Source organism: Microvirga sp. P4_G7 (assembly GCF_056401005.1).
In genome coordinates this window covers 1-51,315 of sequence record NZ_JBFUKD010000001.1, presented here as the reverse complement: position 1 = coordinate 51,315, position 51,315 = coordinate 1, and the positions used below count along the sequence as shown (strand labels likewise).

Annotated in this window: 51 protein-coding genes and 1 tRNA gene; 41 read left to right on the top strand and 11 right to left on the bottom strand. The window is 61.1% G+C overall.

The window, feature by feature from the left end; all coding sequences use genetic code 11:
• Positions 1 to 245: NIPSNAP family protein (locus AC1DT3_RS00260; protein WP_477463210.1), on the bottom strand; the 245-nt coding region annotated here is incomplete at its 3' end.
• Positions 246 to 323: 78 nt separating this feature from the next.
• On the opposite strand from AC1DT3_RS00260, the gene AC1DT3_RS00255 reads away from it, so the two are divergent.
• A complete protein-coding gene (locus AC1DT3_RS00255) occupies positions 324 to 1,541 on the top strand; it encodes an acyl-CoA dehydrogenase family protein (protein ID WP_477463209.1) in 1,218 nt (405 codons plus the stop codon).
• Positions 1,542 to 1,562: 21 nt separating this feature from the next.
• Here the strand turns inward: AC1DT3_RS00255 and AC1DT3_RS00250 are convergent, their stop codons facing one another.
• Entirely contained in the window at positions 1,563 to 2,444 is an 882-nt protein-coding gene (locus AC1DT3_RS00250) for an NmrA family NAD(P)-binding protein (RefSeq protein WP_477463208.1), read from the bottom strand.
• Positions 2,445 to 2,524: 80 nt separating this feature from the next.
• On the opposite strand from AC1DT3_RS00250, the gene AC1DT3_RS00245 reads away from it, so the two are divergent.
• The 15 genes from AC1DT3_RS00245 to AC1DT3_RS00175 all read left to right on the top strand — a co-directional run bounded on the left by AC1DT3_RS00245 (position 2,525) and on the right by AC1DT3_RS00175 (position 18,165).
• Positions 2,525 to 3,439 carry a DMT family transporter gene (locus AC1DT3_RS00245; protein WP_477463207.1) on the top strand — a complete coding sequence of 305 codons (915 nt, stop codon included), beginning with the start codon at positions 2,525 to 2,527 and terminating at the stop codon, positions 3,437 to 3,439.
• A gap of 158 nt (positions 3,440 to 3,597) precedes the next feature.
• A complete protein-coding gene (locus AC1DT3_RS00240; protein ID WP_477463206.1) occupies positions 3,598 to 4,353 on the top strand; it encodes an SDR family NAD(P)-dependent oxidoreductase in 756 nt (251 codons plus the stop codon).
• 110 nt (positions 4,354 to 4,463) lie between these two features.
• On the top strand, positions 4,464 to 5,375 hold the full coding sequence (locus AC1DT3_RS00235; RefSeq protein ID WP_477463205.1) for an SDR family NAD(P)-dependent oxidoreductase: 912 nt from the start codon (positions 4,464 to 4,466) through the stop codon (positions 5,373 to 5,375).
• Positions 5,376 to 5,377: 2 nt separating this feature from the next.
• Positions 5,378 to 5,794, top strand: coding sequence for a hypothetical protein (locus AC1DT3_RS00230; RefSeq protein WP_477463204.1), 417 nt, complete (start codon positions 5,378 to 5,380; stop codon positions 5,792 to 5,794).
• On the top strand, positions 5,791 to 6,255 hold the full coding sequence (locus tag AC1DT3_RS00225) for a MaoC family dehydratase (protein ID WP_477463203.1): 465 nt from the start codon (positions 5,791 to 5,793) through the stop codon (positions 6,253 to 6,255). Before AC1DT3_RS00230 ends, AC1DT3_RS00225 begins: the two co-directional genes overlap by 4 nt.
• 3 nt (positions 6,256 to 6,258) lie before the next feature.
• Positions 6,259 to 7,425 carry an acetyl-CoA acetyltransferase gene (locus AC1DT3_RS00220; protein ID WP_477463202.1) on the top strand — a complete coding sequence of 389 codons (1,167 nt, stop codon included), beginning with the start codon at positions 6,259 to 6,261 and terminating at the stop codon, positions 7,423 to 7,425.
• Between the two features lie 10 nt (positions 7,426 to 7,435).
• Entirely contained in the window at positions 7,436 to 7,858 is a 423-nt protein-coding gene (locus AC1DT3_RS00215; protein WP_477463201.1) for a Zn-ribbon domain-containing OB-fold protein, read from the top strand.
• A gap of 1 nt (position 7,859) precedes the next feature.
• Positions 7,860 to 9,095 carry an acyl-CoA dehydrogenase family protein gene (locus AC1DT3_RS00210; protein ID WP_477463200.1) on the top strand — a complete coding sequence of 412 codons (1,236 nt, stop codon included), beginning with the start codon at positions 7,860 to 7,862 and terminating at the stop codon, positions 9,093 to 9,095.
• Between the two features lie 21 nt (positions 9,096 to 9,116).
• Positions 9,117 to 11,213: an acetate--CoA ligase family protein gene (locus tag AC1DT3_RS00205; protein WP_477463199.1), complete on the top strand. Its 2,097-nt coding sequence runs from the start codon at positions 9,117 to 9,119 to the stop codon at positions 11,211 to 11,213.
• A gap of 76 nt (positions 11,214 to 11,289) precedes the next feature.
• A complete protein-coding gene (locus AC1DT3_RS00200; RefSeq protein ID WP_477463198.1) occupies positions 11,290 to 12,087 on the top strand; it encodes an enoyl-CoA hydratase/isomerase family protein in 798 nt (265 codons plus the stop codon).
• Positions 12,088 to 12,143: 56 nt separating this feature from the next.
• Positions 12,144 to 13,307, top strand: coding sequence for an acyl-CoA dehydrogenase family protein (locus AC1DT3_RS00195; RefSeq protein WP_477463197.1), 1,164 nt, complete (start codon positions 12,144 to 12,146; stop codon positions 13,305 to 13,307).
• A gap of 26 nt (positions 13,308 to 13,333) precedes the next feature.
• Positions 13,334 to 14,890, top strand: a complete 1,557-nt coding sequence (locus AC1DT3_RS00190) for a long-chain-fatty-acid--CoA ligase (RefSeq protein WP_477463196.1) — start codon at positions 13,334 to 13,336, stop codon at positions 14,888 to 14,890.
• A 2-nt stretch (positions 14,891 to 14,892) separates the two neighbouring features.
• Positions 14,893 to 16,254, top strand: a complete 1,362-nt coding sequence (locus AC1DT3_RS00185; protein WP_477463195.1) for an MmgE/PrpD family protein — start codon at positions 14,893 to 14,895, stop codon at positions 16,252 to 16,254.
• Positions 16,254 to 17,009: an SDR family NAD(P)-dependent oxidoreductase gene (locus tag AC1DT3_RS00180; protein WP_477463194.1), complete on the top strand. Its 756-nt coding sequence runs from the start codon at positions 16,254 to 16,256 to the stop codon at positions 17,007 to 17,009. Before AC1DT3_RS00185 ends, AC1DT3_RS00180 begins: the two co-directional genes overlap by 1 nt.
• Positions 17,002 to 18,165, top strand: coding sequence for an acyl-CoA dehydrogenase family protein (locus tag AC1DT3_RS00175; RefSeq protein WP_477463193.1), 1,164 nt, complete (start codon positions 17,002 to 17,004; stop codon positions 18,163 to 18,165). The genes AC1DT3_RS00180 and AC1DT3_RS00175 overlap by 8 nt, the downstream gene beginning before the upstream one ends.
• A 61-nt stretch (positions 18,166 to 18,226) precedes the next feature.
• Here the strand turns inward: AC1DT3_RS00175 and AC1DT3_RS00170 are convergent, their stop codons facing one another.
• On the bottom strand, positions 18,227 to 18,898 hold the full coding sequence (locus AC1DT3_RS00170) for a TetR/AcrR family transcriptional regulator (RefSeq protein WP_477463192.1): 672 nt from the start codon (positions 18,896 to 18,898) through the stop codon (positions 18,227 to 18,229).
• A gap of 170 nt (positions 18,899 to 19,068) precedes the next feature.
• On the opposite strand from AC1DT3_RS00170, the gene AC1DT3_RS00165 reads away from it, so the two are divergent.
• From AC1DT3_RS00165 to AC1DT3_RS00145, 5 genes are read left to right on the top strand one after another with little or no spacing between them, the layout of a single operon-like run.
• A complete protein-coding gene (locus tag AC1DT3_RS00165) occupies positions 19,069 to 19,848 on the top strand; it encodes an enoyl-CoA hydratase/isomerase family protein (RefSeq protein ID WP_477463191.1) in 780 nt (259 codons plus the stop codon).
• Between the two features lie 23 nt (positions 19,849 to 19,871).
• A complete protein-coding gene (locus AC1DT3_RS00160) occupies positions 19,872 to 21,416 on the top strand; it encodes a long-chain-fatty-acid--CoA ligase (RefSeq protein WP_477463190.1) in 1,545 nt (514 codons plus the stop codon).
• A gap of 28 nt (positions 21,417 to 21,444) precedes the next feature.
• Positions 21,445 to 22,230, top strand: a complete 786-nt coding sequence (locus AC1DT3_RS00155; RefSeq protein ID WP_477463189.1) for an SDR family NAD(P)-dependent oxidoreductase — start codon at positions 21,445 to 21,447, stop codon at positions 22,228 to 22,230.
• A gap of 9 nt (positions 22,231 to 22,239) precedes the next feature.
• Positions 22,240 to 23,022, top strand: a complete 783-nt coding sequence (locus tag AC1DT3_RS00150) for an SDR family NAD(P)-dependent oxidoreductase (RefSeq protein WP_477463188.1) — start codon at positions 22,240 to 22,242, stop codon at positions 23,020 to 23,022.
• 10 nt (positions 23,023 to 23,032) lie between these two features.
• On the top strand, positions 23,033 to 23,764 hold the full coding sequence (locus AC1DT3_RS00145) for an SDR family NAD(P)-dependent oxidoreductase (protein ID WP_477463187.1): 732 nt from the start codon (positions 23,033 to 23,035) through the stop codon (positions 23,762 to 23,764).
• A 74-nt stretch (positions 23,765 to 23,838) separates the two neighbouring features.
• Here the strand turns inward: AC1DT3_RS00145 and AC1DT3_RS00140 are convergent, their stop codons facing one another.
• The 6 genes from AC1DT3_RS00140 to AC1DT3_RS00115 form a co-directional block, all read right to left on the bottom strand.
• On the bottom strand, positions 23,839 to 24,585 hold the full coding sequence (locus tag AC1DT3_RS00140) for an ABC transporter ATP-binding protein (RefSeq protein WP_477463186.1): 747 nt from the start codon (positions 24,583 to 24,585) through the stop codon (positions 23,839 to 23,841).
• 3 nt (positions 24,586 to 24,588) lie between these two features.
• The gene (locus AC1DT3_RS00135) at positions 24,589 to 25,788 is read right to left on the bottom strand and encodes an ABC transporter substrate-binding protein (protein ID WP_477463185.1); all 1,200 of its coding nucleotides are present in this window, start codon (positions 25,786 to 25,788) and stop codon (positions 24,589 to 24,591) included.
• Between the two features lie 74 nt (positions 25,789 to 25,862).
• Positions 25,863 to 26,903, bottom strand: coding sequence for a branched-chain amino acid ABC transporter permease (locus AC1DT3_RS00130; protein WP_477463184.1), 1,041 nt, complete (start codon positions 26,901 to 26,903; stop codon positions 25,863 to 25,865).
• A complete protein-coding gene (locus AC1DT3_RS00125; RefSeq protein WP_477463183.1) occupies positions 26,903 to 27,784 on the bottom strand; it encodes a branched-chain amino acid ABC transporter permease in 882 nt (293 codons plus the stop codon). The genes AC1DT3_RS00130 and AC1DT3_RS00125 overlap by 1 nt, the downstream gene beginning before the upstream one ends.
• 12 nt (positions 27,785 to 27,796) lie before the next feature.
• Positions 27,797 to 28,588 (bottom strand): ABC transporter ATP-binding protein, encoded by a 792-nt coding sequence (locus AC1DT3_RS00120; RefSeq protein ID WP_477463182.1) that lies wholly within the window; start codon positions 28,586 to 28,588, stop codon positions 27,797 to 27,799.
• Between the two features lie 172 nt (positions 28,589 to 28,760).
• On the bottom strand, positions 28,761 to 29,531 hold the full coding sequence (locus tag AC1DT3_RS00115) for an enoyl-CoA hydratase-related protein (protein WP_477463180.1): 771 nt from the start codon (positions 29,529 to 29,531) through the stop codon (positions 28,761 to 28,763).
• 177 nt (positions 29,532 to 29,708) lie between these two features.
• On the opposite strand from AC1DT3_RS00115, the gene AC1DT3_RS00110 reads away from it, so the two are divergent.
• From AC1DT3_RS00110 to AC1DT3_RS00090, 5 genes are all read left to right on the top strand, one after another.
• The gene (locus AC1DT3_RS00110; RefSeq protein WP_477463179.1) at positions 29,709 to 30,638 is read left to right on the top strand and encodes an HpcH/HpaI aldolase/citrate lyase family protein; all 930 of its coding nucleotides are present in this window, start codon (positions 29,709 to 29,711) and stop codon (positions 30,636 to 30,638) included.
• Positions 30,639 to 30,656: 18 nt separating this feature from the next.
• Entirely contained in the window at positions 30,657 to 31,709 is a 1,053-nt protein-coding gene (locus AC1DT3_RS00105) for a MaoC family dehydratase (protein WP_477463178.1), read from the top strand.
• A gap of 17 nt (positions 31,710 to 31,726) precedes the next feature.
• Complete coding sequence (locus AC1DT3_RS00100) at positions 31,727 to 32,764, top strand: MBL fold metallo-hydrolase (protein ID WP_477463177.1); 1,038 nt, start codon at positions 31,727 to 31,729, stop codon at positions 32,762 to 32,764.
• A gap of 310 nt (positions 32,765 to 33,074) precedes the next feature.
• A complete protein-coding gene (locus tag AC1DT3_RS00095; protein WP_477463176.1) occupies positions 33,075 to 33,395 on the top strand; it encodes a hypothetical protein in 321 nt (106 codons plus the stop codon).
• Between the two features lie 383 nt (positions 33,396 to 33,778).
• Positions 33,779 to 36,130, top strand: a complete 2,352-nt coding sequence (locus AC1DT3_RS00090; protein WP_477463175.1) for a cadherin domain-containing protein — start codon at positions 33,779 to 33,781, stop codon at positions 36,128 to 36,130.
• A 990-nt stretch (positions 36,131 to 37,120) separates the two neighbouring features.
• On the opposite strand, the gene AC1DT3_RS00085 is transcribed toward AC1DT3_RS00090, so the two are convergent.
• A tRNA-Ala gene (locus tag AC1DT3_RS00085) sits at positions 37,121 to 37,196 on the bottom strand.
• A gap of 176 nt (positions 37,197 to 37,372) precedes the next feature.
• Here AC1DT3_RS00085 and AC1DT3_RS00080 point away from each other — a divergent pair.
• The 3 genes from AC1DT3_RS00080 to folD are packed head-to-tail and all read left to right on the top strand — an operon-like array spanning position 37,373 to position 38,899.
• Positions 37,373 to 37,663 carry a YggT family protein gene (locus tag AC1DT3_RS00080; protein ID WP_477463211.1) on the top strand — a complete coding sequence of 97 codons (291 nt, stop codon included), beginning with the start codon at positions 37,373 to 37,375 and terminating at the stop codon, positions 37,661 to 37,663.
• 7 nt (positions 37,664 to 37,670) lie between these two features.
• Positions 37,671 to 37,994, top strand: a complete 324-nt coding sequence (locus AC1DT3_RS00075) for a DUF167 family protein (RefSeq protein WP_477463174.1) — start codon at positions 37,671 to 37,673, stop codon at positions 37,992 to 37,994.
• Positions 37,991 to 38,899: a bifunctional methylenetetrahydrofolate dehydrogenase/methenyltetrahydrofolate cyclohydrolase FolD gene (gene folD / locus AC1DT3_RS00070; protein WP_477463173.1), complete on the top strand. Its 909-nt coding sequence runs from the start codon at positions 37,991 to 37,993 to the stop codon at positions 38,897 to 38,899. Before AC1DT3_RS00075 ends, folD begins: the two co-directional genes overlap by 4 nt.
• Positions 38,900 to 38,902: 3 nt before the next feature.
• Here the strand turns inward: folD and AC1DT3_RS00065 are convergent, their stop codons facing one another.
• Positions 38,903 to 39,796 (bottom strand): LysR substrate-binding domain-containing protein, encoded by an 894-nt coding sequence (locus tag AC1DT3_RS00065; RefSeq protein ID WP_477463172.1) that lies wholly within the window; start codon positions 39,794 to 39,796, stop codon positions 38,903 to 38,905.
• A gap of 206 nt (positions 39,797 to 40,002) precedes the next feature.
• Between AC1DT3_RS00065 and sdhC the strand changes: the two genes are divergently transcribed.
• From sdhC to sucD, 12 genes are all read left to right on the top strand, one after another.
• Entirely contained in the window at positions 40,003 to 40,398 is a 396-nt protein-coding gene (sdhC, locus tag AC1DT3_RS00060; protein ID WP_477463171.1) for a succinate dehydrogenase, cytochrome b556 subunit, read from the top strand.
• Between the two features lie 14 nt (positions 40,399 to 40,412).
• Complete coding sequence (gene sdhD, locus AC1DT3_RS00055) at positions 40,413 to 40,817, top strand: succinate dehydrogenase, hydrophobic membrane anchor protein (RefSeq protein WP_477463170.1); 405 nt, start codon at positions 40,413 to 40,415, stop codon at positions 40,815 to 40,817.
• Positions 40,818 to 40,829: 12 nt separating this feature from the next.
• Positions 40,830 to 42,638: a succinate dehydrogenase flavoprotein subunit gene (sdhA, locus tag AC1DT3_RS00050; protein WP_477463168.1), complete on the top strand. Its 1,809-nt coding sequence runs from the start codon at positions 40,830 to 40,832 to the stop codon at positions 42,636 to 42,638.
• Positions 42,639 to 42,673: 35 nt separating this feature from the next.
• Positions 42,674 to 43,639 (top strand): class I SAM-dependent methyltransferase, encoded by a 966-nt coding sequence (locus AC1DT3_RS00045; RefSeq protein ID WP_477463167.1) that lies wholly within the window; start codon positions 42,674 to 42,676, stop codon positions 43,637 to 43,639.
• A gap of 54 nt (positions 43,640 to 43,693) precedes the next feature.
• Positions 43,694 to 44,473, top strand: a complete 780-nt coding sequence (locus tag AC1DT3_RS00040) for a succinate dehydrogenase iron-sulfur subunit (RefSeq protein WP_477463166.1) — start codon at positions 43,694 to 43,696, stop codon at positions 44,471 to 44,473.
• 182 nt (positions 44,474 to 44,655) lie between these two features.
• Positions 44,656 to 45,219: an AprI/Inh family metalloprotease inhibitor gene (locus AC1DT3_RS00035; RefSeq protein WP_477463165.1), complete on the top strand. Its 564-nt coding sequence runs from the start codon at positions 44,656 to 44,658 to the stop codon at positions 45,217 to 45,219.
• Between the two features lie 42 nt (positions 45,220 to 45,261).
• Complete coding sequence (zapE, locus tag AC1DT3_RS00030) at positions 45,262 to 46,458, top strand: cell division protein ZapE (RefSeq protein ID WP_477463164.1); 1,197 nt, start codon at positions 45,262 to 45,264, stop codon at positions 46,456 to 46,458.
• Between the two features lie 50 nt (positions 46,459 to 46,508).
• On the top strand, positions 46,509 to 47,264 hold the full coding sequence (locus AC1DT3_RS00025) for a DUF1003 domain-containing protein (protein WP_477463163.1): 756 nt from the start codon (positions 46,509 to 46,511) through the stop codon (positions 47,262 to 47,264).
• The gene (locus AC1DT3_RS00020; protein WP_477463162.1) at positions 47,261 to 47,884 is read left to right on the top strand and encodes a TetR/AcrR family transcriptional regulator; all 624 of its coding nucleotides are present in this window, start codon (positions 47,261 to 47,263) and stop codon (positions 47,882 to 47,884) included. The genes AC1DT3_RS00025 and AC1DT3_RS00020 overlap by 4 nt, the downstream gene beginning before the upstream one ends.
• 222 nt (positions 47,885 to 48,106) lie before the next feature.
• Positions 48,107 to 49,069 (top strand): malate dehydrogenase, encoded by a 963-nt coding sequence (gene mdh / locus AC1DT3_RS00015; protein ID WP_477463161.1) that lies wholly within the window; start codon positions 48,107 to 48,109, stop codon positions 49,067 to 49,069.
• Between the two features lie 102 nt (positions 49,070 to 49,171).
• Positions 49,172 to 50,371 carry an ADP-forming succinate--CoA ligase subunit beta gene (gene sucC, locus AC1DT3_RS00010; protein ID WP_477463160.1) on the top strand — a complete coding sequence of 400 codons (1,200 nt, stop codon included), beginning with the start codon at positions 49,172 to 49,174 and terminating at the stop codon, positions 50,369 to 50,371.
• A gap of 9 nt (positions 50,372 to 50,380) precedes the next feature.
• Positions 50,381 to 51,265: a succinate--CoA ligase subunit alpha gene (sucD, locus tag AC1DT3_RS00005; protein WP_477463159.1), complete on the top strand. Its 885-nt coding sequence runs from the start codon at positions 50,381 to 50,383 to the stop codon at positions 51,263 to 51,265.
• Positions 51,266 to 51,315 lie beyond the last annotated feature (50 nt).

Sequence of the window (51,315 nt, the reverse complement as noted above, 5' to 3'; positions counted from 1 at the left end):
GTCTTGGGACCGAACGCAATCCATTCCGGATCAGCATAGAGTTTCGCCCGCAAATCGTCGCGCTGCTGCATGCTCTCGTACCCCCACATGGTGATGACTTGGTTCAGCGTCCCGATCTCCGAGACGAAGTAGCCGATCATCGGGAGGTATTTGGTATGCAGCGCCAACCCCTCCGCCTCGTAAAGGGCAAGGAATTCGTGCACCTTGCCGGGATGGAACGTGTAAGTGCGTTTTTCAACGATCATTCGAGCAGGCTCCTCGAGGCGGGTCCGGAAACCTCAGGCTAATCCGGCTTGCATTTAAATTCAAACGAATGTTAGAAAATGACAACCAAATATTCGCGTCAGGCCGGAAAAATAGACGTGACGGATACCGCGAATGCCAACACTTCGCCGGAGGGAAAAATGATCGCGCGCACCCTGTTTTCCGAAGAGCACGAGATGTTCCGTGAATCCGTCCGTCGGTTCATGGAACGCGAGCTGGCTCCGCACCATGAGGAATGGGAGGAAAAAGGAGAGGTCCCGCGCTGGGCATGGAAGAAGGCGGGCGAGCAGGGCTTCCTGTGCGTCGCCATTCCGGAAGAATGGGGCGGTGTCGGCGCGGACCGTCGTTATTCGATCATTCTGATGGAAGAACAGGCCCGGCTCAATCTGACCGGACTCGGATTTCCGCTCCATTCCGACATTGTCGCGCCCTACATCCACCATTACGGAACCGCTGAACAGAAACGCGCATGGCTGCCGAAGATGACGACCGGCGACTACATTGCGGGGATTGCCATGACGGAGCCGGGCGGCGGATCGGATCTGCAGGCGATCCGGACGACGGCGATCCGTGACGGCGATGATTACATCGTTTCGGGTCAAAAGACGTTCATCACCAATGGTCAGACGGCGGATCTCTTCCTTGTCGCCTGCAAGACCGATCGCAGTGAAGGCGCGCGCGGCATCAGTCTCGTGATGGTCGAAGCCGACCGCGTCGGGTTCGAGCGCGGCCGTCGACTCAAGAAGCTCGGCACCAAAGCGCAGGATACCTCCGAGCTCTTTTTCAACGACGTGCGCGTTCCGGCAACAAACCTCATCGGCGAGGAGGGCAAGGGTTTCGGTTACATGATGCAGGAACTCGCCTGGGAGCGCATGCATGTGGGCATCCAGGCAGTGTCATGTTGCGAGGCGGCGCTTGATTGGACCATTGAATATACGAAAAGCCGACGGGCTTTCGGCAAGGCGGTGATCGAGTTCCAGAACTCACGCTTCACGCTCGCCGAGATGAAAACCGAGGTGCAGGTCGGCCGGATATTCCTCGATCGCTGTCTCGAACTGGTGCTCGAAGGCAAACTCGACACGACCACCGCCGCGATGGTGAAATTGTGGACCAGCGAAATGCAGGGCAAGGTGCTCGACGCATGCCTTCAGCTTCATGGGGGCTACGGCTTCATGTGGGAATATCCGATCACCCGCGCCTACGCCGATGCGCGCGTCCAACGGATCTATGCGGGCACGAATGAGATCATGAAAGAATTGATCGGCCGCACACTCTGATCAAAACGTTCGTCATCGTGCCTAGGGCTGGACGAGTTCGCCTTTCCTCGCTTCGGCAAAGGCGCGCCAGCCAATCGGAGCGCGGCCGGTGACTGTCTGGACGGCGTCGTAGACGGCGTCGGAAAGCGGCATGGTGCCTGCCTCGATCGCTGTAACGCCACCAGCGAGGCTCGCGGCGTAGGTGGGCTCCATGCCCTGCCTGAGCAGGATCGGCAGAAGCTCGGCGGCTGCGCGCGGGCGATATTCCACCGGGCGCTGCGTCACCTCAGACAGGAGCGCCGCGACCCCAGCGAGCGAAAGCGCTTCGACGGCGAGGGGATAGGTTTGCCCGCCGTGCCTGTCCGGATCACGCAGAGCGGCCGCGCCGACGGCCGCAATATCCTCCGACGAGATCCAACTGACCGTACGATCGCCGACGAAATGCACGATACGGTCCGGCTTGTGCCGCAGGCCGGACCAGACGGTGTCCATGAAGAAATTGGGTCGCAAATGCGTAAATGTGAATCCCATCGACTCGATCGCGCGCTCGATCAGCTGGTGCCACCCGAAATGCGCATGCGGGGTGTCATCCGACGCGAGCGCGCCGAGATGGACGATGTGGCGCACGCCAGCGGCCTTGGCAGCGTCGAGCAGACGTTTGGAGTGGATCAGCATGTCCACCGTGTACCCTGTGATCAGGAAAACCGAATCGACGCCCGCGAGCGCCGGAGCCAATGTCTCGGGGCGATCATAGTCGAAGGGAACAGGGGAGAAGCCAGCATTGCGCAGCCGATCTGCGCTGGCGGAGCTGCGCGCTGCGCCGATCAACTCGATTCGGCCAGCTTTTGCGTCGCTCGCGAGGAGACGCATCGCTGCGCCGCCCACGGTTCCCGTGGCCGCGGTCACCAGAATTCGTCTCACCATGGTCGCTTCTCCCGCAGATCCGGCTTGATTTGTTGACAATTCTAACAAATGTTCGTTTTTATAACCAGCAAGGGCGGGCCATGTCCACCAATCAGACCGCCGCACGGATGCCTGCGCCTGGGCCGATCGAATATGTTCTTCTCGCGTCGATCAGCCTCACGTGGGGCACATCCTACATGTTCACCAAAATCGCGCTTGGTGCCGTCCCGCCGTTCACATTGATTGCGCTACGTACGTCGATTGCGATGCTCGCCATGCTGGTCGTGACGGCGATGCGTGGCGGCATGCGATTGAGCTGGCGCGATGTGGGCGCTTTCGCGGTCGTCGGCCTCGCAGTCAACGCGGCGCCCCTAAGCCTCATCGCGCTCTCCGTGTCCTATGTCCACTCGTCGGTGACAGCCACGACGATGGCCCTGGTGCCGCTGATCACGGCGCTCATGGCGACGGCTTGGGGTGAATATCCGACAGGGCGAAACTATGCCGGCATCGCGGTGGGATTGGTCGGCATCGTCGTCTTGTTCGGGCCGGAGGCTTTTCTCTCGTTTGGAGCCAGTGCGCGCGGGGCGACGGCAGCGATCGCCGCCGCCGTCGTGTTCTCCGGGTCGCTTTTCTCCTTGAGACTGGTCAGACAGCATGATCCGGTGACGGTGACGACGGCGTCGCTGATCGCCGCCGCGCTCTGGACGATCCCCCTCGCGCTGGTCCTCGAGGGGCCGCCGCTCACCTTTCCGCCCAACGATGTCGTGGGGGCGGTGCTCGTCTTGGCGCTGGTCAACACCGCAGCGTCGAGCATGCTTCTGTTCGCGCTGGTGAAACGCGCCGGCGCGACCCTGACGTCCTACAACAATTATCTCGTGCCGGCGGTCGCCGTGCTCTGCGGCTCCGTCTTTCTGGGAGAGCCGCTCACCGTCCAGAGCTTTGCCGGAGTAGCCTTGATGCTTGCCAGTGTGGCGATCTCGACCGTGAGATACCGCGCCGCTCCGGCACCGGTGTAAAACTGAACGTGCTGCAAAATCGAACGCGGTGGAAATCGATACTTGCGCCATTTTCGAACGAGTGTTAGTTTTTGGGAAGAAGCTGCCATAGTGCAGCGAGGTTACAGCCGGTCGCGCCCTGACTTGTTCGGTTCGGCTGGCTGAGGAGGAGGAAAGCGATGCGTCGTCTCGAAGGTAAGTTGGCCGTTGTCACGGGCGCGGGAAACGGAATTGGTCGCGCCAGTGCACTGCGCTTCGCGGCAGAAGGCGCGAACGTCGCCATCCTTGATCTGGAGGAAGAGAGCCTCGCCGCCACGGCCGAGAAAGCGCGCGAGGCCGGCGCGAAGGTGCTGGCGATTACGGGCGATTGCACCGATGAACAGGTCGTGACGGACGCCTTCAAGCGCATCTATGCGGAAGCCGGCTTTGTCGACATTCTCATGAACAATGTCGGACAAAGTGCGCGCGAGCGCGCATCGGAATTCTACGCATCGTCGTCCGATGTCTGGCGTTTCATTCTGAACGTCTCGTTGATGTCGACGCTGATCGCGTCGCGCCAAGTCGTACCCTCGATGCGCGAGGCTGGGCGGGGCAAAATCGTGAACGTCGCGTCGAATGCCGGTATGGCGGGCGAAATCGGGTTGTCGGAATACGCCGCAGCGAAGATGGGCGTGATCGGCTTCACCCGTTCGCTCGCGCGCGAACTCGCGCCGTTCAAGGTGAACGTCAATGCCGTTTGCCCCGGCGTTACGAAGACCCGCGTGATCGAGCGCATTTCCGATGAGATTCTCGAACAAATCCGCAAATCGATTCCCCTTGGTTTCTTCGCCGAGCCTGAAGACATTGCCGCGACCGCGGCGTTCCTGGCCAGCGACGATTCCCGCTACATGACCGGTCAGTCTGTCGTCGTTGACGGTGGTCGCTGGATGATCTGACGGACGAGCGGTCGCAAGGACGCCGATCTCTATCGAGCTAGCCGAGGCAGTCCGTCTTCAAATCGAACAAAAGTTTGAAATCAAAACATACCAACCAGAGAGCGCGTAGAATGGAAAAGATGCTGGAAAACAAGGTGGCGCTCGTCACGGGTGCGGGGCGCGGCATCGGCCGCGAAGTTGCCATGCTGATGGCGTCTTACGGAGCGAAGGTCGTCGTCAACGATCGCGGCGTCTCACTCGACGGCAACGACGAAACCGACGCTCCGGCGCGCGAAGTCGTCCGCGAGATCAAGGAGGCGGGTGGTGAAGCCGTCGCCGATTTCGGTTCGGTTTCCGAATCATCCCAAGCCCGCGCCATGGTGGATAGAGCGGTGGAGACATTCGGCAAGATCGACATCGTCGTCAACAACGCCGGAATCCTGCGCGACGCCATCTTCCACAAGATGACGGACGAGGACTGGGACTCGGTCATCAAAGTCCATCTCTACGGCAGCTACAATGTCAGCCGTGCCGCCGCGGAGCATTTCCGGAAGCAAGAGAGCGGAACCTTCGTCCACATGACGTCGACCTCGGGTCTCGTCGGGAATCCCGGCCAGGCGAACTATTCGGCAGCCAAGATGGGGATCGTCGGATTGTCGAAGTCGCTCGCGCTCGACATGGCGCGCTTCAATGTTCGATCCAACTGCATTTCGCCCTTCGCCTGGAGCCGCATGGTCGGCTCGATACCGAATACGCCGGACCAGGAGGAGCGCCTGAAAACCTTGAAGATGCTGACGCCGGACAAGACTGCCGCCGTCGCGGTCTTCCTCGCCAGCGATGCCGCGAAGCCCGTCAACGGGCAGATCCTGGCGGTGCGCGGCAATGAGGTCTTCCTGATGAGCCAGCCGCGTCCGTTGCGCTCGGTTCATCGTTCGGAGGGATGGACGCCCGAGACGCTCCGCGATCATCTGCTTCCCACGCTCAAGACGTCGTTCATCCCGCTCGAAATGTCGCGCGATGTGTTCTCCTGGATGCCGGTCTGACGATGGAAACGTTTCAGCGCTATGACGAAGTCGAGATCGGCGACGTCTATCCGGCGACGCCGCTGGCCTTCGAAGTCAGCGCCGCGGTGGTGGACGGATTTCTCGCCGCCACCGGAAACGATTCCGGTCTCTACGACGGCACCGGCGGGCGCCGGGCGCCCTCGATGGTGGCCTCGGTCTATCTGATCGATCTGTTGATGGCGCGGCGCTCCCCGCCGGGCGGCATCCATGCCAAGCAGGCCATCCGGTTTCATCGCCCGCTCACCGTTGGCGAAACTCTCGGAATACAGGCCCGTGTCGTCGACAAATATGTCCGCAAGGAGCGGCCCTATGTCGTCTCGGATTTCGAGGCGCGCGGCAGCGATGGAAGTCTCGCCGCCAGCGGTCGCATCACCTCGATCTGGGGGAAGGATCAATGAGCCCGGCTCCCTCTCGCCTGACGGCAGGCGCCGCGCGAACAGCGGGCTCTCTCGTCGTGGGAGAAAAACTCCCTGTGCTTAGCCGGCAGATCACCCAAAGGATGATCGACGACTACGCGAAGGCATCCGGTGATTTCAACCCGATCCACGTCGACCCCGAATTCGCCCGCACGGGCCCGTTTGGCCGCACCATCGCGCACGGTCTCATGACACTCGCCTTGGTCGCGCAGCTGTTGAACACGTGGAGCGATGGCGTCTTCGACGCGTGCGGAGAGATCGACATTACGTTCATTGGTCCGGTTTTCGCCGACGATACGCTAACGATTTCGGGAGTGGTCGAAGAAATCGTTTCTCGCGAAGCCGGAACGGCCGCGCGCATCAGGCTGATTTGCACCGCCGGCGAGCGCCAGGTCCTCGCCGGTACCGCCACGCAGCCCTTTGAATCGACAAGGAAAGCATGAATCATGGCGCGTGAAGCAGTGATCGTGGGCATCGGCGATGTCCCCCTGAAGGACGGAAAGGTGGTCGGCGGAGGTTCCGTCCTGCAGGTCCAAGCGCGCGCGGCAAAGGCGGCGATGGACGATGCGGGCATCGCCATGCGCGATGTCGACGGGCTGCTTGTCGCGGGCCTGTGGGGCGTGCCTGGACCCGGTCAGCTGCCGTCCGTGACATTGGGCGAGTATCTCGGCATTTTTCCGCGTTTCGCCGACACCACGAATATCGGCGGATCGGCCTTTGAAGCACACGTGGCGCACGCGGCCATGGCCATCGAAGCCGGTTATTGCGACGTGGCTCTGATTGTCTATGGCAGCACGCAGAAGAGCGAGCGCAGCCGGACGCTCGGCGGCCGTCCTTCCATTCTCACCATGCAGTTCGAGAATGTCTGGGGGATTCCACAGCCTGTCGGCGGCTACGCTCTCGCGACGATGCGCCATATGCATGAGCACGGCACGACGCAGGAGCAATTGGCCGAGATCGCGGTCGCAACACGCAAATGGGCGAGCCTCAATCCGGCCGCGACGATGCGCGATCCGATCTCCATCGACGACGTGATGAAATCCACCCCCATCTCGGATCCGCTGAAACTGCTCGATTGCTGCCTTGTCACCGACGGCGCGGGCGCGGTGGTCATGACGACGGCCGACAACGCAAAGGCGCATGGATGCCGGGCGATCAACATTCGCGGTTACGGTGAGGCTCACACCCACTGGAGCATTGGCGCGATGCCAGATCTCGCGCGCTTGACCGCCGCCGAAATGTCCGGCCGGGCCGCGTTCGACATGGCAGGCATCACTCACGATTCGATAGACGTTGTCGAATGCTACGACAGCTTTACCATCACCGTTCTGATGACGCTCGAAGCCCTCGGCTTCTGCGAGCGGGGCGCCGGCGGCCGTTTCGTCGCCGGACAACGCACCGCACCCGGCGGTGCATTCCCGCTCAATACCAACGGCGGGGGGCTGTCGTATTGCCACCCTGGCATGTACGGCATCTTTCTTATCATCGAAGCGGTGCGGCAGCTTCGAGGGGAGGCCGACGATCGCCAGGTCGAAGGCGCCAAGACGGCGCTTGTCCACGGAACCGGTGGGACATTGTCGTCCGGCAGCACCGTCATCCTCGCAAACCATTGAGGGCTTCGCGATGTCCGATAGCACGAACTACGAAAAGCCCATTCCCGTCATCGATCCTGGCACCCGGCCGTTCTGGGATGCGACGCGCGCGCATCGCCTGTCGATCCCGCACTGCCTGTCCTGCGGCAAGCATCATTTCTATCCGCGCGAATTGTGCCCGCACTGCCACTCAGCCGATCTCGAATGGACGGATGTCAGCGGCAAGGGCGAGATCTATTCCTACACGATCGCGCGCAAGCCCGCGGGTCCGGTCTTCGCTGCCGACGTTCCGTATGTCATCGCGATGATCGCCCTTGATGAGGGTCCGCGCATGCTGACAAATATCGTGACGGATGACGTCGAGACGGTGCGCATCGGTGATCGGGTGACGGTTCATTTCGATGACGTGACGCCGGAAATCACCTTGCCGAAATTCACGCTGGACAAGGCCTGAGATGAAATCGACGCATGTCCCCGAAGACATTGTCGCGGTCGGCGAAAGCCTGATCCGCTTCGTCGATCAGGTGATCGTTCCGTTGGAGGACGCCAACAAGGCGCTCCTGTCGAGCGAGCGCACGATCTTCGACGAATTGGGACGTTTCACTCCGCAGGTGGAATCTTTGAGGCGCGAGGTGCGTATGCGCTCCGCCGAACAGGGATTCTACACGATGTTCGGGCCCGAAGAGATCGGCGGTGGTGGCCTCGGACCGCTGGCGGCGGTCTATCTCAATGCGCTCTTGTCGAGCCATTGCGGTCCGGGACGCGTTCTCGTTCATCCGGTCGTGATCCCGTCGCCGTTCACGAATGGATTGTCGCCTGTTCTCAGGAATCTCGATCCAGCGCTGCGTGATCGTTATCTTCCAGGCCTTGCGAGCGGCGACAAGACTCTCTGCTTCGGCTTGAGCGAGCCCGATGCCGGCTCCGACGTGTTCGCGATGAAGACGCGTGCCGTCCGCGACGGCGACGGTTGGATCATTACCGGCTCCAAGCAATGGATCACCAACGGTCCTTACGCTGATTACGCGATGATATTCGCCGTGACAGATCCGGAACTCGCAGCACAACGCAAAGGTGGGATCACCGGTTTCTTCGTCGATACGAAGTCGCCTGGCTTTTCCGCCGTCTCCACCATTCCGATCATGGGACAGCTCGGAGCAGAGATCGGAATTCTCGCTTTCGATGGATTGCGCGTCGCGGACGACCACCGATTGGGTGCCGTCGATCAGGGATTGAAGGTCGCGCTGCAGGGCGTCAACACTGGTCGACTCGGTCTGTCCGCGACCTGCATCGGTCTAGCGCGCTGGGCGCTCGTCCAGGCAGTCGAATACGCAAAGGTCCGCAAGACGTTCGGCTTGCCGATCGGCGAGCATCAGGCGGTGCAAATCCTGATCGCAGATAGTGCGGCGGACATCTATGCCGCGGAGACCATGCTGATCGATTGTGCGTTGAAACTCGAGCGTGGAGAGCGCGCGCTCGCCGAAACCTCCATGGTCAAGCTGCATTGCACGGAGGCGGCCAACCGCGTCTTCGATCGCTGCATGCAAGTTCATGGCGGCATGGGGCTGACGAACGAACTGCGTCTCGAGGCGGGCTACCGATTCACCCGCTCCATGCGCATCCCCGACGGCACCAGCGAAATCCAGCGACGTACCATCKCCCGCGACTTGATCGCAAACGGCGTCAGTTTCTGAGGCGCACGAAGAATGAAGCACATGATGGCCAACAGTCTCGACAGTCTCTTCCGCCCCCAATCAGTGGCGATTCTCGGCGCATCGGATGACGGCAACCGCATTTCGGGGCGCCCGGTGCGCTATCTTCTTGAAGGTGGCTTCAAGGGCCCGATCTACCCGGTCAATCCGAACCGCGAGACGGTGCAAGGCCTCAAGGCCTATCCGACACTCACCGCGGTGCCCGAGGTGCCGGACATCGTGCTGATCGCGGTGCCAGCCGGCCTCACCGAAGCGGCAGTCAAGGAATGTATCGAGAAGGGGGTGCGCGGCGCGGTCATTTTCTCCGCTGGCTATGCCGAGAGCGGCGAAGAAGGCCTCGCCATTCAGAAGCGGATCAGCGACGTGGCGCGAGCGGGAGGGTTGCGTCTGCTCGGGCCCAACTGCCTCGGCATCTTCAATCCGCAGATCGGATTCTACGGCACGTTCACGCAATCCCTCGACAAGGAGATGCCAAAGCCCGGGCCGCTCGGCATCATCAGTCAGAGCGGCGCATATGGCTCGCATATCGCCTACCTGGCGCGCCGGCGCGGCATCGGCATCAATTATTGGATCACGACGGGCAACGAAGCAGATATCGACGTTTCGGAATGTCTCGAGTGGATGGCTGCCCAGCCGGATATCAAAGTCATCATGGCTTATGTGGAAGGTGTGCGCGACGGTGCGCGCTTTCGCGCAGCGTTGGAACTCGCTCAGAAGAATCGCAAACCGATCGTCATGATGAAKGTCGGTCGATCGGCTGTCGGCGCGAAGGCGGCGAGTTCGCACACGGCGTCCCTGGCCGGCTCCGATGCGATCTATGACGCGCTTTTCCGTCAATACGGTGTGCACCGCGCCGCGACGACCGAAGAGCAGATCGACGTGGCCTATGCTTGCGCCCGCGGAATCTTCCCGCAAGGCAATAAGCTCGGCGTCGTCACCCTCTCGGGCGGAGCCGGCGTCTTGATTTCCGATTCCGCGGAGCAGCACGGCCTCGATGTCGCGCCGATGCCTCCTGCCGCGCAGAGGAAGCTCAAGGAATTGCTGCCCTTCGCGTCGGTGGAGAATCCGGTCGATACGACGGCGCAGGCGCTGAACGACATGAATCTCCTGGCCAAGAATTTGGAGGTCATTCTCGACGAAGGCGGTTACGACGCGCTCATCGGCTTCTTCTCGACAGTCCCCAACACGCGCACGCTTTCAGGGCCGTTGAAGAAGGCGATCGCCGACGGTTGCGCTCGGTTCCCGGATCGGTTGATCGCACTTTCAATGATCGGTGACGACGATGTGGTGCGATCCTATGAAGAGAGTGGGTTTCTGGTCTTCGAGGATTCCGACCGGGCCGTTCTCGCACTCTCGGCGTTGACGCGTTTCGTCGGATCCTTCGACCGAAGGGCCGCCGCAGGGCCGGTATCCGCAGCCAATCCGCTGGGCGGTGGGGCGCTGTCCGAACATGCGGCCAAATCCCTGCTGGGCAAGGCGGGCATCCCGTTTCTGAACGAGCATCTCGTGACGAGCGCGGACGAAGCCGCGGCCGCGGCTGGTTCCACCGGATACCCGGTCGTGATGAAGATCGTTTCACCCGATATCGAGCACAAGACCGAAATCGGCGGCGTCCTTGTCGGCCTGACGGACCAGGCTGGCGTGACCGAAGGCTTTGCGACGTTGATGGCGCGCGCGGCGCAGCATCGCCCGGATGCAAAAATCGAGGGTGTGCTCGTCGCGCCGATGGCGAAGAAAGGCGTCGAGACCATCATCGGCGTCAGCCGCGATCCGGTCTTTGGCCCCGCCGTCATGTTCGGCCTCGGCGGCGTCCATGTCGAGGTCTTGAAGGACGTGACGTTCCGGCTCGCGCCATTCGGCAAGGAAGAAGCGCTGCGCATGATCGACGACATTCGCGGGCGCTCGCTGCTTTCGGGCGTCCGTGGCGCGCCGCCATCCGATATCGACGCGTTGGCGGATGTGCTGGTCAACGTTTCGCAATTCGCGGCCGCCCATGCGGACGACGTCGAGACGATCGATCTCAATCCCGTTCTCGTGCTGCCGAAAGGCGAGGGCGTCGTCGCGCTCGATGCCCTCGTCGTGCCACGACGCGGGACTTGAACTGAGGATTTTTTCGAACTACTGTTAGAAAACAATGCGGGACAGGATACCCTCCCGCAACTCCCGGGAGGATCAGATGGTGGACTACTCAGCCTACAAGTACATCAAGTTCGACAAGGCCGGGCGCACGATGACAGTGACGTTCAACAAGCCTGAAGTGCTGAACGCCATGACGGCTGCCATGCACGAGGAGACCTCGCGGGTTTTCTACGATCTCGGCATGGACCACTCCATCGACGTCGTGATCCTGACCGGCGCGGGGAAGGCCTTCAGCGCGGGCGGCGATATCGCCGGCATGCAGGAAATGTACGACAAGCCTGAAATGTTCGAGCTTTCGATCATGGAAGCCAAGAAGGTCGTATTCGGCATACTGGATTGCGAGAAGGTGCTGATCTGCAAGATGAACGGCGACGCGGTGGGTCTGGGCGCGACGATCGGACTCTTCTGCGATGTGATCTTCGCGGCGGATCACGCGCGCATCGGCGACCCGCACGTTCGCGTCGGCTTGGCCGCCGGTGACGGTGGCGCGGTCATCTGGCCGCAGCTGATCGGCTATGCACGGGCCAAGGAATATCTCCTGACTGGGGACCTCATCAATGCGAAAGACGCCGCCGCGATGGGGCTCATCAACTACGCCGTGCCGGCGAGCGAACTCGACGAGAAGGTCGACGCCTTCGCAAAGAAGATCGGATCCGGCGCGATGAAGTCGATCAAGTGGACGAAGACGGCCATCAATATCGGCCTGAAGCAGCTCGCCCACTCCATGATGGATACCTGCATGGCCTATGAGGCTCTGTCGAACCGCACCGGCGATCATCTCGAAGCGATCAAGGCGTTCAGTGAGAAGCGCAAGCCGGTCTTCACGGGAGCCTGACCGGGGCTGAACCTGCGGCAAGAGCAAAGCGCAGAACCGCGCACCGGGAGGAAGATATGGATTTCGGCGAACCCGAATATATCGGCATGCTTCGCGAGAGCATTCGACGCATGCTCGAGCGGCACGCCCCTCGCGAGCAGATGGCGAAGTGGGACGAGGAAGATCGGGTTCCGCGCGCGCTGATGGACCAGATCCGCGATCTCGGCGTCTGCGGCATGACGGTGCCGGAGGAATACGGCGGCACCGGTCGCGATGTACTTGCCACAATGGTGACGGTCGAAGAGCTTTCGCGACGCTCCATGGTTATTGGCACGCTCTTCCTGATGAACGCGTGCTACGGCAGCATGAACATCCTTGCATCTGGAAACGACGAACAGAAGCAACGGCTGTTGCCGCGCCTCGCCAATGGTGAACTTCTCTTCGCTTATGGTCTGTCCGAGCCGGATGTCGGCTCCGACTTGGCAAGCGTCTCGACACGCGCCGAGCGCAAGGGCGACAAGGTCGTCATCAACGGCAACAAGCGCTGGTGTTCGGGCGCCGAAATCGCCGATTATATTTACGCCCTGGTGCGCTCCGGAGAACCCGGGGCGCGCTACAAGAACCTCTCCCTCGTGCTCATCCCGCCGACGGCAAAGGGCGTGACGATGCAACACATTCCGGCCCTCGGGGCGCGGGGACTGAACACCAACGACGTGACGTTCGACAATGTCGAGATTCCGATCGAGGATGTTGTGGGCGGTGAGGAAGGCTGGAACCAGGGCTGGTCGAAACTCGCCGGCCCGGCCCTCGAAGTCGAGAAGCTGGAAGTCGCCGCCATGGCGTTGGGAATCGCTGCGCAAGCCGTCGACGACGCCTGGGAATATTCGCAGCAGCGGCGCCAGTTCGGCCAGCGCATCTGCGCCGTACAATCGATCCGCCACATGCTGTCGGACGTGCAGACCAAACTCGCCTCGGCACGGCTCATGCTCTACCGCGGCTGCTGGCTCGCAGACAACAATCTGCCTTGCAGCGTCGAGACATCCATGGCCAAAATGTTCGTCTGCGAGACCGGACTGGACATTGTTCTCACCTGCCAGAAAATCATGGGCGCGTATGGCTATGCCCGTGGCTTCGATATGGAACGTCACGTCCGCGACATGCTGTTGATGCCGATCATTGGCGGATCAACGGCGATACAAAAGAACAACATCGCCAACCGCATGGGCTTGCCGAAGGCCTGAAGCACCGGCGAAAGGGAGGCGACAGGATGATCGAAACACTCGGTGACATTGTCAGGAACAACGCGCACAAATTCCCGGCCGAGACGGCCTATGTCTATGGCGATCGCCGCGTCACGTTTCGGGAGCTTCACGATCGGTCAAACCGCTTGGGGGCGGCGCTCTACAACAAGGGTCTGCGGCCGCAGGATCGGGTGTCGATCCTTTCGCAGAATACGTTGGAATTCATGGAGGTATACGGTGCTTGCGAGCTCGCAGGGTACATCGCGGCAACCGTCAACTTTCGCCTCGCGCCGCCGGAACTGATCTACATCCTGACCGACTCGACGCCGCGCATTCTGATCTTTGAAGCTCAGTACGCCGAGAAAGTCGAGCAGATCAAAGCGAGCCTGCCGCACATCGAGAGCTATGTCTGTTTCGGCGGAACCGTTCCGGAATGGGCCGAGGACTACGAGACCTTTCTTGCCACCGGCGAAACCGCCGGTGCACCGACGCGGCCGCTGCCCGACGACATCATGCACCTGATCTACACCAGCGGCACGACCGGGCGGCCGAAGGGTGTGATGCGCAGCCATCGCGGCGATATCGCCATCGCCCAGCTCATGGCGACCGAGCTCGGCCTGATCGTGTCTGATCGGCTGCAACTCATGATGCCGGTCTTTCACGTCGGCGCACGGTTCCTCCAACTCGGCGTCCATCTGCGCGGCGGCAGCGTCGTGTTGCATCACGATTTCAAGCCGCCTGAGATTCTCGACGCCATCGTGCGCGAAAAGGTGACCATGACTCATATGGCGCCGACGATGGTACAGGCGCTGCTCAATCAACCTGAGATCGAGAAAGCCGATCTCTCCGCTCTGCATACGATTTGCTATTCGGCCGCGCCGATGCCGGCGCCGCTCTTGCGGCGTGGCTTGAAGCTCCTCGGGCCGGTCTTTCTCCAGCTGTACGGCATGACCGAGGGTGGGGGAACGACTTTGCACAAACGGCAGCACAAGCCCGATGGAACGCCGGCGGACATCAAGCGGCTCGGATCTATCGGTCAGGCCGCTCCCAACGTCGACGTGAAGATCGTCGACGACGAAGGACGGGAGCTGCCGGTCGGCCAGCCCGGCGAGATCCTCACCCGCACGGCGAGCCACATGGTCGGCTATTGGAACAACAGCGCGGCGACGATCGCCGCGCTTCGCGACGGCTGGTACCACACCGGCGACCTCGGCTACCTCGACGATGAGGGTTTTCTCTATCTGGTCGACCGCAAGAAGGACATGATCATCTCGGGTGGCGAGAACATCTATTCCCGCGAAGTCGAAGAAGCGCTGGCCAGCCACCCCGCCATCCAGGACGTCGCGGTGATCGGCGTGAAGGACGAGTACTGGGGCGAAACGGTACGCGCGGTCAGCGTACTCGGTGACGGCCACACGGTGACCGAGAGCGAGCTGATCGAATACTGCAAGACGCAGATCGCCAGTTACAAGAAACCGAAATCGATCGTGTTCGTCGACGATCTACCGCGCCTGCCGAGCGGAAAGATCAACAAGGTTATCTTGCGCCAGCTCTATGGCGATGCCGGCACGAAGGGCAATTGACGATGGCAGTGGTCGCATCCCCGCCTCCTGTCACCCGCTGGCTTGCCGCGCGCGCATCGAGCATGCGGTACGACGATTTGCCGGAGGCTGCGATCATTGTGGCGCGGCAGTGCATACTCGACTGGTTTGCCGTGACGATCCCCGGCGCCGCCGAGCCTGCGGTTCGGATCCTTCGGGATGAGCTTCTCGCAGATGGCGCCACGCCGATCGCTTCGCTCGCCGGATCGCCCGAGCGCAGTTCGGCGATGAATGCTGCTTTGATCAACGGCACCGCGTCCCATGCACTCGACTTCGACGATGTGAACATGGCCATCCTCGGCCATCCGACGGTCGCTCTGCTACCCGGCCTTCTCGCACTCGCCGAGGAAATCGACGCTGCTCCGAAGGACGTGATCACGGCCTTCATCGCCGGGTACGAGGTCGTGTGCCGCACCGGCGCGCTGATGAGCCCCGGGCATTATCAGCATGGCTTCCACGCGACGGCGACTGTTGGTAGCGTCGGCGCCGCAGCGGCTTGCGCGCGGCTGTTGGGGCTCGATGCCGAGACATCCGCGACCGCTTACGGCATTGCTGCGACGATGGCATCCGGCCTGAAATCGATGTTCGGCACCATGTGCAAACCGCTGCACGCCGGTCGGGCAGCTCAGAACGGTTTGCAAGCGGCGCGGCTCGCGGCGCGTGGGTTCACCAGCCGACCGGATGCGCTCGAATGCGAGCAAGGGCTCGYGGCGACACAGAGTGTCAATTTCAATCCGGAAGCTGCAATGCTCGCGGCGCCGCTCGACCATCACATCCGCAACAACCTCTTCAAGTATCACGCCTCCTGCTACCTGACTCACGGCGCGATCGAGGCTGGCCGTACTCTGCGCGAGCGCCATGGGACCTCGTCGAACGCCATTCAGGGCATCACGATCCAGGTGCCCCCCGTCACGGATCGCGTCTGTAACATCGCCAGGCCGGAAACCGGTCTCGAAGCCAAGTTCTCGCTTCGACTGACGGTCGCCATGGCGTTGGCGGGGCGCGACACGTCGGCGATCGCGACCTTTGACGATGCAATAACCGGTGACCCCGAACTCGTTCGCCTGCGCGACATGGCGACGATTGTTTTTGACGATTCCTATCCGGAAGCGAAGGCTGAGATAACGATCGRAACCTCGGATAGGAAACGCTTCGCGACCAGTCACGACGCGGGTGTTGCCGATCTAGACTTGGCGCGACAGGGCGAAAAATTGGAACGCAAGTTCGACGCATTGGTCGAGCCGGTGCTCGGCCGGCAGACGGCGAACTTGCGCGTCGCGTTGGCGGAGTTCGAAGAGCAAAGTTCAGTGGCGGACGTGATGAAACTCGCGCGGAGTACAAACTGATGAGTGAAGGGCGAGAAACAGCGGTCGTCACTGGCGCCGCCAGAGGGATCGGCCGTGGTATTGTCGAGCGCCTTGCCGTTGATGGCTACCGCGTCCTTGCGCTCGATCGGTTGGATGCAGTGCACGATGTGGCGGCATCCCTTCGTGCGACTGGCGCGGATGTGGAATCGGCTATTGTCGATATCCGTGATCGTGGCGCAATTTCTGATCTCCTCGAGCGCTTTGCACCTCTCGACGTCATCGTGAACAACGCGGCCATTACCAGCACGCGGCGATTCGAGGATCTGACCGAAGACGATTTTCGCGAGAACTTCGACATCAATACAGTCGGCACCTTCGTCGTCGCACAGGAGGGATCGCGGCGCATGCGCAACGGTGGGCGTATCGTCAACATCGCTTCGCGATCGTTCGCCGGTGCGCCACAGCTGGCGCATTACATCGCGTCGAAGACGGCTGTGGTCGGACTGACGCGCGCAATGGCGATCGATCTTTCGCCGCGCGATATCCGCGTCAATGCCGTGGCGCCCGGTGTCGTCGCCACGGACATGCTTCACTACATGACGCCAGAACGTCAGCAAGCAATGCTCGGTCTTCAGTTGCTGGGCCGCATTGGTCAGCCCGAGGACATTGCGCGCGCCGTGTCGTTTTTGGCTTCGCGCGATAATCGTTACATCACCGGTCAAGTCCTGATTGTCGACGGCGGACGTTCGCTCGGCCAGGGCCAGCTCCCGCCTGAGGAATCGCCCTATGCCTGAAATGTCCGAAGAACGCCGCATGATTCAGGAATCGGCTCGCGAATTTACGCGCTCGCGGGTGCGCCCCATCGCGGACAAGCTCGATCCGGTGAAAGGCGAGATGCCCCGCGATCTGATCGATCAAATGGCCGAGCTCGGCTATTTTGGTATCCTGATCCCGGAAGAATATGGTGGGCTCGGCTTAGGCGCATATGAATATTGCCTTGTCGCGGAAGAGCTCGCGCGTGGCTGGATGAGCGTGGCGAGCATGATCGCGCGCGGCAACGCGTTGATCGGATCGTTGAAATCGATGACGCCGGATCAAAAGAAGGTCTATTTGCCGCGCATGGCGCGAGGAGAGTTTCTCGGCGCCTTCGCACTCTCCGAGCCGAATGCCGGATCCGACGTCGCAAACATTTCGTGCCGTGCCMAACGCGTCGGCGACGAATGGGAGATTACGGGAAATAAGTACTGGTGCACCTTCGCGGATGGCGCCGACTTCATTCTGGTCTTCGCTCGCACCGACCCCACGATCGACCCGAAGGCGCGGCATCGCGGCATCTCGGCGTTCATGGTCGAGAAGCCGCGGGGAGAGCTGCCACAGGGTGTCTCAGGCAATCCAATCCCCAAGATTGGGTATTACGGTTGGACCACCTGGGAGCTGGCCTTCGACGGGTGCCGGGTTACCGCAGACAAGATGATCGGCGAGGAGGGCAAGGCCTTCTACCTCGCGACCGCGGGCCTCGAGACGGCGCGCGCGCACACGGCGGCGCGCTCGATCGGTTTGGCGCAGGCCGGGCTCGACGATGCGATCCAGTTCTCCAAGGAGCGCCGTCAGTTCGACCGGGCCATCGCATCCTTCCAGGCGATCCGTTTCAAGATCGCGACGATGGCGACCGAGATCGAAGCCGCCCGTGCGCTCATGTACGCCGTGTGCGAAAAAATCGACCAAGGCGTGCGCTGCGACAAGGAAGCGTCGATGGTGAAGCTTTTCGCTTCCGAGATGTCGGAGCGCGTCACCAGTGAGGCGCTGCAGATCCACGGCGGTGGCGGCTACACGACGCTCAATGCCGTCGAGCGGCATTGGCGCGATGCAAGGTTGACCAAGATCTTCGAAGGCACGTCCGAGATTCAAATGCGCATCATCTCGGACCACATTCTCGGCCGGGACAACTGACACGCTGCGGGCTCTTGTGCGTGGGTAGACCTCCCCACCCGCGTCGTCGCGACGGTGCTTCCTACAAGGCGCGGATGCGCGGGGTGCGTGTCGCCGTCTTCTTTTGCGGCGGCGCGGCTTCAATGGTCGTGTCGGAGCCGGCAACGAGACCGTCGACCACGACGGCGGAGAAATTGCGAGCCACTTCGTCGATGCTGCGACCACCCGGCTTGAACCACTCGACAGTCCAGTTCAGCGCGCCGAGAATGAACAGGCGGGCGAGCGTGAGATTGGTATCGGAGCGAAACTCCCCGCGCTTCTGCGCTTCGGTCAAAATCTCCTGCCACATGGCCGCGTAAGAATGCCTGAGACGCTGGTTCTTCTCGCGGATGGCTTCGGGCACCTGACCGAACACGCGGCGCGTCGCCAACGTGTAATCGCCATTGTCGATGATCGCCGAAAGGTGAGCGCGAATCGCAGTCTCGACCCGTTGCCGACCTGACGCATCGGAAGGAAGCGCTTCGAGAGCCGCCTTGACCGTATCGATCACCGCATGGATACCGAGATCCAGAACCGCGCTGATGAGTTCGTCCTTCGACTTGTAGTGATAGTAGATGCTGCCGGCTTTGAGATCGGCTTCGTCAGCGATCATTCGCATCGTCGTGCCGGCATAGCCGTTGTCGCGAAATATCTTGGCTGCAGCGTCGAGAACCCGCTTCTGGGAAATGGCCGATTTGGCCAGCTTCTTTGTCATTCCGCTTTCTCTCGTTCTCGCGACTTGTACGATTGTACCATTATACGAGGCAAATCGATTCAGTGAAATGGTTTCGAACACATATCAGAATTGGTGATTTTTCTAACTAGTGTTAGTTTTTGGATTGGTGTAGCCTGCTCCGAAATGCCGATAAGCGCAGGGAGGAGCCCATGGAAATCGTTGATATCGAACGACACGAGAATGGAATCGCGCGCCTTGTGATGAAACACGAGGCGGCCCGCAACGCCATGGGTGAGGAACTGAGGAATAAGCTTCTCCCTGCATTCTCGGCACTTCTGAACAGTGCCGAAACCCGCGTGATCATCATCGCATCGGCGCTGAAGGACTTTTCGGTCGGTGGGGATCTGTCCAAGATGGATTCGCTCGCCGATCCCGAAGTCGGGCGTCAGCGTATGACGTCGGCGCATCGTCTCGCTCGTCTGCTTTTGTCAGCCGACAAGCCACTCATTGCGGAGGTCCGCGGCCATGCCGTCGGCGCCGGCGCTGGCCTTGCGCTTGCCTGCGATACCATCGTCATGGGCGAGAGCGCGAGCATGGGCTTTCCGTTTCTTCGCATCGGCCTCACGCCCGATTTCGCCATCGCGTATACATTGCAGCAGCGCATCGGCTTTGCAAAAGCGCGCCAAGCACTGCTCTACGCCCGCAATTTCAAGGGACCTGACGCCCTTGCGATCGGATTGGCGGACGATGTCGTTCCGGATGATGCCATCGCGGAAAAGGCGATGGAGCGAGCGCGTGAGATCGCAGCCTTTCCGACTTTCGCTTCCGCACTGACGAAACGCATGATCGAGCGGTCGAGCGATCCCGTGGCGGTGCTCGATTTCGAAGCGATGGCGCAGCCGCTTTGCTTTGCCAGCGACGATTTCCGAGAGGGCCTCACGGCCTTCCGCGAAAAGCGCAAGCCCAACTTCGGTCGGATTGTCGAATAGATGAGCCTGGAAGGACAGGACCGATGAAGGTGCCGCAGACCCTTGCCGACATGCTCGACAACAATGCATGGAAATATCCGGACGAGACGGCATTCGTCTGGAACGACGTGCGCATCACGCATTCGCAATTTCATCAGCGTGCGAGTCGTCTGGCGGATGCTCTTCGTCGCCTGGGCCTCAAACGCCAGGACCGGGTGAGTATCCTCAGTCAGAACTCGTTGGCGTTCCAGGAAGTCTACGGTGCGTGCGAAATCTCCGGCTTCATCTGCGCCACGGTCAATTGGCGCCTGGCGCCGCCGGAGATGGTTTACATCATCAACGACAGCGCTCCAAAAGTGTTGCTGTTCGAAGTGGCCTATGCCGACACCATTGCCGCTATGCGATCGCAGCTCACGGGCGTCGAGCATTACGTCTGCATCGACGGCGAAATCGACTTCGCTTCGAATTATGAGGAGCTTCTGACCTCCGGCGATGCGTCTGGACCCCCCTTCCGTCCTTCGCCGGACGACGTCGCGTTTCTGATTTACACGAGCGGTACGACAGGCCGACCGAAGGGTGTGATGCTCTCGCAGGCGGGTCAGGTCGCCGCTGCCGAGATCCTCGGATCCGACCAGCGCAATTCACCGGCCGATCGTCTGCTCATCATGATGCCGCTCTTTCACATCGGAGCGAAAATCATCCAGCTCGCACAGCATTGGCGTGCGGGCACAGTGGTGGTCCAGAAGGGTTTCGAGGCGAAAGCGATCCTCGATGCGATCGAGACGGAGAAGATCACGGTCACGCACATGGCGCCGACCATGATCCAGTCGTTGCTCGATTCTCCGCATATCGGCACGACGGACACGTCGAGCCTGCGCATGATCGTGTATGCCGCGGCCCCGATGCCGATCCCGGTGCTAAAGCGCGGATTGAAGCTCCTGGGGCCCGTGTTTCAACAGCAATTCGGACAGACCGAAGGCATCGGCACGACGCTTCTCGCCCACCAGCATCGGCCGGACGGATCGGATCGCGACCGCGCTATCTTGACGTCGGTTGGGCAGGCTTCACCGCGCGTCAATGTCCGCATTGTCGATGAGAACGGCGAAGACGTGCCGACAGGTAGCGTCGGAGAAATCCTGCTGACCAGTCCGGGTGTGATGAAGGGCTACTGGAACAACACGGTCGCCACACTCGAGACACTGCGMGACGGCTGGGTGCATACCGGAGACGTCGGAAAACTCGACGAAGAAGGTTTCCTCTACCTGGTCGACCGCAAGAAGGACATGATCATCTCCGGTGGCGAGAACATCTATTCGCGCGAGGTCGAGGAAGCCATCGTCTCCCATGACGCCGTATCGGAGGTCGCGGTGATCGGCGTCCCCGACGAGAAGTGGGGCGAGGCGGTGATGGCCGTTGTGGTGATCAAGCCCGGCGCTTCCGCAACGCCGGAGGAAATCGTCGAACATTGCCGGACGCAAATCGCGAGCTACAAGAAGCCGCGCCATGTGACGTTCGTCGATGAAATCGTGAAACTTCCCAGCGGCAAGATCGACAAGGTTCGGCTACGCCGGATCCATGGGCCGAACTGAGCCGCTCACGTGGCAAGGAGGATTGAGGATGCTTGAACTGTTCTCGCTCAAAGGCAAAGTCGCCGTCATCACCGGCGCAAGCCGCGGGCTCGGCAAACCGATGGCCCAGGGTTTGGCAGCAGCCGGCGCGCATGTCGTTCTCGTCGCACGCGACGAGGGCAGGCTCAACTTGGTTCGCAACGAGATCGTGGAGGCAGGCGGTGAGGCGAGCGTCCTTCCGCTCGATCTCGCTGACGAGGAAGCCATCCGCGCGGGGATCCGCCGCATCGCCGACGATCTCGGGCGCATCGATGTCTGCGTCAGCAACGCCGGGATCATCAACTGGCAACCGTTGCTCGACAGCGATGTCGAGGATTTCCAACGGATCATGGATACGAATGTGAGGGCGACTTTCATCCTGTCGCAGGAATGTGCCGCCGTCATGCGCGCGGGCGGGCGTGGTGGCCGTATCATCAATGTCGGCTCGTTGCTCTCGACGTTCGGCCGGGCGAAGCTGCACGCCTATTGCGCCAGCAAATCGGCGATCGTAGGGCTCACACGATCGCTCGCTGCCGAACTCGGCCGCGAGAACATCACCGCAAACGTCATCGCCCCGGGCTATTTCGTCTCCGACATCAACGCCAGCCTGACGTCAAGACCCGGCTACACCGAGGCCGTCAGCGGCGTCACGCCGATGGAGCGATGGGGAAAACCGGAAGAGCTCGTCGGCACGCTCATCTATCTGGCATCCGACGCGTCGAGTTTCGTGACCGGGCAGGTCATCCATGTCGACGGCGGCATCCAGGCGACCTTCACCTTCCAGCTCGCGGCTTGAGGAACGGACATGACCGAACGCTTTTCGCTCAAAGGACAGGTAGCCGTGGTGACTGGCGCGTCACGCGGTCTCGGCTTTGAAATGGCGCGCGCCGTCGCCGAATCCGGCGCTCGTGTCTATCTGACCGCACGAGGCAAGGACCAACTCGAGACGGCGGCCTCGACACTGCGTGACAGCGGTCTCGATGTCCGCACCCGCGCTTTCGACCTCGCCGACGGCGACCAATGCGTCGAGGCAATCCGCGCGATCGGAGAGACCGAAGGCCGTCTCGATATTCTCGTCAACAATGCGGGCATCAATGCGTGGGAGCCTCTCGCAGAGGCAAAGACATCGACCTGGGACAAGGTCATCGCCACAAATGTTCGCGGGCCATATCTGCTGTGTCGAGAAGCGGCGCGGTTCATGGTGCCGAAAGGCTATGGGCGCATCGTCAATGTGGGATCGGCGCTCGCGGTCACAGGTCGTGAAAAGATCGCGGCCTATGTGTCGAGCAAGCACGGTCTCGCGGGAATGACGCGTGCTTTGGCGGCGGAACTCGGCCCCAAGGGCGTGACTTGCAACATGATGGCGCCTGGCTACTTTCTCACCGAAATCAATACAAGCATCCTCGCCCGACCGGGCTATGAAAAGGGTGTTTCCAGCCGGATCCCTCTGGGCCGTTGGGGCGACCCTGAAGAAGCGGGCGGTGTCGTCGCGTTCATGGTCTCGAAGGCCTCGAGCTACATGAACGGCCACGTCCTGATGGTGGATGGTGGCCTGACCGAAACCTTCGTTCTCCCCGTCGACGCCTGAGGATACAATCATGAGCGAGAAGGAAGTGGCGCTGGTGACCGGCGCCGGGCAAGGAATCGGACTGGCGACGGTCAATCGGCTCCTCGATGACGGTTTCCACGTCGTGATGGTCGATCGCAACGCCGAGCCGCTCAGTGCAGCGGCACGCGTCCTGGGCGAGAGCGGGAAATCGGTCGAGCATCACGCTTTGTCGATCACCGATCGACCGGCTGTCGCCGCATTGATCGGGAGCCTGCCGAGACTCGACGTCCTCGTCAACAACGCGGCGATTTTCTGGGACGGAAAGTTCGACAGCATCACCGAAGAGGACTTCAAGGCGATGTACGAAGTCAACGTCGTCGGAACTTTCGTCATGGCGCAGGAAGCGGTCAAGGTGATGAAACGGGGAGCGCGCATCATCAATGTCGCCTCGCGCGCCTACCTCGCGGGCTATGCGCACGCTCCCTACATCACGTCCAAGGCCGGCACGGTGGGGCTGACGCGCGGGATGGCGTTCGATCTCGCTGAAAAGGGGATCTTCGTCAACGGCATTGCGCCAGGTCTGATCGAGACGGACATGTTCCGCTCATTGACGCCGGAGCGTCAGCAGGAACTGATCGCGAAGCAACCGACGAAGACCGTCGGCCAGCCGGAGGATATCGCCAACGGCATCGCATTCTTCGCGGACCCGCGGACGAAGAACGTCACGGGTCAGATTCTGACCCTGGACGGCGGTCGCTCCATGGGCATTTCGCTTTACTGAGCCGCAATACAATCGCCAAAATGAAAGGCGACGCTGGTGGCGCCGCCCTTGAGTCATCCGGCAAAAAATCGATGTCAGGCGGCGGCCTCGACACCGAGATAGAACTTCTGAATGTCCTCGTTCGCGGAAAGCTCTTCGGTGCTTCCGGAAAGAACGGTTCGGCCGTTCTCGATGACATAGCCGTAGGACGCATATTTCAGCGCGATCACGGCGTTCTGCTCCACCAGCAGCATAGAGACCCGCTTCTCGCGATTGATCTGTGCGATGATCTCGAAGATCTCCTTGACGATCAGCGGTGCCAGGCCGAGCGAGGGCTCGTCGAGCAGAATCATCTCGGGATCGGCGACCAGGGCGCGGCCGATCGCCAGCATTTGCTGCTCGCCTCCCGAGAGGTAGCCCGCCGCCTGATTCCGTCGCTGCGACAGGATCGGGAAGTAGTTGTAGACCTCGTCGAAGGCTTCCTTGCGCGGGCGCGGTTTGTGTTGTGCGAATGTCGAAGCGATCAGATTCTCCTCGACGGTCATGTCCGGGAAGACGTGGCGGCCTTCCCGAACGTGAAAGATCCCGCGCCGCACGATCATGTGCGGCGCGAGTTTGAGGATGTCCTGTCCACCGATGGTGATCGATCCACGCGTGACGCGACCGTTCTCGAGGGGCAGGAAACCGGAGATCGCCTTCAGCGTCGTCGTCTTGCCGGCGCCGTTGGCGCCGAGAAGTGCGACAATGCTGCCCTCTGGGACGCTCAGGCTCAGATCCGAGAGAGCCTGGATGACGCCCTGGTAGATGACGGCGAGATTCCGGATTTCGAGTGCAGCCGCCATGGATCAGTTTACCTTCATCCAATCGGTCAGATGTTGCGGATCCCAGTTGTTCTTGCCGCTCCATTTGATGATCCGACCCATGCCAACCTGTTGGCCTGAGATCGAGACGGGAACGTCGATGAGGCCGCCGGTATCCCAGTTCTTCACCGCGCGCATGGCCTGAGAGAGGTTGTCACCGTTGACCGGCTGGCCGGCATCAATCACGGCTTCGAAGGCCCTCGTCGCCATCATGCTGCTCATCCAGGCGTTGAGAAAGCCGAGGCGAGCATAGCCGCTGAAGTTCGGATCCTTTGCTTTCGAGAGCTCGCCGATGGTTTTCATCATCCCGCCAGCTGGCTTCAACGTGTCGTCGTTCCACACCTTGACGCCCACCAACCCTTCGGCGACATCCTTGAGCTCCAGCATCTTGGCGCGTTCGTTCTGCCAGACCGTGCCCAGGAAGACCACATCGTCCATGCCGTAGTCACGGACGAGGCGAACGATCTCGGGCCAAACCGCGAACGAATAGCCGTGATGGATGACGTGCGTCGGTTGCGCTTTGCGGATCGCCAAAGCATAGGCGCTGACATCGGTTTCGACGAACTTGGTCTGCTGGACGAGAACGATCTTGACGCCGACTTCCTCGGCCCGCTTGATCGCCGGCTCGATCCCGTCGCGGCCCATGCTCGTGCTCGAATGCACGATCACGACTTTCGCCGGGGTCGATCCGGACGAGCTCTTGATGTAGTCGACCAGCATCTGGAGCTGAGCGCCGTAGGTTGCTCCAGTGACGAAGTGGTAGGGAAAGTTCTTTTCGTCGGCGAGTTCTGACGCGAAAGAGCCTGACGTCATGAAGATCTTCTGCGTCGAATTGTTCTCCGGCGAGATCGCTTGGATCATGCCGGTGCTTTCGCCGAAGAGATAATCGACGCGGCCCTGCGCAAGCGCCTTCTTCACGTTCGCAACGGCAACGTCGACCTTGAAGGTCGAATCGTTGATCGTCAGATTAACCTTGCGTCCGCGAATTCCGCCTTGGGCGTTGATCCACTTCGCGTAGGTATTGAACCCGTCAGCCTGGAACTTGCCGCCTTCGGCAGCAGGGCCGGTGAGGTCGCAGTGGATGCTCCAGTTGAGGTCGTCCGCCGCGCTCGCCGTGCGGATGCCAAATGTACTGACCGCCGCGGCCGCGCCCGCCGCCTTCACGAAACTGCGTCTGCTAATCATTATCCCCTCCACCTATTAGATCTGATCGATCGCTTATCTGGTATGCGCCGGCCTTTTGGGACGGCGAAGGTCTCTCACGCGGTCTTGCGAACGGGCGAGAATTTCTGCCGAGCGCGCTTCCACAATTGGGCAAGCCCGCGCGGTTCAAGGATGAGAAAAGCCACCATGAGAAGCCCGAAGACCGTCTCGCGGAGCGGAACGAGGATTGACGCGATGTCGAAACCGAACGTTCCACCCAAAGTCAGCGCGCCTTCGCGCAGCAACTCGGGGAGAAGCGTCATGAAGATCGCTCCCAGGATGGCGCCCAGTGTAGAACCCATCCCACCGACGATCACCGCCGAAAGGAAGAACACGGAAAGAAGAAGTCCGAATTGTTCCGGATTCACGAACTGATTGAAGTATGCGAGGAGACCGCCCGCGACCCCGGCGTAGAACGATCCGAGCGCAAAGGCGACGAGCTTGTACCAGACGATCTGGACGCCCAGAACTTCCGCCGTCAGATCGCGTTCACGCACCGCGATGAACGCGCGCCCCACGCGAGAGCGGATCACGTTGACGGTGAAAATCGTGAAGAACACCACGCACGCCAGAATGAGATAGTAGGTGCGTGTCTCGTTGTTCAGCGGRTAGCCGAAAACAGTCGCGGGTTGGACGGTCAAGCCCGCATCGCCGTTGGTGACGCTCTGCCAGTGAACGAACACGAAGTTCAGAATGAATTGCGCGGCGAGTGTCGCGATGACGAGGTAGAGCCCGCGGATGCGCAGCGATGGGAGGCCGAATGCGATGCCGATGACCGCGGCGACCACACCGGCGAGAGGAATCGTCACGTAGAACGGAAGGCCGAGATGGATCTGGGCGAGCGCCACGGTGTAGGCGCCAACCCCGACGAACGCGGCATGTCCGAGTGACAGCAGGCCGGTATAGCCCGTCATGATGTTGAGGCCGTGCGTGACAATGATATTGATGCCGAGCAGGCCTGCGAAGTAGATCCAATAGCGCGGAGCGACGAGGGGAAGCGCGGCGAGTGCCGCGACGAGCAGAACGGCCCAGAGCCGATCCCGGTTGATGAACCGTGAGTGCGTCTGGAGTGAATTTGTTTCCACGCGGCTCAACATCAGATTCGCTCGATTTCCTTAGTGCCGAACAAGCCGGTCGGACGGACGAGAAGGACCAGCAGGGCGAGGATGTAAGGGGTGATCTCGCGGAACTCGGTGCCGAGGATCCAACCGGTGACCGATTCGAGCCAGCCGATGATGAAACCCGCGACCAGAACCCCGCCGATCGAGTTCATGCCGCCGAGAATCACGACGGACAGCACGTTGAGAGCGACGAGACCGAGGTGCGGCGTGAGTGTATTCACGTTGGCCATCAGGATGCCGCTGATGCAGCCCGTGACGGCGGCGATCACCCATGTAAAGGCGATGACCCGGCGCACGTCGATACCCATCGAGTAGGCGGTAATCTGGTCGGCGGCGGCGGCGCGCAACGCAATGCCGGCGCGGGAATAGCGTAAGAATGCAATCAGCGAAACCACGATCACGACGGCGATGGCGAAGGCGCGCGCAGTCTTTCCGGGGATGAAGATGCTTCCGAGCATGACGGGCGATCGCGCCAGGATCGCCGGGATCTGCAGATCGTTCGGTCCCCAGATCATGCCGACGATGCCGCGAATGATGCTGCCGATGCCGAACGTCACCATCACGATCGCGATGAACGGGCGCCCCATCATCGGTCTCAAGGCGAGGCGCTCGATCAGCAACGACACCGCAATAGAACCGATCAGCGCCGCGAGGACGCCAAAGACGATCCCCATCGAGAACGTAACAGCTGCCGTGTAGAAGAAATAAGCCGACAGCATCATCATCTCGCCCATGGCGAAATTGAATGTTCGGCTGGATTTGAAAATCACCACGATGCCGAGTGCGATGAGAGCGTAGATGCCACCCGCCGCGATTCCGACCGCTGAGTATTCCAGTAACAACGCTATGGCGTTCATCGTTTGGCGCTCCTATGCCGCCGCGTTCTTGGCCGGAGCGGCCTCGTCGCCCGCGCCAAGATACGCCGCGATGACGTCCGGATTGGAGCGAACCTCGTTTGGTGTGCCCGATGCGATCGGCTTTCCGAACGACATGACCACGATATGGTCGGATATTCCCATCACCATGCTCATGTCGTGTTCGATGAGGAGCACGGTGGTGTTCCAATTGTCGCGCACGTCGACGACGAAGCGACTCATCTCCTGTTTTTCCTCGCGGTTCATGCCGGCGACTGGTTCGTCGAGGAGGAGAATCTTGGGCTTCATGACCAGGGCGCGTGCCAGTTCGACACGCTTTTGCAGGCCATAGGCGAGATCTTCGACCGGGTGGTGCTGAACGTGGTCGAGTTCGAGCAGGCCGATGATGTCGCGCTGGATTTCGCGGGAGAGCTCGGCTTCCTCTTTACGGGTCGATGGGAGGCGGAAACCGGCAGAAAGGACACCGCTCGTAAGCTTGGTGTGGGCGCCGAGCTTGATGTTGTCGAGGACGCTCATGCCGTGGAAGAGCGCAATGTTCTGAAAGGTGCGCGACATGCCGCAATAGGCGCGCTGGCTAGGCTTGAGATTCGAGATGTCGCGTCCGTCGAGTGTCACGCGTCCATGCTGGGGTTTGTAGAAGCCCGATATGACATTGAAGAGGCTGGTTTTACCCGCGCCATTGGGCCCGATCACGGATGTAATCTTGCCTGCCTTGGCGTGAACACTTACGCCGCTCAGGGCCTTCAGGCCGCCGAAAGCCAGCTGGATGTCATCCACGTATAGCATGATCAGTCACGCTGCAGAGCGCGGCGCGCACAGATGACTCGCTGGAAAGATTTTGCATTCATTTATTCCTCCCAATCACCCGTACCGATCTTCGTCGCTCTGGGTATTCAAAAACTCTAACACTTGTTCGAAAACTTGTCACCACTCTTTGTTGGGATGGTCCGTGGCCGGTTCAGGTGCCGGTAAAAGTCGCGGTTCTCTTCTCCAGGAAGGCGGTCATCGCCTCTCGCTTGTCGTTGGAATCAAACAGCAGATAAGCGGCGCGTCGCTCGAGCATCAGTGCCGTATCGAGCGGCGCATCGAGCCCCGCGTGCAAAACCTGTTTGATCTCGGCGACCGCAAGCGGAGGCATGGCGGCGATATCGCGAGCGATTGCAATCGCCTCCGAAACGGTATCCTCGTCCGACGTGAGCTTGCTCACCAGTCCGGCCTCGTAGGCCTCACGCGCCGTCATGAACTGCCCGGTCAGGAGCATCAACATCGCGCGGTAGCGGCCGATCGCCCGCGCCAGCCGCTGGGTCCCACCGGCGCCGGGCATGATGCCCAATTTCACCTCCGGCTGCCCAAATCGCGCACTTTCACCGGCGACGATGATGTCTGCGTGCATCGCGAGCTCGCATCCCCCGCCCAAGGCATAGCCGTTGACGGCCGCGATAACGGGTTTGGGACAATGGCGGATCGCGCCCCAATTGAGATCGTCCCCACGTGTCATCATTTCTCCTGGTCCGATTTCGACCATCGAGCGAATGTCGGCGCCAGCCGCGAACGCCTTTGCGTCACCGGTGAGGACGATAGCGCGGATATCGCTTGCCTCGGAAAGAGCGGTGAAATGGCTCCGCAACTCCGCGCGCAGTTCGGGGCTGAGGGCATTGCGGGCCTCGGGGCGGTTGAGCCGCAGAAGCGCCACATGCTGCGCTGGATGTTCGAGGATCACCAGTGACATGATGTGTTGTCCTGCGCCGACTGATTCGTGGCGCTGCCAAAAAGGGGTTTACGTGCCAACATTCTAACGATAGTTAGATTATAGGGAAGAAAATCGCCGCGTCAAAATCCGCATTCCGGAGACGGTTCGAACGCGTCTCGATCGAGATGGGCGCGTTGCTGCGTGRGGGAGAGAAAGATGATCGCAAGATCGCAAAGATTGCGCCGTTGCCAGCTTGCGGTTCCCGGGTCGAGCGACAAGATGATGGCCAAGGCGGCCACACTTGGCGCCGACCATGTCTTCCTCGATCTCGAGGATGCCGTGGCGCCCGCCGCGAAAGTTCCTGCCCGCGACCAGATCGTCCAGGCGCTCAACACGCTGGACTGGGGGCGTAGCGTCCGCTGCGTGCGCATCAACGATCTCGACACACATTACGCCTACGAGGACATCATTTCGGTCGTCGAAGGTGCGGGCGAGAACCTCGACACCATCATGGTGCCGAAAGTGAAATCCGCCTGCGATGTACGCTTCGTCGACCGCCTGCTATCGCAGATCGAAGGAAAGCTCGGATTGCGCCGCCGCATCGGCATCGAAGTCCTCATCGAGGAGGCCGAGGCCATTATGCGAGTCGAGGAAATCGCCGGAGCGTCCAACCGGCTCGAGGCGCTGATCTTCGGCATGGGCGATTACTCTGCTTCCCAGGGGATCGATCCGCGGGCGATATCCGGCGATACGGGCTATCCGGGCGATATCTGGCATTACGCCCGCTACAAAATGATCGTCGCGGCGCGGACCTATGGGCTCGACGCCGTCGATGGGCCATTCGTCAATTTCAAGGATCAGGACTATTTCCGGACCGAGTGCATACGCGCGCTGCAGCTCGGAGCGGTCGGGAAATGGGCGATCCACCCGAGCCAGGTCGCGATCGCCCAGGAGGCGTTCAGCCCTTCGCAGACGGAGGTCGATCGTGCCTACAAGGCCGTCGCCGCTTACCGCGAAGCCCAGCAGCAGGGCCTCGGCGCCATCCAGGTCGACGGGCAAATGGTCGATGTCGCGACCGTGCGTCTCGTCCAGCGCATCATCGAGCGAGCCGAACGCGCCGGCATCAAGCCGACGCCTGGCCTCTGATCGGCCATGACCTCCCCCATGACCAAGGCTTCCAAAGGCAATTTCTTTGAAGACTTCCGGCTCGGCCAGGAGATCGTGCACGCCGTGCCCCGCACGATCACGACGGGTGACGTCTCGCTCTACTCGGCACTCTACGGCATGCGTTTCGCCATGCAGTCGTCGGATGCTTTTGCGCAAACCTGCGGCTTCGCTCGTGCGCCGATCGACAATCTCCTGCTCTTTCATGTCATCTTCGGCAAGACCGTTCCCGATGTCTCGCTGAACGCGGTCGCCAATCTCGGCTACGCCGAGTGCCGTTTTCTCGCCCCCGCCTGGCCGGGGGACAGCTTCACGGCGCGTAGCGAGGTCATTGGTCTGCGTGAGAACGCCAACGGCAAAACCGGCATCGTTTACGTTCGTTCGACCGGCATCAACCAGCATGGCGTCGCGGTGTTGAGCTTCGTGCGCTGGGTCATGGTGAACAAACGCGACGCCTCCGCTCCTGCACCGGAGACGGTGGTGCCCGAACTCGCGTCGGAAGTGGCCGGTCACACGATCGCAATTCCCAAAGGGCTCGATTTCAACGGGTACGCCCCAACGCTTGCCGGAAGCCCGCATCTGTTCGACGACTACGTCGTAGGTGAGCGCATCGATCATGTGGACGGCATGACGATCGAGGAAGCGGAACACCAGATCGCGACGCGCCTGTATCAGAACACGGCCAAGGGCCATTTCGACGCCGTTCTGCAAGCCAGCAGCCGTTTTGGGAGACGAATTGTCTACGGCGGCCACATCATCTCGCTCGCGCGTTCTTTGTCGTTCAACGGCCTCGCCAATGGCTGCATGTTGGCCTCCGTCAACGGTGGACGGCACATCAATCCGGCTGCCGCCGGCGACACGATCTATTGCTGGTCCGAAATACTGGAGAAGCATGCATTTGCAGGGCGTGCCGACATCGGCGCACTCCGCGTCCGTACGATCGCCACCAAGGATATGGGGTGCGCGTCGTATCCGGAACCAGGCGGTGATGGAGAGCCTGCCGTGCTCCTCGACCTCGACTACTGGCTGCTCATGCCCCGCAACCCCGCGTGACCGATCGGATCCGATTCATGGCTGCAAGAACCAGCAGGCTCGAATTTCCCTGGAACGCACCGCCTGGCAAGGGCGAAGTGACGGAGATCGCTCCGGGCTTGCTCTGGGCCCGCCTGCCCCTGCCGTTCAGGCTCGATCACGTCAACGTCTGGCTGCTCGAGGAGGACAACGGATGGACCGTGATCGATACCGGCTGTGCGACGCCGGAACTGTTCGACGTTTGGGAGACGTTGCTGGCGGGCCCGATGCGGGGTCTGCCGGTTCTTCGTGTCGTTGCGACACACGGGCACGTGGATCATATCGGCCTCTCCGGATGGCTGGTCGAGCGCTTCGGGGCCGATTTCGTCGGTACGTTCGCCGAATGGATATGGGCCCGTGTCACGCATATGCATGACGTGCCCAATTCGAGCGCGACGCACCATTCCTATCTGATCAAGCACGGCTTCGACGAATCGATCGCAGCGCGGATGGTGAAGAGCCGGAATCGGTTCATCGATCTCTCCGGGCCGATCCCCGGTGCGATCTCCGAGATTCGTGAAGGCGGCACCGTTCAGTTCGGTCGTCGCGACTGGCGCGTGATCGTCACGCGTGGACATGCGTTCGAGCATGCTTCGTTCTACGATCCCGCATCCGGCATTCTGATCGCGGGAGACCATCTCCTGCCAAAAATTTCGCCGGTCATCGCCGTCTACGAAATGACACCGGCGGCCGATCCTCTCGCGGACTACCTCGCGTCATTTCCGCAATTCGCCGACATTCCCTCGCAGACGCTCGTACTGCCCTCGCACGGCATGCCTTATCGCGGCATCCACGAGCGCATCGAGGAACTGCGCGACCATCACCGCAAACGTCTCGATGCGACCGCGGAGTTTCTCACCGCGCCGCGAACCGCGCTCGATCTGTCGCGGGCGATGTTTCCGCATATCGAGGGACCGGACAACATCGGCTTCGCGCTCGGCGAGACGCTGGCGCATATCAACTATCTGGTCAACGACGGCGTCGTGCATGAGGATCGCGACGCGAGCGGGCGCGCAATTTTCACGACACGCTCCTGATCCGTCGCACGATGCAATCGAAGGCGATGAGGAAGTTAGCTCCCTTCAAAGGCATCTCTGCCTTCGCCGTCTCATATCGAATCTTATTCCCGCCAGCGGCGAGGTTAGCCCGCGCTAGATATGGTCCAACGCCGCGGCCCCCGCGTGCTTTTCTCGTGAAAATAGACTGAAGAGGCTACCGATCTTCTCCGGATCAACACCGGGACCACTATCTGAAATGACTGCCTCGCCGCCTATTATGTCGAGAATGATCCGACGTTCACCCTCGGATTGCGCGCCTACCCAGTAGATGCTGTTGTTCACGAGATTGATGAAGTCGGCGAGCGCCAACCGAGCCAATCAGGACACGATCACCGATTTCAAGGTGGTGGACGACACCATCCATCTGGCGAAATCAGCCTTCACGAAACTGTCGAAGAAGAACGTGCTGAAGGCGGACGAGTTCTATGCCGGCACTAAGGCGCACGACCGCGACGACCGCATCATCTACGACAAGAAAAAGGGCGCGCTGTACTACGGATACCGACGGCACCGGCGCGCAGGCCCAGATCCAGATCGCGACGCTGACCAAGAACCTCAAGATGACCTACAAGGACTTCTTCGTTATCTAGATCTGATTGCACTGACGTAGATCGGCTCCCGTCTTGGCTCGCTGCCTTTCCCGACGGCGAGCCGGATCCGCTGCTCTGAGAAATGCTTGGATTAGAAATGCGAGGCGATACTTCCAGACCCTCTCCTCACCAAGCGAGGGCTTTTTCTGGCCCGTGTGTGCTATCAAACGCTGCGCCAATCTGACCGCCCGAACCTATCCGTTCGACGAGGGCCGGCAGCCGGTGGCGGCTGCCATAAGGTCATCACCGAATTCCCTGATGGAAGAATCGACTGACTATGGCTGATTATCGCAAAGCGACGAACTGGGCGCGACTGAACGGGTTGGCTACTCCTACGTTAAAAGGCAGTGAAGGAGACGATTCCCTCGACGCACACCCGATCGAGTCCACTAAGATCTTTGGCTTGGGTGGCAAGGATGCCCTGAAAGGATTCCTTGGTAACGATTCTCTTTATGGCGGAGCAGACGACGATATCCTGCGGGGCGGAGATGGAAGCGATCACCTCTGGGGTGGTACCGGAGGAGACTCCCTCTACGGTGACGCCGGTTTCGACTATGTGCATTACGATGAAGCCGTTGATCGCGTCACCGTCAATCTGGTGGAATGGACCCAAAACCGCGGTGAAGCCAAGGGCGATTGGTTCTATTCGATCGAAGGCATTATCGGTTCAAATTTCGACGACACGCTGATCGGCAATAGCGAAGGAAATCATCTCGAAGGCGGCAAGGGTGAAGACATCTTGGTGGGCGGGGCCGGTGCAGACACGCTGTTCGGCGGCGAGGGCACCGGGGATATGGCGAACTATGCGGACAGTGGCGAGGCCGTAACCGTTTATCTTGCCGCGGCGCAGAGCAAGGACAACAAAGGCGATGCCGCCGGCGACACCTATTTCGACATCGAGAACGTCGCCGGCTCCAGTCACGGGGATTTGCTGGTCGGTGACGATCAGAACAACACGCTCTATGGCCTCGGCTCCAATGATACTCTGCAGGGCGGCGCGGGCCACGACACGCTCGACGGTGGCCATGCCGACGACGATCTGAAGGGTGACGCTGGCAGAGATTTGCTCATAGGCGACTTCGGCAATGACATCCTGAACGGTGGCGCGGACAACGACCGCCTCGAAGGCAGCGATGGGGACGACATTCTGATCGGCGGCGCCGGCGCAGATGTGCTGATTGGCGGCAACGGCCTAGGTGACATGGCCAACTACTCCAGCAGCGCCCAACGCGTAACGGTTTATCTGGCTGCGGCTCAGAGCAAGGACAATGCCGGCGATGCTGCCGGCGACACTTATGAAGGCATCGAAAACCTTGCTGGTTCGGAAGCCGACGATATCCTTGTCGGTGACGATCAGAACAACGTCATCTACGGTCTTGGCTCCGGAGATGTGCTGCGCGGGGGCGGAGGCGATGATCGGCTCGAAGGTGGTGACGGGGATGACATCCTGATTGGCGGCGCCGGTGCGGATGCACTGGTCGGCGGCAAAGGCGCCGGTGACATGGCCAACTATTCCAGCAGCACCACGGGGGTAACTGTCTATCTCGTCGCGACGCAGAGCAGCGACAACAAAGGCGACGCTGCCGGCGATAGTTATGATGGCATCGAGAATCTGGCCGGCTCCGAGCATGTGGATCTGCTCGTGGGCGATGATCTGGCCAACGTAATTTTCGGCCTTAGCTCTAACGATGTACTGCGTGGCGACGGGGGTAATGACCGGCTCGAGGGTGGCGCAAATKACGATGTGGCTGTCTTCCGGGGTAAATTCGCGGATTACAAAATCGAGCGCGGCGCGGACACGACTGCGGTAGTGACCGATACGAAGGCCGGACGCGACGGCATCGACACCCTTGTCGAAGTCGAGACTCTGCAGTTCGCCGATCTGACATTCCGGTTCGATAATCATGCCCCGACCGAGCTTCGGATCTCTGCCAATCAGATCGGTGAAAATGCCCTGGCGACCCAAGTGGTGGGCTATATCAGCGCCTCCGACCTAGATGTCGGAGACAAGATCTTCTACAGCCTCGATTCCACTGACGGTCCTTTCAAGATCGACGGCAACGCGATTGTCCTCACGGGTCCGCTCGATTACGAGACCAAAACTAGCCACACGCTCACCGTCAAGGCCTGGAACGGTTATGGCGAGAGCGCGACCCAGACCTTCACCATCAATGTACTTGATGTGGCGGAGGCCAATGATCCGAACAACCCGAATAATCCGAACAACCCGAATAATCCGAATAATCCGAATAACCCTGATATGCCCCTGACCCTGCGCGGCACGTCGAAGAACGACGTGCTGCGGGGCCGCAACGCCAACGATGTCCTGTATGGCGAGAAGGGTAACGACAAGCTCTATGGCGGAGCAGGCAACGACAAGCTCTATGGCCGTGCGGGCAAGGACACGCTGGACGGCGGCGACGGTCAGGACATCTTCGTGTTCGACACCAAGCTCTCGAAGTCGTCGAAAGTGAACAAGGCCAACCAGGACAAGATCGTGGATTTCATCGTCAAGGATGACACGATCCATCTGAAGAAAAGCGTGTTCACCAAGATGGCGAAGAAGGGCGTGATCAAGTCGGGCGAGTTCTACCAAGGCGTGAAGGCGCATGATCGCGACGATCACATTATCTACAACAAGAAGACGGGCGCATTGTACTACGATGCCGACGGCACGGGCGCAGCGGCGCAGGTGCAGATCGCGATGCTGAACAAGAACCTCAAGATGACCTACAAGGATTTCTTCGTTGTCTAAACCAGATGGCCGAAGATCAGGGAGAGCGACAGCGCCTGAACCTGTGATCTCATCATGGAGTTCTGCTGGTTTGCCTGGCGGGGCTATTGCGCGATCTCGAGTCTTAGCAGCGAGACGATTGCGCCAACCGCAAGCTTTGGCTCGCCTTAGGTCAGCTCAGAACTCATGTATGCTGACGCGATCTCTGCTCGCCGCCCAAGGTGGTATTGCGCTGCGGAATGGCTCGCAATCGGCTGGAGCCTCACCTCCGAGCAGATGACCAAGCTCGACGTCGCCAGCGATGTCACAGCGCCGTACCCCTACTTTCCTTATCGGCGACAGGACCTTATCGGCGACAGGAAGGCTTCGCCCGGCTCAACCCTCCGATCATCTAAGGCCGGTCCCTTTGTCCGAACAAAGAGATGCTCCAATCGTCGTGCTCGATAGCAATGCCCCTGCGCTCAATCTATTGCGCAGGTGGCGCCATAAATTTCTGCCAATGTGCTACCGCTACCAAGGTAATCCGCTATTCCTTATTGCAGAAGCGGCAGCTCGCGGGAGTGCGTCAAGGGTTTCGCTTGCACAGGCGTCAATGGCCGGTGGCGCTAAGTTAGCCAAGTCAGATCTACGCCCTCTGGCAAGCCCAGCGATTGGTCTTCAAAGTGCTGTAGCTGCAGCCGGAGCTCAATTGATCCAATCTGCTTAGTCTATGGAGCATGAGCCTCAGGTCATAAAAGGATGCGGCCATGGCGCACAAGTTGCATCCTGAAGATCAAAGATCGTAAATAAAGAAAGGCAGTCTCTACCATATGCAAACAAGTCTCTAGCTTGAACAAGGTTCGCTATCGGAAATTCCATGCGAGAGACCTGAGACAAGGGCATGTAGAGGTAATGTAAATCGCCAAAAAGGCGCCGATAAATGTCTCTAATAAAGAGGCGTCAACTATAAATATGCGCAATTCGGCGGTTATGAAATCGATTTATATTTGTTTATATGAATATATGACTGCTTGGTGGAGCTGAGGGGAATCGAACCCCTGACCTCTGCAGTGCGATTGCAGCGCTCTCCCATCTGAGCTACAGCCCCGGTCCGGTCGAAGACCAAGCGGCGAACTTTTAGGCCTCCGGGCTTTCTTCTGTCAATTGGCGTCCCCGGCGGGCCCGGTACTTTTTGGCGCAAAGCTTAGCCTCAGCGCGGCTTGCCGGGTTGTTCCCATCGTTCAGGAACGCTACATGACGAGCGCCGATCCTGATGAGTATTCCATGCGCGCGCTGCTCGACATCATTCTCCTCGCCCTGCAACTTTACACTTGGCTCATCGTCGCATCGGCGATTCTGAGCTGGCTCGTGGCTTTCAATGTGGTCAACATCCGCAACGATCTGGTGCGTTCGATCTGGACCTTCCTGAACGCGGTGACCGAGCCGGTCCTGCGGCCGATCCGGAATATCCTGCCCAATCTCGGCGGGGTCGATATTTCGCCTATCATTCTGATCTTCATCATCTTTTTCATTGAGAGACTGATCCAGGACTATCTCATGCCGGTGGCCTTTTAAGAGCGCCATGGACGGGGTGCCCTGGCTCATCCGACAGGATAGCCTCGGCCTGCGGGTGCGCGTCACGCCGCGCGGCGGGCGCGACGCCATCGAGGGCGTGGAGCATCTGTCCGACGGATCGAGCGTACTGAAGGTCCGGGTGCGGGCCGCGCCCGAGGATGGGGCGGCCAATGCCAGCGTCCGCAAGCTTCTCGCCAAGGCGGCCGGGGTGCCGGTTTCCGCCGTCGACCTCGCTACGGGAGCGACGGCCCGCATCAAGTTTTTCACCATCACCGGCGAGCCACAGGCCTTGGCCGACAGGCTTGTCGCTTTGACAGGACACACGCCATGAGCGCGACCATCATCGACGGAAAAGCTTACGCCGCTGGGCTTCGGACACGAATTGCGGATGCGGTCGCCAATCTGGCCGGGCAGGGCGTGACCCCGGGTCTCGCGGTGGTACTCGTGGGGGAAGATCCGGCGAGCGAAATCTATGTGCGCCACAAGGGGCGGCAGACCGTCGAAGTCGGCATGCGCTCGTTCTCGCATGAACTGCCGGCTTCGGCTAGCGAGGCAGAGGTCTTGGCTCTCGTCGACAGGCTCAATCGGGATCCGGACGTCGACGGTATTCTCGTTCAATTGCCGCTACCCAAGCATATCGACACGCAGAAGGTGATCGAGGCCATCGATCCGGACAAGGACGTGGACGGCTTCCATCCGATCAACGCCGGCCGCCTGATGACCGGCGTACCGGGTTTCGTCTCCTGCACGCCGCTTGGATGCCTGCTCCTGTTGAAGTCCGTGCGTAAGGATCTCGCAGGCCTCGACGCGGTCGTCGTCGGGCGCTCCAATATCGTCGGCAAGCCGATGGGCCAATTGCTGCTGGCGCAGAGCTGCACCGTGACCATGGCGCATTCCCGCACCAAGGATCTCGCCGCGCTCTGCCGCCGTGCGGATATCCTGGTGGCGGCCGTCGGCCGACCGGACATGATCCGGGGCGATTGGGTGAAGCCGGGGGCGATCGTCATCGATGTGGGCATCAACCGGGTGCCAAACCCAGTCGCTGGCGAAGGCAAGACGCGGGTCGTCGGCGATGTCGCCTTCAGCGAGGCGGTCGACGTCGCGTCCGCCATCACACCCGTGCCGGGTGGGGTCGGGCCGATGACCATCGCCTGCCTGCTGCGCAACACCCTCGAAGCCGCCTGCCGCCGGCGCGGCTTGCCGATGCCCGCCGTCGATTTTTCCGCGCAGCCTTAGGGGCTAGGCGTCCGGTTGCTTGCGCAGGTGGTCGACCAGTTGCCGTGCCGAAGGCGCGAGTTCGCTGGCGGCGCGGACGCATAGCGTGAGGTCTCGCGGCGCCCAGGAATCAGCCAGATCGATGGCCGTGATCGCCATGATGCGGGCCGCTCGCTGGGCGGTCGTCTGCGGCACGATGCCGAGCCCAACGCCGGCTTCCACCATGCGGCAGACCGCATCGAAGCTGCGCAGCTGAACGCGCAGACGTAAGGGTTTCCCGCTGCGACCGGCCTTGTCGGTGAGGAATCGCTGCAGCGCGCTCGCCCGGTCGAGGCCGACGAAATCGTGGCCGAGCACATCCGCGAATGAGAGGCTGTCGCGCTTGGCGAGGGGATGGCCGGTCGGGACGACGAGGACGAACCGATCGCTCCGGAACGGATAGGTTTCCAGCAATCCGGTATCGACCGTTCCCGCGACGATGCCGATGTCGCCGACGCCTTCGGCGATCAGCCCGACGATCTCGTCGCTGAGCCGCTCCTCCAGATCGACGCTGACCTGGGGATGCTTGGCGAGAAAGGCGCCCAGCGCCTCCGGCAGGAACTCGGTGAGGGCGTTGGTGTTGGACAGGACCCGGATCTGGCCGGCGAGCCCTCCCGCAAACGAGCCGAGATCCTCCCGCAGGCGCTCGGCCTGAGCGAGCATGGCCCGGGCATGCTGCAGCAGCGTACGTCCCGCCGCCGTCGGCGTCACGCCGAGCCGGGTCCGGGTGAGAAGCGACGCGCCAAGGGACTTTTCCAGATTGCGGATGCGGGTGCTGGCCGCGGCGAGGGCAAGATGGGCCCGCTCGGCGCCGTGGGTGATGCTGCCTGCCTCCACAACGTGGCGGAACAGGCTGAGATCGGTGAGATCGAAGATCATGATGCGATCCTTCGTCAAATGCGAAGGCTAATGAGAATAATTACAAATTGCGTCCCCTGCCATCCTAGATCAAACTTCGCCGCTGACGAAGTGTGTCGTGCGTAATCGTCTCTTGCAGAAGATGCATTGCGGTGTCGCCGCGCTTCCGATACGAACCCTTCTAAAGTACAGGCGGCACCTTCCTCGCCGCTTCTGGAGCGAACGCCATGGCTGAGGCGAAATCGACCCCGCGGCCCCTTTCCCCGCATCTGCAAATCTATCGCTGGACCTGGACCATGGCGATGTCGGTGGTCCATCGCGCCACTGGAACGGCGCTCTATTTCGGGTTTGCGCTGTTCGCGATCTGGCTCGTGGCGTTGGCGACGGGCCCGCGTGCCTTCGAGGCTGTGCAATGGTTCTTCGGATCCCCGCTCGGGCTCTTGATCCTGTTCGGCTACACCTGGGTGCTCATGCACCACATGCTCGGCGGCATCCGCCATTTCGTGTGGGATTTCGGCTACGGCATGGAGCCCGGCACGCGCATCAGCATGGCCCGCTTCACGCTCATCGCCTCGATCCTCCTCACGGTGGCGATCTGGGTCGTCGCATTCATTCTGTTCTGACGGGGAGTAGAACCATGGCTGATAAGAAAACCTCCATGCGCACGCCGCTCTCCCGCGTGCGAGGTCTCGGTGCGTCCGGGCACGGGGTCGAGCATTGGTGGCTGCAGCGCGTCACCGCGGCGGCGAATGTGCCTCTGATCATCGGTTTCGTGATCATCGTGGCCTCGCTTGCGGGAAGTTCCTACGCGGAAGCGATGGACATCGTCTCCCATCCGCTCGTCGCCCTCGTCCTCATCCTGGCGGTCGTCTCGGTCGCCAACCACATGCGTCTCGGCATGCAGGTCATCATCGAGGATTACGTCAACGACAATGGCCTTCGGATCGTCGCGGTGATCGCGAACAATTTTTACGCAGCGGTGGTCGCGGCGGCCTGTCTTTACGCGATTCTCAAGGTCAGCCTCGGGCGGATCCTGCTTTAAGGAGCTTCAACAATGGCCCAAGGAACGAACGGCAAGTCCTACACGATCATCGATCATACGTTCGACGTCGTGGTTGTCGGCGCCGGCGGCGCGGGCTTGCGCGCGACGGTCGGCTGCTCGCAGGCCGGACTTCGCACCGCCTGCATCACGAAGGTTTTTCCGACCCGCTCCCACACGGTCGCGGCTCAGGGCGGCATCTCCGCATCGCTCGGCAATATGGGTCCGGACGATTGGCGCTGGCACATGTACGACACCGTGAAGGGGTCGGACTGGCTCGGCGATCAGGATGCCATCGAGTACCTGTGCCGCAATGCGCCTGCCGCCGTGTACGAGCTCGAGCATTGGGGCGTGCCGTTCTCGCGCACCGCCGAGGGCAAGATCTACCAGCGTCCGTTCGGCGGCATGACGACGGATTACGGCAAGGGAACTGCGCAGCGCACTTGCGCCGCCGCCGACCGAACCGGGCATGCGATCTTGCATACCCTCTATGGTCAGGCCGTGCGCGCCCAGACCAACTTCTTCATCGAGTACTTCGCCCTCGATCTGATGATGAACGACGAAGGCCGTTGCATCGGGATCGTGGCCATCGACATGGCGACCGGCGAAATCCATCGTTTCCGGTCCCACATGACGATCCTCGCCACGGGCGGTTACGGACGCGCCTATTTTTCCGCGACCTCCGCTCACACCTGCACCGGCGACGGCAACGCCATGGTCTTGCGCGCCGGCCTGCCGCTGCAGGACATGGAATTCGTGCAGTTTCATCCGACCGGCATCTACGGCGCGGGTTGCCTCATCACCGAGGGAGCGCGCGGCGAGGGCGGCTATCTCACCAACTCCGCCGGCGAGCGCTTCATGGAGCGCTATGCGCCATCGGCGAAGGATCTCGCGTCCCGCGACGTGGTTTCACGCGCGATGACCATGGAGATTCGCGCCGGGCGCGGCGTCGGCAAGAACACCGACCACATCTACCTCCATCTCGACCATCTCGATCCCAAGATTCTTCACGAGCGTCTGCCCGGTATTTCGGAAAGCGCCAAGATTTTCGCGGGCGTCGACGTGACGAAGGAGCCGATCCCGGTATTGCCCACCGTCCACTACAACATGGGCGGCATTCCGACGAATTATCACGGTGAAGTGCTGACCTTGAAGGACGGCAATCCGGACACGGTGGTGCCCGGCCTGATGGCGCTTGGCGAAGCGGCCTGCGTGTCGGTGCATGGCGCCAACCGTCTGGGCTCGAACTCGCTCATCGATCTCGTGGTGTTCGGCCGCGCCGCCGGTTTGCGCTGTGCCGAGATCATGACGCCGAACGAAAAGCACACCGATCTGCCGAAAGGCGCCGACGAACTCTCGCTGTCGCGCCTCGACAAGTTCCGCTATGCCAACGGCTCGACGCCGACCGCGGAGTTGCGACTGGAAATGCAGAAGACCATGCAGAACAACTGCGCGGTTTTCCGCACCGGAGACGTGCTCGCGGAAGGCAAGGAGCTGATCCACAAGGTGTGGAACGGCGCGAGCGACATCCGCGTCACCGATCGTTCGTTGATCTGGAATTCGGATCTGATCGAGACGCTGGAGTTCGACAACCTGATCGGTCAGGCCGTCGTCACCATGGAAGGCGCGCTCAACCGTCAGGAATCGCGCGGCGCGCATGCCCGCGAGGATTTCCCTGATCGTGACGACAAAACCTGGATGAAGCACACGCTGTCCTGGCTCGACGACATCTCTCACAAAGCGACGCTCGATTATCGCCCGGTGCATACCTACACGATGTCGAACGAGATCCAATACATCGAGCCCAAGGCGCGTGTTTACTAGCCGTCCGCTCTCAGCCTTCAGGTTATCGAGGTCACATGATCAGTCGTGACGAAGTCATTTCAGCCTACCGTTTTCTTCTCGGGCGAGAGCCTGAGAACGACGAGGTCGTGAACGGCTGGATGCAGGCCGAGAATACGGACGTGCTGCGCCAGGAGTTCATGTCGGGCAAGGAATTTCGATCCAAGCTCGATTCTGGGCAATTCCACGCCAACGTGGTTCGGGTCGGTCGCCATCTCTATGGCCCCCGCATGAACATGGATCTCAACATCACGCCGGCGCAGCTCGACCAGATGCTCGCGGAAGTGGCTTCGACCTGGGGGCAGTTCGGTGAGACCGAGCCGCATTGGTCGGTCGTGACCGACGACAAGTTCAAGCAGGAGCACATCAAGAACTCGGAGGACGAGTTCTATCAGACCGCAGTGCTCGAACTTCGCATGATCCGCACCTATTTCGAGCGAAACGGCGAGGACATGAGTTCGATCAAGACGGCGGTCGAGCTCGGTTGCGGCGTCGGCCGCGTCACGGCGCAGTTGGCGAGAGCCTTTCCGACAGTCATCGGCGTTGACGTGTCGGCGGCTCACCTTGCCATTGCCAAGCGCTACTTCGACAAGAAGGGCATCGCCAATGCGGCATTCGTCCGTCTGGCGCGCGTCGACGATATCGATGCGCTGCCGGCCTTCGACTTCTTCTATTCGGCCATCGCCCTGCAGCACAGCCCGCCGCCGATCATCGATGCGCTGCTCCGGCGCGTGATGGAAAGGACGAATCCGGGCGGATACCTGCTGTTCCAAATTCCGACCTACCGCGAGGGTTACGCCTTCAACTTCGCCGATTACAGCAAGAATGCGCATCGTGACATGGAGATGCATCCGCTACCGCAGCGGCGTGTCTTCGAGCTCATGCGGCGGCATGAATTCAATTTGATCGAAGTGCAGGAAGACAACATGCCGAACGACACGGCATTCGCCTCGCACACGTTTTTCGCACGACGGACTCTCTGATGGGCAATCCGCGAGGACCTGCTCTCAAATCTCTTGCAGAATGGGACGCCTGAAATGGCCGAATTCACCCTCCCCAAGAACTCCCGCTACAGTGAAGGCAAGACTTGGCCGAAGCCTGCGGGATCGAATGTCACGGCTTTCCGCATCTATCGCTGGAATCCGGACGACGGTCAGAACCCGCGCATCGACACCTACTACGTTGATCGGGACGATTGCGGGCCGATGGTGCTCGACGCGCTCATCTGGATCAAGAATACGGTCGATTCGACCCTGACTTTCCGCCGCTCCTGTCGCGAAGGCATCTGTGGTTCCTGCGCCATGAACATCATGGGGCAGAATACGCTCGCCTGTACGTTGGGGATCGACGAATGCCACTCGGACACGGTGAAGCTCTATCCGCTGCCGCATATGCCCGTGGTGAAGGATCTGGTGCCGGACCTGACGACATTCTATGCCCAGCACGCCTCGGTCGAGCCCTGGCTGCATACTCAGACGCCCGAACCCGAGAAGGAATGGCGCCAGTCGCCCGAGGATCGTCAGAAGCTCGACGGCCTCTACGAGTGCATTCTGTGCGCGTGCTGCACGACGTCCTGCCCGAGCTATTGGTGGAACGGCGATCGCTTCCTCGGCCCCGCGGCTCTGTTGCAGGCCTATCGTTGGCTGATCGACAGCCGTGACGAATCGACGGGTGAGCGCCTCGACGATCTCCATGATCCGTTCAAGCTCTATCGCTGCCACACGATCATGAATTGCGCCAACGCCTGCCCGAAGGGGTTGAACCCGGCCAAGGCCATTGCCGAGATCAAGAAGATGATGGTCGAACGGACCGTGTGAGGCGCCGCCGCCACACCTTTGCGAAAAGGCGCCTTCGGGCGCCTTTTTTCGTTGTCTGTTCGGCCAGGCGCGTGCGGCTCAGGCCCGGTTCAGGTATTGATTCATAAAGAAGAAACGAGATCTGGGAACGCAAACGGGAAATTCGCATTTCCCTGCCTAAGGTCAAGCATACGGGGACAACCATGACACGGTCGATTGGATTGATGGGAGCGGCTTTGCTCGCGACGTTTGCCCTTGGGGCATGTTCTTCGTCGCGGTTTGGCGGCAGCGAACCCATCCGCGCTGCCAATGCCGCACCGGCAATGACCCCCGTCGAGGCGGTTCCCTCGGCGCCGATCGAGTCGGCTCCTCTACCGCCGGTGGAGGGGCAGGCGCTGCCGCCGCTCGGCGCCACCGCGCCCGCGCCCGGAACGGACATTGCCGCCCTGCCGCCGCAAGTCGCAGCGCCCGCGGCGCCGACGGCAGCCCCGAGCCGCACGGCGATGGTCGGCTCATGGACGGCCCGCGACACGTCCGGCAACTGCAAGATTCAATTGTCCAGTTCGCCCTCGCTGGATCTCTATCGGGCATCGACGTCGGGCTGTTCCAATCAGGATCTGTCGAAGGTCAATGCCTGGGATTATCGGTCAGGCGAGATCTATCTCTATCAGACCGGCGGCGCGGTCGCTGCGCGCCTGCGCGGATCGTCGAGCGCCCTGAGCGGTGTGTTGAGCAAATCGGGCGCGCCCTTGTCCCTTTCGCGATAAGGCATTTGCACGGATGCGAATCCGGGGATATCGGTCACAACCGTGACTGACGCCTCGCTCTCCCAAACCGAAACAGTCCTCGCTCGCTACGACACCCTCGTCGCGTCGGGGTCTGTCGAACGCGACCCGGCGCAACTGGCGCTGATCGATAAGCTCGATGCCCTGGCACGCGCCCTGAGCGAGCATCGCATCGTTCGCCGACCGAGCGCACTCGGGCGCCTGTTCGGTCGTCGCGAGCCGCCACCTCCGCCCAAGGGTCTTTATGTCTGGGGTTCCGTCGGCCGCGGCAAGACCATGCTGATGGATCTGTTCTTCGACACGTTGCCGGTGGTTCGCAAGCGGCGCGTTCATTTCCACGCCTTCATGGCCGATGTGCACGAGCGCATCCACGCCTGGCGATCACAGCTGAAGGAAGGCAAGGTCCGAGGCGACGACCCGATCAAGCCGGTCGCGGAAGCGCTTGCGCAGGAGGCCTGGGTCCTCTGTTTCGATGAGTTCACGGTGACCGATATTGCCGACGCCATGATTCTCGGGCGCCTTTTTACCGCGCTTTTCGCGCAGGGCGTCGTTGTCGTCGCAACTTCGAACGTCGAGCCCGACCGGCTCTATGAAGGAGGGCTCAATCGGACGCTGTTTCTTCCCTTCATCGCGTTGCTGACGGAGCGCATGGAGGTGGTGCGCCTCGATTCCCGCACAGACTTCCGGCTCGAGAAGCTGGCGGGCGCGCCGGTCTTCCACACGCCTGCAGGCGAGGCGGCCCATCGGGCCCTGGGTGACGCCTTCCGCCGTTTGACGGGGCGTATCAAGGGCGGGGCGCAGACACTGATGGTGAAGGGTCACCCGGTCGACGTGCCGGACGCGGCGCACGGAGTCGCGCGCTTCACATTCGCCGATCTCTGCTCGAAACCGCTCGGCGCATCGGACTATCTCACCATAGCCGAGCGCTTCCACACAGTGATCCTGGAGAACATCCCGCGGCTGACATACGAGCGACGCAACGAGGCCAAGCGTTTCATCATTCTGGTCGATGCCCTCTATGATGCCCATGTGAAGCTCCTGGCCTCGGCAGAGGCGGAAGTCACGGAGCTCTACCAAGCCGATACCGGGCGCGAGGCCTTCGAGTTCGATCGTACCGTCTCCCGGCTCATCGAGATGCGTTCGGAAGAATACCTGTCTCTCCCTCACGGGCGCCCGGATTCGGCCGATTCCGGCAAAACCACGGGCCTCGTCGAGACGTGATCTTCTGGCGGGGCTTGAGCTAGAGTGACGTCGACGAGACGGAGATGGTCATGACCCAGCCGCCCGCATCACAATCGCTGCCCGACCGCGGTGGGCGAAACAATCGCCGAAAGACCGGAATTTGCATCGCGACCGGGCGTGAGTTTCCCCTGCACGATCTTTTTCCAGTGTCGCTTCTCAAGCCCATCCTGGCGGACAAATTGCGTGCGCAGATCGGTGAGTACCCGCCCGACGCGATGATCTCCCGCGGAGAAATGGACCGGCTTCGAACCGCCCATATCGCCGACCTCCTGAAGGAAGAGCGCGGCGAGTTGAGCGGTCTCGAAACGGACGTGCTCGAGAGTCTCTCCCGCCATGAAATTCTCGCCGACAATATTGAAAGCGGACTCGACGTCCGCCGGACATTGGGCGAGCGCTTGTCCGACAATTTGGCGTATTTCGGCGGTAGCTGGACATTTCTCATCATGTTTGGCGTCGTCCTCGCGCTTTGGATCCTGTGGAACGCCGCTCAAAGCGGCGCCGGCTTCGATCCCTTTCCCTTCATCCTGCTCAATCTTCTTCTGTCCTGCATCGCCGCGGTGCAGGCCCCGATCATCATGATGAGCCAACGGCGCCAGGAGGCGAAAGACCGGGAGCGCTCCCTCAACGATTACCGGATCAACCTGAAAGCTGAGCTCGAGATCCGACATCTGCACGAGAAGATCGATCATATCCTGACCCGGCAATGGGAACGGCTCGCCGAGATGCAGGAGGTTCAGATTGAGCTCTTGCAGGAAATTCAGGGCCGGGCACCGAAAGCCAAATGACAATGATGATGGCCCCGTCGCCCGTTTCGTCCGAATCCGTCGATGCACGTCTCTTGTCGATCGCCGCGGAGCAGTTGCGAGTTCTCGGCGCCGGTGGCGTGACCGTTGTGGGAGTGGCGCAAGCGGCCGGCATGACCCACGCCAACGTCTATCGCTACTTCTCGTCCAAAGCGGCGCTGATCGACGCGGTCGTGGCGCGCTGGCTGAGAACCCTCGAAGCCAACGTGGCCGAAATTGCGGATTCGCCCGATCCGGCCGACGACAAACTGGAGCGACTGATCCTTGCCATCGCCCAGGAGCATCGCGAGCTCCTGCACCGGGACCGGCACCTCTTCGATGTGCTGGTCACCGCGACCGAGACGTCGCGCGCTGTGGTTCGCAAGCACCGGAACCGGATCCGAAAATGGATGGAGCAGGTGGTGGACGAGGGGATGGCAACGGCGAAGTTCGATCCGCGAGACCGGGAGCGGGCCCTGGCCTTTCTCAGCGACGCCATCTACCGCTTCATCAATCCCTTGGCGGTGAGGCTTGACTTCGACGTTCCCGCCGACATCCTCGACCGCCGACTCGCGGCGATGATCCGGGTCGTCTTGCGGGCTCTCGCCAATGGTAGCGTATAGTTTAGTTACAGAATTTGAAAAATGTAACAAGGCACGTCTGGCGCTGTTAACTCACTGAAAAACATCATCAATCATGAAAGGTCACGCTTCCTCTGATAGGGTGCTCGCCAGCAAACGCTTACGCGTTAACCTTTTGCTGGCTTGATGGAGACCCATTTCTGAGTCAAAGAGCCGGCCATTCCTCAAGGCTTTTCGGCCTTGCCCACAATCAAGGACATCTTCATGGCTCGTCATAAGATCGCGCTTATCGGCGCTGGCCAGATCGGCGGCACGCTCGCCCATCTCGTCGGCTTGAAGGAACTCGGCGACATCGTTTTGTTCGACATCGCCGAAGGCGTTCCCCAGGGCAAGGGTCTCGACATTGCCGAATCCGCCCCAGTCGACGGGTTCGACGCCAAGTACAAGGGCGCGAACGATTATGCCGATATCGCGGGTTCCGATGTGATCATCGTGACCGCCGGCGTCCCTCGTAAGCCGGGCATGAGCCGAGACGACCTTCTCGGCATCAACCTGAAGGTGATGGAAGCGGTCGGAAACGGCATCAAAAAATACGCTCCGAACGCCTTCGTGATCTGCATCACCAACCCGCTCGATGCGATGGTGTGGGCGCTGCAAAAGTTTTCGGGCCTGAAGCCCGAGAAGATCGTCGGCATGGCCGGCGTGCTCGACTCGGCCCGCTTCCGCCATTTCCTCGCTGAAGAATTCAATGTGTCGGTGAAGGACGTGACGGCCTTCGTTCTCGGCGGCCACGGTGACGACATGGTGCCGCTGGTCCGCTACTCGACCGTCGCCGGCATCCCGCTCCCAGATCTCGTCAAGATGGGCTGGACCACGCAGGAAAAGCTCGACGCCATGGTCGAGCGCACCCGCAAGGGCGGCGGCGAGATCGTCAACCTGCTCAAGACCGGTTCGGCCTTCTACGCCCCGGCGGCGTCCGCCATCTCGATGGCTGAGAGCTACCTCAAGGACAAGAAGCGCGTTCTGCCTTGCGCCGCTCATCTGAACGGTCAGTACGGCGTCAAGGACATGTTCGTCGGCGTGCCGATCGTCATCGGTGCGAAGGGCGTCGAGCGAATCGTCGAAGTCTCGTTCACCGGCGAGGAGAAGGCGATGTTCGACAAGTCGCTCGCCTCGGTGCAGGGCCTCGTCGACGCCTGCAAGCAGATCAATCCGGCTTTGAAATAGGAAGTGAATGGTGAGAGGCGAATGGGAGCCATATCCCGGCGCTACCAGCCGACCACCATTCGCCATTTGCCATTCACCATTCGCCATTGAGGGCGCAGATAAATGAATATCCATGAATACCAAGGCAAGGCCGTCCTGAAGGAATTCGGCCTGCCGGTTTCCAAGGGCAAGGCCATCTTCTCGGCCAACGAGGCGGAAGCCGCGGCCAAGGAACTCGGCGGACCGCTCTGGGTCGTCAAATCGCAGATCCACGCGGGCGGTCGCGGCAAGGGCAAGTTCAAGGAAGCCGCTGCTGGTGAGAAGGGCGGCGTTCGTCTCGCCAAGTCCATCGACGAAGTGAAGCAATTTGCGCAGCAGATGCTGGGCAACACGCTCGTCACGATCCAGACCGGCGAGGCCGGCAAGCAGGTCAATCGCCTCTAYATCGAAGACGGTTCGGATATCGAGCGCGAGCTCTATCTCTCCATGCTCGTCGATCGCGCCACCGGCCGCGTCGCGTTCGTGGTCTCCACCGAAGGCGGCATGGACATCGAGCAGGTCGCGCACGACACGCCCGAAAAGATTCTGACCTTCTCGATCGATCCCGCGACCGGCGTCATGCCGCATCATGGCCGCACGGTTGCCAAGGCACTCGGCCTTGAAGGCTCGCTCGCGAAGGAAGCCGGCGACGTGGTGACGAAGCTCTACACGGCCTTCATCGCGAAGGACATGGAGATGCTCGAGATCAACCCGCTGATCGTCACGAACGACGGGCATCTCAAGTGCCTCGACGCCAAGATCTCGTTCGACGGCAACGCGCTCTATCGCCATCCGGACATCGTCGAACTCCGCGACATCACGGAAGAAGACGAGAAGGAAATCGAGGCGTCGAAATACGACCTCGCCTACATCGCGCTCGATGGCACCATCGGCTGCATGGTCAACGGCGCCGGCCTCGCCATGGCGACGCTCGACATCATCAAGCTCTACGGCGAAGAGCCGGCGAACTTCCTGGACGTCGGCGGCGGCGCTTCGGAAGAGAAGGTGACGGCGGCGTTCAAGATCATCACCGCCGATCCGAACGTGAAGGGCATCCTCGTCAATATCTTCGGCGGCATCATGAAGTGCGACGTGATCGCGCGCGGCGTGATTGCGGCGGTGAAGACCGTCGGCCTGCAGGTTCCGCTGGTCGTGCGCCTGGAAGGTACCAACGTTGAAGAAGGCAAGAAGATCATCCGCGAATCCGGCTTGAACGTGATCCCGGCGGACGATCTCGACGACGCGGCGCAGAAGATCGTGGCTGCCGTTCGCGGCGGAAAGTAAGAGGCTCAGATGTCCATTCTCATCGACAAGAACACCAAGGTCATCTGCCAGGGCTTCACCGGCAAGAACGGCACCTTCCACTCCGAGCAGGCGATCGCCTACGGCACCAAGATGGTCGGTGGCACGTCGCCCGGCAAAGGCGGCTCGACGCATCTGAATCTTCCGGTCTTCGATACGGTGGCGGAAGCGCGCGACAAGACCGGCGCCGACGCATCGGTGGTCTATGTTCCGCCTCCGGGTGCGGCAGACGCCATCTGCGAAGCGATTCAGGCCGAAATCCCCCTCATCGTCTGCATCACGGAGGGCATCCCGGTGCTCGACATGGTGCGCGTGAAGCGCGCGCTGGAAGGCTCCAAGTCGCGTCTCATCGGCCCGAACTGCCCCGGCATTGTGACGGCAGGTGAATCGAAGATCGGCATCATGCCGGCCAACATCTTCAAGCCCGGTTCGGTCGGCATCGTGTCGCGGTCCGGTACGCTCACCTATGAGGCCGTGTTCCAGACCACCAACGAGGGCCTCGGCCAGACGAGCGCAGTCGGCATCGGCGGCGATCCGGTCAAGGGCACGGAGTTCATCGACATCCTCGACATGTTCCTCTCCGACCCGAAGACCACTTCGATCGTAATGATCGGCGAGATCGGCGGATCGGCGGAAGAAGAGGCTGCGGAATTCATCGCCCGTGAGGCACGCAAGGGCCGCAAGAAGCCGATGGTCGGCTTCATCGCGGGCCGCACGGCTCCTCCCGGCCGTCGGATGGGCCATGCCGGTGCGATCATCTCGGGCGGCAAGGGTGGCGCGGAAGACAAGATCGCCGCCATGGAGGCCGCGGGCATCCGCGTGTCGCCATCTCCGGCGCGCCTCGGAAAAACCTTGGTTGAGGTTCTGAAAGGCTGACAAGCCGCACGCCGCCCCGGAGTGTCGGGGCGGCATTCGCATCATTGAAA

What these genes read in the sequence shown, in the direction of transcription:
- AC1DT3_RS00255 (WP_477463209.1), top strand. Translation starts at nt 324, where the DNA reads ATGACAACCAAATATTCGCGTCAGGCCGGAAAAATAGACGTGACGGAT.
- AC1DT3_RS00250 (WP_477463208.1), bottom strand. Translation starts at nt 2,444, where the DNA reads ATGGTGAGACGAATTCTGGTGACCGCGGCCACGGGAACCGTGGGCGGC.
- AC1DT3_RS00245 (WP_477463207.1), top strand. Translation starts at nt 2,525, where the DNA reads ATGTCCACCAATCAGACCGCCGCACGGATGCCTGCGCCTGGGCCGATC.
- AC1DT3_RS00240 (WP_477463206.1), top strand. Translation starts at nt 3,598, where the DNA reads ATGCGTCGTCTCGAAGGTAAGTTGGCCGTTGTCACGGGCGCGGGAAAC.
- AC1DT3_RS00235 (WP_477463205.1), top strand. Translation starts at nt 4,464, where the DNA reads ATGGAAAAGATGCTGGAAAACAAGGTGGCGCTCGTCACGGGTGCGGGG.
- AC1DT3_RS00230 (WP_477463204.1), top strand. Translation starts at nt 5,378, where the DNA reads ATGGAAACGTTTCAGCGCTATGACGAAGTCGAGATCGGCGACGTCTAT.
- AC1DT3_RS00225 (WP_477463203.1), top strand. Translation starts at nt 5,791, where the DNA reads ATGAGCCCGGCTCCCTCTCGCCTGACGGCAGGCGCCGCGCGAACAGCG.
- AC1DT3_RS00220 (WP_477463202.1), top strand. Translation starts at nt 6,259, where the DNA reads ATGGCGCGTGAAGCAGTGATCGTGGGCATCGGCGATGTCCCCCTGAAG.
- AC1DT3_RS00215 (WP_477463201.1), top strand. Translation starts at nt 7,436, where the DNA reads ATGTCCGATAGCACGAACTACGAAAAGCCCATTCCCGTCATCGATCCT.
- AC1DT3_RS00200 (WP_477463198.1), top strand. Translation starts at nt 11,290, where the DNA reads ATGGTGGACTACTCAGCCTACAAGTACATCAAGTTCGACAAGGCCGGG.
- AC1DT3_RS00195 (WP_477463197.1), top strand. Translation starts at nt 12,144, where the DNA reads ATGGATTTCGGCGAACCCGAATATATCGGCATGCTTCGCGAGAGCATT.
- AC1DT3_RS00190 (WP_477463196.1), top strand. Translation starts at nt 13,334, where the DNA reads ATGATCGAAACACTCGGTGACATTGTCAGGAACAACGCGCACAAATTC.
- AC1DT3_RS00180 (WP_477463194.1), top strand. Translation starts at nt 16,254, where the DNA reads ATGAGTGAAGGGCGAGAAACAGCGGTCGTCACTGGCGCCGCCAGAGGG.
- AC1DT3_RS00170 (WP_477463192.1), bottom strand. Translation starts at nt 18,898, where the DNA reads ATGACAAAGAAGCTGGCCAAATCGGCCATTTCCCAGAAGCGGGTTCTC.
- AC1DT3_RS00165 (WP_477463191.1), top strand. Translation starts at nt 19,069, where the DNA reads ATGGAAATCGTTGATATCGAACGACACGAGAATGGAATCGCGCGCCTT.
- AC1DT3_RS00155 (WP_477463189.1), top strand. Translation starts at nt 21,445, where the DNA reads ATGCTTGAACTGTTCTCGCTCAAAGGCAAAGTCGCCGTCATCACCGGC.
- AC1DT3_RS00150 (WP_477463188.1), top strand. Translation starts at nt 22,240, where the DNA reads ATGACCGAACGCTTTTCGCTCAAAGGACAGGTAGCCGTGGTGACTGGC.
- AC1DT3_RS00145 (WP_477463187.1), top strand. Translation starts at nt 23,033, where the DNA reads ATGAGCGAGAAGGAAGTGGCGCTGGTGACCGGCGCCGGGCAAGGAATC.
- AC1DT3_RS00140 (WP_477463186.1), bottom strand. Translation starts at nt 24,585, where the DNA reads ATGGCGGCTGCACTCGAAATCCGGAATCTCGCCGTCATCTACCAGGGC.
- AC1DT3_RS00135 (WP_477463185.1), bottom strand. Translation starts at nt 25,788, where the DNA reads ATGATTAGCAGACGCAGTTTCGTGAAGGCGGCGGGCGCGGCCGCGGCG.
- AC1DT3_RS00125 (WP_477463183.1), bottom strand. Translation starts at nt 27,784, where the DNA reads ATGAACGCCATAGCGTTGTTACTGGAATACTCAGCGGTCGGAATCGCG.
- AC1DT3_RS00120 (WP_477463182.1), bottom strand. Translation starts at nt 28,588, where the DNA reads ATGCTATACGTGGATGACATCCAGCTGGCTTTCGGCGGCCTGAAGGCC.
- AC1DT3_RS00115 (WP_477463180.1), bottom strand. Translation starts at nt 29,531, where the DNA reads ATGTCACTGGTGATCCTCGAACATCCAGCGCAGCATGTGGCGCTTCTG.
- AC1DT3_RS00110 (WP_477463179.1), top strand. Translation starts at nt 29,709, where the DNA reads ATGATCGCAAGATCGCAAAGATTGCGCCGTTGCCAGCTTGCGGTTCCC.
- AC1DT3_RS00105 (WP_477463178.1), top strand. Translation starts at nt 30,657, where the DNA reads ATGACCAAGGCTTCCAAAGGCAATTTCTTTGAAGACTTCCGGCTCGGC.
- AC1DT3_RS00100 (WP_477463177.1), top strand. Translation starts at nt 31,727, where the DNA reads ATGGCTGCAAGAACCAGCAGGCTCGAATTTCCCTGGAACGCACCGCCT.
- AC1DT3_RS00095 (WP_477463176.1), top strand. Translation starts at nt 33,075, where the DNA reads ATGAAGTCGGCGAGCGCCAACCGAGCCAATCAGGACACGATCACCGAT.
- AC1DT3_RS00080 (WP_477463211.1), top strand. Translation starts at nt 37,373, where the DNA reads ATGCGCGCGCTGCTCGACATCATTCTCCTCGCCCTGCAACTTTACACT.
- AC1DT3_RS00075 (WP_477463174.1), top strand. Translation starts at nt 37,671, where the DNA reads ATGGACGGGGTGCCCTGGCTCATCCGACAGGATAGCCTCGGCCTGCGG.
- folD (WP_477463173.1), top strand. Translation starts at nt 37,991, where the DNA reads ATGAGCGCGACCATCATCGACGGAAAAGCTTACGCCGCTGGGCTTCGG.
- AC1DT3_RS00065 (WP_477463172.1), bottom strand. Translation starts at nt 39,796, where the DNA reads ATGATCTTCGATCTCACCGATCTCAGCCTGTTCCGCCACGTTGTGGAG.
- sdhC (WP_477463171.1), top strand. Translation starts at nt 40,003, where the DNA reads ATGGCTGAGGCGAAATCGACCCCGCGGCCCCTTTCCCCGCATCTGCAA.
- sdhD (WP_477463170.1), top strand. Translation starts at nt 40,413, where the DNA reads ATGGCTGATAAGAAAACCTCCATGCGCACGCCGCTCTCCCGCGTGCGA.
- sdhA (WP_477463168.1), top strand. Translation starts at nt 40,830, where the DNA reads ATGGCCCAAGGAACGAACGGCAAGTCCTACACGATCATCGATCATACG.
- AC1DT3_RS00045 (WP_477463167.1), top strand. Translation starts at nt 42,674, where the DNA reads ATGATCAGTCGTGACGAAGTCATTTCAGCCTACCGTTTTCTTCTCGGG.
- AC1DT3_RS00040 (WP_477463166.1), top strand. Translation starts at nt 43,694, where the DNA reads ATGGCCGAATTCACCCTCCCCAAGAACTCCCGCTACAGTGAAGGCAAG.
- AC1DT3_RS00035 (WP_477463165.1), top strand. Translation starts at nt 44,656, where the DNA reads ATGACACGGTCGATTGGATTGATGGGAGCGGCTTTGCTCGCGACGTTT.
- AC1DT3_RS00025 (WP_477463163.1), top strand. Translation starts at nt 46,509, where the DNA reads ATGACCCAGCCGCCCGCATCACAATCGCTGCCCGACCGCGGTGGGCGA.
- AC1DT3_RS00020 (WP_477463162.1), top strand. Translation starts at nt 47,261, where the DNA reads ATGACAATGATGATGGCCCCGTCGCCCGTTTCGTCCGAATCCGTCGAT.
- mdh (WP_477463161.1), top strand. Translation starts at nt 48,107, where the DNA reads ATGGCTCGTCATAAGATCGCGCTTATCGGCGCTGGCCAGATCGGCGGC.
- sucD (WP_477463159.1), top strand. Translation starts at nt 50,381, where the DNA reads ATGTCCATTCTCATCGACAAGAACACCAAGGTCATCTGCCAGGGCTTC.